Origin of the sequence: Mesorhizobium sp. LMG17149, from assembly GCF_024518695.1 — a bacterium.
Taxonomy (GTDB): Bacteria; Pseudomonadota; Alphaproteobacteria; order Rhizobiales; family Rhizobiaceae; genus Mesorhizobium.
Window position 1 is genome coordinate 1 of the sequence record NZ_JANIFL010000016.1, and the last position, 57,671, is coordinate 57,671.

The 57,671-nt window shown below is 64.2% G+C and carries 49 protein-coding genes and 1 tRNA gene (1 of these 50 running past the window's edge); 20 read left to right on the forward strand and 30 right to left on the reverse strand.

Annotated features, from left to right (window positions below):
• Positions 1 to 128: 128 nt before the first annotated feature.
• The 6 genes from NP945_RS29455 to NP945_RS29480 all read right to left on the reverse strand — a co-directional run bounded on the left by NP945_RS29455 (position 129) and on the right by NP945_RS29480 (position 6,765).
• Positions 129 to 1,127, reverse strand: coding sequence for an ABC transporter ATP-binding protein (locus NP945_RS29455; RefSeq protein WP_352582303.1), 999 nt, complete (start codon positions 1,125 to 1,127; stop codon positions 129 to 131).
• Positions 1,128 to 1,353: 226 nt separating this feature from the next.
• Positions 1,354 to 2,415: a Gfo/Idh/MocA family protein gene (locus NP945_RS29460; RefSeq protein WP_256748280.1), complete on the reverse strand. Its 1,062-nt coding sequence runs from the start codon at positions 2,413 to 2,415 to the stop codon at positions 1,354 to 1,356.
• The gene (locus tag NP945_RS29465; protein ID WP_127380895.1) at positions 2,412 to 3,251 is read right to left on the reverse strand and encodes a carbohydrate ABC transporter permease; all 840 of its coding nucleotides are present in this window, start codon (positions 3,249 to 3,251) and stop codon (positions 2,412 to 2,414) included. Before NP945_RS29465 ends, NP945_RS29460 begins: the two co-directional genes overlap by 4 nt.
• Before the next feature lie 11 nt (positions 3,252 to 3,262).
• The gene (locus tag NP945_RS29470; protein ID WP_128307069.1) at positions 3,263 to 4,192 is read right to left on the reverse strand and encodes a carbohydrate ABC transporter permease; all 930 of its coding nucleotides are present in this window, start codon (positions 4,190 to 4,192) and stop codon (positions 3,263 to 3,265) included.
• 244 nt (positions 4,193 to 4,436) lie between these two features.
• Positions 4,437 to 5,696 carry an ABC transporter substrate-binding protein gene (locus NP945_RS29475; RefSeq protein WP_127321312.1) on the reverse strand — a complete coding sequence of 420 codons (1,260 nt, stop codon included), beginning with the start codon at positions 5,694 to 5,696 and terminating at the stop codon, positions 4,437 to 4,439.
• 118 nt (positions 5,697 to 5,814) lie between these two features.
• Entirely contained in the window at positions 5,815 to 6,765 is a 951-nt protein-coding gene (locus NP945_RS29480) for an N-acetylmuramic acid 6-phosphate etherase (RefSeq protein ID WP_256748281.1), read from the reverse strand.
• Positions 6,766 to 6,964: 199 nt separating this feature from the next.
• Here NP945_RS29480 and NP945_RS29485 point away from each other — a divergent pair, with 199 nt between their 5' ends.
• From NP945_RS29485 to NP945_RS29505, 5 genes are all read left to right on the forward strand, one after another.
• A complete protein-coding gene (locus tag NP945_RS29485) occupies positions 6,965 to 7,846 on the forward strand; it encodes an N-acetylglucosamine kinase (protein ID WP_256748282.1) in 882 nt (293 codons plus the stop codon).
• Positions 7,843 to 8,625, forward strand: coding sequence for a GntR family transcriptional regulator (locus NP945_RS29490; protein WP_027040192.1), 783 nt, complete (start codon positions 7,843 to 7,845; stop codon positions 8,623 to 8,625). The genes NP945_RS29485 and NP945_RS29490 overlap by 4 nt, the downstream gene beginning before the upstream one ends.
• Positions 8,626 to 8,642: 17 nt before the next feature.
• On the forward strand, positions 8,643 to 9,677 hold the full coding sequence (locus NP945_RS29495; RefSeq protein WP_164748800.1) for an SIS domain-containing protein: 1,035 nt from the start codon (positions 8,643 to 8,645) through the stop codon (positions 9,675 to 9,677).
• A complete protein-coding gene (gene nagA / locus NP945_RS29500; RefSeq protein ID WP_256748283.1) occupies positions 9,674 to 10,852 on the forward strand; it encodes an N-acetylglucosamine-6-phosphate deacetylase in 1,179 nt (392 codons plus the stop codon). The genes NP945_RS29495 and nagA overlap by 4 nt, the downstream gene beginning before the upstream one ends.
• 61 nt (positions 10,853 to 10,913) lie before the next feature.
• Entirely contained in the window at positions 10,914 to 12,953 is a 2,040-nt protein-coding gene (locus NP945_RS29505) for an ABC transporter ATP-binding protein/permease (protein WP_256748284.1), read from the forward strand.
• A 27-nt stretch (positions 12,954 to 12,980) separates the two neighbouring features.
• On the opposite strand, the gene NP945_RS29510 is transcribed toward NP945_RS29505, so the two are convergent.
• The 5 genes from NP945_RS29510 to NP945_RS29530 form a co-directional block, all read right to left on the reverse strand.
• Positions 12,981 to 14,495, reverse strand: coding sequence for a malonyl-CoA synthase (locus NP945_RS29510; RefSeq protein ID WP_256748285.1), 1,515 nt, complete (start codon positions 14,493 to 14,495; stop codon positions 12,981 to 12,983).
• Between the two features lie 176 nt (positions 14,496 to 14,671).
• Positions 14,672 to 15,412, reverse strand: coding sequence for a GntR family transcriptional regulator (locus NP945_RS29515; RefSeq protein ID WP_127320269.1), 741 nt, complete (start codon positions 15,410 to 15,412; stop codon positions 14,672 to 14,674).
• 401 nt (positions 15,413 to 15,813) lie between these two features.
• Entirely contained in the window at positions 15,814 to 16,491 is a 678-nt protein-coding gene (gene rpe, locus NP945_RS29520; RefSeq protein WP_256748286.1) for a ribulose-phosphate 3-epimerase, read from the reverse strand.
• Positions 16,492 to 16,711: 220 nt separating this feature from the next.
• Positions 16,712 to 20,554: a DUF11 domain-containing protein gene (locus NP945_RS29525; RefSeq protein WP_256748287.1), complete on the reverse strand. Its 3,843-nt coding sequence runs from the start codon at positions 20,552 to 20,554 to the stop codon at positions 16,712 to 16,714.
• A gap of 10 nt (positions 20,555 to 20,564) precedes the next feature.
• Entirely contained in the window at positions 20,565 to 22,820 is a 2,256-nt protein-coding gene (locus NP945_RS29530; protein ID WP_256748288.1) for a hypothetical protein, read from the reverse strand.
• A 213-nt stretch (positions 22,821 to 23,033) separates the two neighbouring features.
• Between NP945_RS29530 and dnaK the strand changes: the two genes are divergently transcribed.
• The 9 genes from dnaK (at position 23,034) to NP945_RS29575 (ending at position 30,480) form a co-directional block, all read left to right on the forward strand.
• Positions 23,034 to 24,950 carry a molecular chaperone DnaK gene (gene dnaK, locus NP945_RS29535; protein WP_023810872.1) on the forward strand — a complete coding sequence of 639 codons (1,917 nt, stop codon included), beginning with the start codon at positions 23,034 to 23,036 and terminating at the stop codon, positions 24,948 to 24,950.
• A gap of 212 nt (positions 24,951 to 25,162) precedes the next feature.
• Positions 25,163 to 26,293: a molecular chaperone DnaJ gene (dnaJ, locus tag NP945_RS29540; protein WP_013528587.1), complete on the forward strand. Its 1,131-nt coding sequence runs from the start codon at positions 25,163 to 25,165 to the stop codon at positions 26,291 to 26,293.
• 167 nt (positions 26,294 to 26,460) lie between these two features.
• Complete coding sequence (pmtA, locus tag NP945_RS29545) at positions 26,461 to 27,066, forward strand: phospholipid N-methyltransferase PmtA (RefSeq protein WP_023810874.1); 606 nt, start codon at positions 26,461 to 26,463, stop codon at positions 27,064 to 27,066.
• Between the two features lie 287 nt (positions 27,067 to 27,353).
• Complete coding sequence (locus tag NP945_RS29550) at positions 27,354 to 27,950, forward strand: NADPH-dependent FMN reductase (RefSeq protein WP_256748289.1); 597 nt, start codon at positions 27,354 to 27,356, stop codon at positions 27,948 to 27,950.
• Positions 27,947 to 28,660: an orotidine-5'-phosphate decarboxylase gene (gene pyrF, locus NP945_RS29555; protein WP_256748290.1), complete on the forward strand. Its 714-nt coding sequence runs from the start codon at positions 27,947 to 27,949 to the stop codon at positions 28,658 to 28,660. The genes NP945_RS29550 and pyrF overlap by 4 nt, the downstream gene beginning before the upstream one ends.
• A gap of 32 nt (positions 28,661 to 28,692) precedes the next feature.
• Entirely contained in the window at positions 28,693 to 28,980 is a 288-nt protein-coding gene (locus NP945_RS29560; protein WP_023762651.1) for a DUF1330 domain-containing protein, read from the forward strand.
• Between the two features lie 260 nt (positions 28,981 to 29,240).
• Entirely contained in the window at positions 29,241 to 29,561 is a 321-nt protein-coding gene (locus NP945_RS29565) for a helix-turn-helix transcriptional regulator (RefSeq protein WP_056592605.1), read from the forward strand.
• Positions 29,558 to 30,025, forward strand: coding sequence for an SRPBCC family protein (locus tag NP945_RS29570; RefSeq protein ID WP_128307582.1), 468 nt, complete (start codon positions 29,558 to 29,560; stop codon positions 30,023 to 30,025). The genes NP945_RS29565 and NP945_RS29570 overlap by 4 nt, the downstream gene beginning before the upstream one ends.
• A 41-nt stretch (positions 30,026 to 30,066) precedes the next feature.
• The gene (locus NP945_RS29575; RefSeq protein WP_256748291.1) at positions 30,067 to 30,480 is read left to right on the forward strand and encodes a GFA family protein; all 414 of its coding nucleotides are present in this window, start codon (positions 30,067 to 30,069) and stop codon (positions 30,478 to 30,480) included.
• A gap of 40 nt (positions 30,481 to 30,520) precedes the next feature.
• Here the strand turns inward: NP945_RS29575 and NP945_RS29580 are convergent, their stop codons facing one another.
• The 6 genes from NP945_RS29580 to NP945_RS29605 form a co-directional block, all read right to left on the reverse strand.
• Positions 30,521 to 31,594: a D-alanine:D-lactate ligase-like protein gene (locus tag NP945_RS29580; RefSeq protein ID WP_256748292.1), complete on the reverse strand. Its 1,074-nt coding sequence runs from the start codon at positions 31,592 to 31,594 to the stop codon at positions 30,521 to 30,523.
• Positions 31,595 to 31,720: 126 nt separating this feature from the next.
• A complete protein-coding gene (locus NP945_RS29585; RefSeq protein WP_127327998.1) occupies positions 31,721 to 32,602 on the reverse strand; it encodes an SMP-30/gluconolactonase/LRE family protein in 882 nt (293 codons plus the stop codon).
• Positions 32,602 to 33,243 (reverse strand): 2-dehydro-3-deoxy-6-phosphogalactonate aldolase, encoded by a 642-nt coding sequence (locus NP945_RS29590; RefSeq protein ID WP_127319011.1) that lies wholly within the window; start codon positions 33,241 to 33,243, stop codon positions 32,602 to 32,604. Before NP945_RS29590 ends, NP945_RS29585 begins: the two co-directional genes overlap by 1 nt.
• A complete protein-coding gene (locus NP945_RS29595; RefSeq protein ID WP_128363941.1) occupies positions 33,240 to 34,193 on the reverse strand; it encodes a 2-dehydro-3-deoxygalactonokinase in 954 nt (317 codons plus the stop codon). The genes NP945_RS29590 and NP945_RS29595 overlap by 4 nt, the downstream gene beginning before the upstream one ends.
• A complete protein-coding gene (locus tag NP945_RS29600) occupies positions 34,190 to 34,957 on the reverse strand; it encodes an SDR family NAD(P)-dependent oxidoreductase (protein WP_256748293.1) in 768 nt (255 codons plus the stop codon). Before NP945_RS29600 ends, NP945_RS29595 begins: the two co-directional genes overlap by 4 nt.
• 267 nt (positions 34,958 to 35,224) lie before the next feature.
• A complete protein-coding gene (locus NP945_RS29605; protein WP_023814197.1) occupies positions 35,225 to 36,574 on the reverse strand; it encodes a bifunctional diguanylate cyclase/phosphodiesterase in 1,350 nt (449 codons plus the stop codon).
• A gap of 230 nt (positions 36,575 to 36,804) precedes the next feature.
• Here NP945_RS29605 and gshB point away from each other — a divergent pair, with 230 nt between their 5' ends.
• The 3 genes from gshB to NP945_RS29620 all read left to right on the forward strand — a co-directional run bounded on the left by gshB (position 36,805) and on the right by NP945_RS29620 (position 40,272).
• On the forward strand, positions 36,805 to 37,746 hold the full coding sequence (gene gshB, locus NP945_RS29610) for a glutathione synthase (RefSeq protein ID WP_127266732.1): 942 nt from the start codon (positions 36,805 to 36,807) through the stop codon (positions 37,744 to 37,746).
• Between the two features lie 183 nt (positions 37,747 to 37,929).
• Complete coding sequence (locus tag NP945_RS29615) at positions 37,930 to 39,462, forward strand: YifB family Mg chelatase-like AAA ATPase (protein WP_127408270.1); 1,533 nt, start codon at positions 37,930 to 37,932, stop codon at positions 39,460 to 39,462.
• A gap of 270 nt (positions 39,463 to 39,732) precedes the next feature.
• Positions 39,733 to 40,272: a J domain-containing protein gene (locus tag NP945_RS29620; protein WP_256748294.1), complete on the forward strand. Its 540-nt coding sequence runs from the start codon at positions 39,733 to 39,735 to the stop codon at positions 40,270 to 40,272.
• A gap of 86 nt (positions 40,273 to 40,358) precedes the next feature.
• Here the strand turns inward: NP945_RS29620 and NP945_RS29625 are convergent, their stop codons facing one another.
• The 8 genes from NP945_RS29625 to cysK all read right to left on the reverse strand — a co-directional run bounded on the left by NP945_RS29625 (position 40,359) and on the right by cysK (position 50,829).
• Positions 40,359 to 41,936 carry a DUF262 domain-containing protein gene (locus NP945_RS29625; RefSeq protein ID WP_256748295.1) on the reverse strand — a complete coding sequence of 526 codons (1,578 nt, stop codon included), beginning with the start codon at positions 41,934 to 41,936 and terminating at the stop codon, positions 40,359 to 40,361.
• Between the two features lie 101 nt (positions 41,937 to 42,037).
• A complete protein-coding gene (locus tag NP945_RS29630) occupies positions 42,038 to 44,206 on the reverse strand; it encodes a malate synthase G (protein ID WP_256748296.1) in 2,169 nt (722 codons plus the stop codon).
• Positions 44,207 to 44,304: 98 nt separating this feature from the next.
• Positions 44,305 to 46,347 carry a hydantoinase/oxoprolinase family protein gene (locus NP945_RS29635; RefSeq protein WP_256748297.1) on the reverse strand — a complete coding sequence of 681 codons (2,043 nt, stop codon included), beginning with the start codon at positions 46,345 to 46,347 and terminating at the stop codon, positions 44,305 to 44,307.
• A gap of 249 nt (positions 46,348 to 46,596) precedes the next feature.
• Positions 46,597 to 47,223, reverse strand: a complete 627-nt coding sequence (locus tag NP945_RS29640; RefSeq protein WP_127268750.1) for a CDGSH iron-sulfur domain-containing protein — start codon at positions 47,221 to 47,223, stop codon at positions 46,597 to 46,599.
• Positions 47,224 to 47,337: 114 nt separating this feature from the next.
• Entirely contained in the window at positions 47,338 to 47,709 is a 372-nt protein-coding gene (locus NP945_RS29645; protein ID WP_027040247.1) for a hypothetical protein, read from the reverse strand.
• Positions 47,710 to 47,833: 124 nt separating this feature from the next.
• The gene (locus tag NP945_RS29650) at positions 47,834 to 48,190 is read right to left on the reverse strand and encodes a hypothetical protein (RefSeq protein ID WP_127268751.1); all 357 of its coding nucleotides are present in this window, start codon (positions 48,188 to 48,190) and stop codon (positions 47,834 to 47,836) included.
• Positions 48,191 to 48,239: 49 nt separating this feature from the next.
• On the reverse strand, positions 48,240 to 49,727 hold the full coding sequence (locus NP945_RS29655; protein WP_256748298.1) for an aspartate aminotransferase family protein: 1,488 nt from the start codon (positions 49,725 to 49,727) through the stop codon (positions 48,240 to 48,242).
• A 13-nt stretch (positions 49,728 to 49,740) separates the two neighbouring features.
• The gene (gene cysK / locus NP945_RS29660) at positions 49,741 to 50,829 is read right to left on the reverse strand and encodes a cysteine synthase A (protein WP_127318985.1); all 1,089 of its coding nucleotides are present in this window, start codon (positions 50,827 to 50,829) and stop codon (positions 49,741 to 49,743) included.
• A gap of 254 nt (positions 50,830 to 51,083) precedes the next feature.
• Between cysK and NP945_RS29665 the strand changes: the two genes are divergently transcribed.
• From NP945_RS29665 to NP945_RS29675, 3 genes are all read left to right on the forward strand, one after another.
• Entirely contained in the window at positions 51,084 to 53,078 is a 1,995-nt protein-coding gene (locus tag NP945_RS29665) for a transcriptional regulator (RefSeq protein WP_256748299.1), read from the forward strand.
• 127 nt (positions 53,079 to 53,205) lie between these two features.
• Entirely contained in the window at positions 53,206 to 53,388 is a 183-nt protein-coding gene (locus NP945_RS29670) for a hypothetical protein (RefSeq protein WP_013528612.1), read from the forward strand.
• Positions 53,389 to 53,478: 90 nt separating this feature from the next.
• Entirely contained in the window at positions 53,479 to 53,853 is a 375-nt protein-coding gene (locus NP945_RS29675; RefSeq protein ID WP_127269768.1) for a YkvA family protein, read from the forward strand.
• A gap of 89 nt (positions 53,854 to 53,942) precedes the next feature.
• Here NP945_RS29675 and NP945_RS29680 read toward each other — a convergent pair whose 3' ends face one another.
• From NP945_RS29680 to dapB, 5 genes are all read right to left on the reverse strand, one after another.
• On the reverse strand, positions 53,943 to 54,251 hold the full coding sequence (locus tag NP945_RS29680) for a UBP-type zinc finger domain-containing protein (protein WP_027161196.1): 309 nt from the start codon (positions 54,249 to 54,251) through the stop codon (positions 53,943 to 53,945).
• Positions 54,248 to 55,927, reverse strand: coding sequence for a cyclic nucleotide-binding domain-containing thioredoxin-disulfide reductase (locus NP945_RS29685; RefSeq protein WP_256748300.1), 1,680 nt, complete (start codon positions 55,925 to 55,927; stop codon positions 54,248 to 54,250). Before NP945_RS29685 ends, NP945_RS29680 begins: the two co-directional genes overlap by 4 nt.
• Positions 55,928 to 56,076: 149 nt before the next feature.
• Positions 56,077 to 56,161 (reverse strand) — tRNA-Leu (locus tag NP945_RS29690).
• Positions 56,162 to 56,234: 73 nt separating this feature from the next.
• The gene (locus tag NP945_RS29695; protein WP_128308460.1) at positions 56,235 to 56,855 is read right to left on the reverse strand and encodes a 2,3-bisphosphoglycerate-dependent phosphoglycerate mutase; all 621 of its coding nucleotides are present in this window, start codon (positions 56,853 to 56,855) and stop codon (positions 56,235 to 56,237) included.
• Positions 56,856 to 56,886: 31 nt separating this feature from the next.
• Positions 56,887 to 57,671, reverse strand: partial view of a 4-hydroxy-tetrahydrodipicolinate reductase gene (gene dapB / locus NP945_RS29700; RefSeq protein ID WP_256748301.1) — the 3' portion only. Its footprint extends 37 nt past the window's final position; 785 of the gene's 822 nt are visible here — the last part of the coding sequence; its start codon lies off the right edge, out of view; it ends in the stop codon at positions 56,887 to 56,889.

The following is a 57,671-nucleotide window of genomic DNA, read 5'->3' on the forward strand; positions in this document are numbered from 1 at the left end:
GTAGCCGGAGGGGCAGCGGGCGACTTCGCCAAGCCTCGGGCCGGATGGCCATCCGGCCCGAGGCTCAATCGCTTCCATCGCACATAATCATCTCGTGCAGATACAAGGGGCAGCGCCAACGTCAAATATTACTTGATCGTCTTCCCATCGGCGCCAAACCTGTACGTCTTCGCCGGATCCGGCGTCGCATACAGCGTGGCACCCGGCTCTGCATCATAGACGCCGAAAATCCGCACGGTGATCAGCCCGGCCTTCTCGCAGTCCAGATAGAGGTTGGTGTCGGCGCCGAGGTGCTCGGCATGAACGACCGTCCCCTTCCAGTCGCCGGATTTCGGATCGACGGTCAAATGCTCCGGCCGCACGCCGATTGTCTTGGCGGTTTCGCCGAGACGGGCACCGTCGACGAAATTCATCTTCGGTGAGCCGATGAAGCCGGCGACAAACTCATTTGCCGGCGAATTATAGAGCTCCATCGGGCCACCGATCTGCTCGATTTTCCCTGCGTTGAGCACCACGATCTTGTCGGCCAGCGTCATCGCCTCGACCTGGTCGTGGGTGACGTAGATCATCGTCGCCTTCAGCCGGCGATGCAGCTGCGCGATCTCTAGCCTTGTGTTGACGCGCAGTGCCGCATCGAGGTTGGACAATGGCTCGTCGAAGAGAAAAAGCTTGGGCTCGCGCACCACGGCGCGGCCGATGGCGACGCGCTGACGCTGGCCGCCGGAGAGTTCGGCCGGCCGTCGCTCAAGATAGGGCTCGAGCGACAGCATCGACGAGGCGATGCCGATGCGGCGCTCGATCTCCGGGGCGGGCGTGCCGGCCTGCTTGAGGCCAAGGCCCATATTGTTCTTCACCGTCAGATGCGGGTAGAGCGCATAGGTCTGGAACACCATGGCGATGCCGCGCTTGGCCGGCGGCGTGGCCGAGACATCCGCGCCGTCGATCACCACACGGCCCGAGGTCGAATCCTCCAGTCCGGCGATCACCCTGAGCAAGGTCGACTTGCCACAGCCGGACGGGCCGACGAAAACGACGAACTCGCCATCATTCACCTCGAGGTTGATGCCCTTCAGCACCTCGACCGGCCCGAAGGCCTTCTTCACGTTCTCGATGTTCAGCGAGCCCACTTCGTTCCTCCGGATTGGAATGCGGGCGCCAAGACGCCCCCCTCTGGCCTGCCGGCCATCTCCCCCTCAAGGGGGGAGATTGGCAGCTTTGACGCCGCCACACTCTTTTCAACGTTGGTGATTGGCGAAGGCCGTGCCGAAAGCTGATCTCCCCCCTTGAGGGGGAGATGGCCGGCAGGCCAGAGGGGGGCGCCGTAGAGCGCAGCCCCTGACGACAATTGCCTCGTCACAACCGCACCGCCTTTCCACTGCGCACGCTCTCGTCGGCTGCAAGGCAGACGGCGAGCGATTTGACCGCATCGTCCATGTGTTTGGTCAGATCGAGATCCTCGCGGATCGCCTTCAGCACGAAGGCCTGTTCGAGGTCGCAGAGGTCCTGATGGCCGGGTTCGCCCTCCATCGACAACATTTCGTCGGCTTTGACGAATTTACCGTCCGCACCGGTCGCGGCACTGTGCAGGCGGATGGTGGAGGTCTTGGTGTGGGTGTCGATGTCGTCGGACTTGACGCCCTCCTTCATGACGATCGACACGCAGCCATTCGGCGAGATCACGTCCTTCACGAAGAAGGCCGTTTCCGAAATCATCGGCCCCCAGCCGGCTTCGTACCAGCCGACCGAGCCGTCATCGAACAGCACCTGCAGGTGACCGTAATTGTACATGGACGGCGCCACCTCGTCGGTCAGCCGCACGCCCATGCCGCGCACTTCCACAGGCTTCGCATCGGTGATCTGCAGCATGACGTCGAGATAGTGCACGCCGCAATCGACGATCGGCGATGTCGTCTGCATCAACTGCTTGTGCGTTTCCCAGGTATGGCCCGAGGATTGCTGGTTGAGGTTCATGCGGAAGACGTAGGGGCCGCCGAGCTTGCGCGCCTCGGCGATCAGCCTGATCCAGGACGGGTGATGGCGCAGGATGTAGCCGATCACCAGTTTCTTGCCATTGGCCTTGGCCGCCGCGACGACACGCCTGGCATCGGCCACCGTCGTTGCCAGCGGCTTTTCGACGAAGACATGGCAGCCGGCCTCGAACGCCCTCACCGCATAATCGGCATGGCTGTCGGAATAGGTGGCAATGCAGGCGACATCGGGCTTTTCATCGCGCAGGGCGTCATCGAAGGAGCGCCTGATGCCACAACTGGACAGCGCTTCCGGCAACGGCGCGTCGGAGCGGTTGATCAGCGCCGCGATCTGGAAGCCCGGATTGCTGTGATAGGCCAGCGCATGGCTGCGACCCATATTGCCGAGACCGGCGACGACGACGCGAAGGGGTGTTTCAGAGTTCACTTGACGGCTCCGGACGTGATGCCGCGGATCAGTTGCCGCGAGAAGATGACGTAGAGGATCAGCACCGGCATGATCGCCAGCGACAGGGCTGCCAGGATGGCGTTCCAGTTGGTGACGAACTGGCCGAGGAACAGCTGGGCGCCGAGCGTCACCGTCTTGGTTTCTTCCGACGGCGCCAGGATCAGCGGGAACCACAGATCGTTCCAGATCGGGATCATGGTGAAGACGGCGACGGTCGCCATCGAGGGCCTGACCAGCGGCAGCACCAGGCGGAAGAAGATGGTGTATTCGGACAGGCCGTCGATGCGGCCGGCATTCTTCAGATCGTCGGACACCTGCTTCATGAATTCCGACAGGATGAACACGGCAAGCGGCAGGCCTTGCGCGGTATAGACCAGGATCAGCGCCGTCAGCGTATTGACCAGCCCGCTCGCCACCATCAATTGCAGGATGGCGACGGTGCCCAGCCGGATCGGGATCATGATGCCGAGCGCCAGATAGAGCCCCATCAGCGAGTTGCCGCGGAAGCGGTATTCCGACAGGGCGAACGCCGCCATGGCGCCGAACAAAAGTACGAAGAACAGCGAGGCGACGGTGACGACGAGGCTGTTCTGGAAATAGTGGATGAAGTCGCCCTGGCCGATGACGGTCGTGTAGCCGATCAAGTCGAAGGTTTTTGGCGTCGGCGGCGTCAAAGGCGCGCCGAAGATGCCGGCGCGGGACTTGAACGAGTTCATGATGACGAGGATCACCGGAAACAGCGCGATTGCCGTGTAGGTCAAAAGGATCGCGTGGGCGCCGATGGTGCGGGGCACGGAACGGGTGGCGGTGCTCATCTCTCGGCCCCTCAGAACTGGTAGCGACGCAGGCGCGTCTGGACGAGGAAGAGGTAGACGCAGACGCCGCCGAGGATGATCAGGAACATCATCGTGGCGATCGCCGCGCCCATATTGGGGTCGCCGGTCTGCAGCTGGAAGCCGAAGAAGGCGCGGTAGAGGAAGGTGCCTAAAATGTCGGTCGAATAGTTCGGCCCGGCGAGCGCGCCTTGCGCGGTGTAGATCAGGTCGAAGGCGTTGAAATTGCCGACGAAGGTGAGGATCGAGATGATGCCTATCGACGGCAGGATCAGCGGCAGCTTGATCTTCCAGAACTGCGACAGGCCGGTAATGCCGTCGCATTCAGCGGCCTCGATCACCTCTTCGGGGATCGACAGCAGTGCGGCATAGATCAGCATCATCGGGATGCCGACGAACTGCCACACCGAGATCAGGCTGAGTGCGGTCAGTGCATATTGCTCCTTGCCGAGCCACGGCGTGAACAGGCTTTTCAGGCCGACGATATCCATGAGATGCGGCGCCACGCCCCACAGCGGCGACAGGATCAGCTTCCAGGCGAAACCAACGATAACGAAGGACAGGATGGTCGGCACGAAGATCGCCGTGCGGTAGAAAGCCGCGAATCTCAGTTTCGGGCTGGACAGCAGCGCCGCCAGCATGACGCCGATCGGGTTCTGCACGATCATGTGGATGATGAAGAACCAGACATTGTTTCTCAGCGCGTTCCAGAAACCCACCGACCAGTTGGGGTCGCCGAACAGCGTGCGGAAGTTTTCCAGCCCGACGAAGACCTGGTGCTGCTCGATGTTGCGGAACAGCGACAGCTGCAGCGTGCCGGCGAGCGGCAGGATCATGATCGCCGTGTAGACGAGCACGGCCGGCGCCAGGAAGATGCCGATGTGCCAGCGGAACGGTCTTTTCGGTCTGATATCTGCGGCCATGAGTTCGGTCCCCGCCGATCAGGTCTCGGCAAATGCCGCCAAAGGCGCGGCGCCTCCCTCCCCCTCGAGGGGAGGGTGCCTCGCGAAGCGAGGCGGGTGGGGTCGGTCAAGGCAGCGCGCCATCGACATTTGACCGCGCTTTCCAGCAACGATCAAGTCGCGGCCTGCCTCCACCGACCCCCTCTGTCGCCTTCGGCGACATCTCCCCCTCGAGGGGGGAGATAAGCAGCGCTCAGCCTGAGTTCTACTTGGCCGGCTTGTACCAGCTGTCGAGACCGGTCTGCAGCTTCTTGGCCGCGGCTTCCGGCGTATCGGTGCCGTTGATGACGTTGGCCGATTCAACCCAGGTCTCGTTTTCGAGGTTCGGCGTGCCGCGCGACAGGATCTGGTAGGTCGAGCGGATGGTCGACTTGCACTTGCCGCGCCAGGAGACGAATTCCTGCGCCAGCGGGTCTTCCATCTTCACCGGCGCGGAGTTCAGGCTGAAGAAGCCCGGCAGCGCGTTGGCGTAGATGGTGGCGAAATCGGGCGAGGCGACCCAGGACAGGAAGGTCTTGGCCGCATCGGCGTTCTTCGAAGCCGCATTCAGGCCCATGCCGATATCGGTATGGTCCGATATGTAGCAGGTGTCGCCGGCCTTCTCGACCGGCGGCGGGAAGGCGCCCATCTTGAACTGCGCCTGGGTGTTGAACAGGCCGATTTCCCACGAGCCGGCCGGATAGATGGCGGCGCGGCCGAGCGTGAACAGGTTCTGGCTGTCCGGATAGGTCTGCGCCTCGAAGCCGTCGCCGAGATAAGGCTTCCACTTGGCCAGTTCTTCATACGGCGCGACCCAGTCCTTGTCGGTCAGCTTCTGCTCGCCCTTGATCAGCGCCGCGCGGCCGTCCTCGCCCTTCCAGTAGTTCGGGCCGATGTTCTGGTAGCCCATGGTCGCGGCTTCCCAGAGATCCTTGGTCCCCATCGCCATCGGGATGTAGGTGCCGTCGGCCTTGATCTTGTCGAGCGCAGCGAAGAACTCGTCGCGGGTCTCCGGCACCTTGATGCCGAGCTTGTCGAAGGCGTCCTTGTTGTAGATGAAGCCGTGGATGACCGAGGCCATCGGCACGCAGAAGCTCGCCTTGCCGTCGTCGGTCTGCCAGGCGGACTTGGCCACCGGTGAGAAGTTCTCCATGCCGGGCAGCGCCGAGAGGTCGGCGAGGTTGCCCTTCTTGAACAGTTCGAGCGACTTGTCGAACGGGCGGCAGGTGATCAGGTCGCCCGCCGAGCCGGCGGCGAGCTTGGCGCCGAGCGCTGCATCATATTCGGTCGGGGCCGACGGCGCGAACACCACCTTGATGCCTGGGTTCTTGGCTTCGAAAGCCGGGATCAGCTTGTCCTTCCAGATGGCAAGGTCGTCGCCGCGCCAGCTTTCGATATTGAGCGTTACGTCTTCGGCATAGGCAACCCCGGCCGAGCCGAGAATGCTGGTGCCCAAAAGCAGTGCCGTCAGTAGTTTCGTTGTCATGCTCAGTCTCCCTGTTGACCTTTTTCAGGTTCGGTTTTGATGAGAACGGAGGCAGCGCGCCCTTTGCTCCCCTCGCAAGCCTGGTTTCACCCCGATGAAAATCGGGATGAACCAGGCTCTATTTCTCTGTTCGAGCATGATCTTTTCCGAAAAGCGGCTTCCACTTTTCGGGATCATGCCCCAGCGCGGAAAGGGCCGGCCGCAGCTTCTGGCCGGCCTCTTCCAGTATCTTCTGCGCCGCGTCAGTGCTGTCGGCGCCGGCGGCGAGCAGAATGGCGGTCTTGACCGCGCCGCCGCTCTTCTCGAGCAGGCGGGCCGCTTCGTCCGTACCGCGTCCGCTGACGGCGGCGACGATGCGCGCCGCGCGGTCGCGCAGCTTGATGTTGTCGGCCATGAGATTGACCATGTAGCCGTCATGCACATGGCCGAGATGGATGGCGGTCAGCGTCGACAGCATGTTGAGCGCGATCTTCTGGGCGGTGCCGGCGCCCATGCGCGTGGAGCCGGCGATCAGTTCCGGCGGCGTTTCGAGCAGGATGGCGGTTTGTGCCTGGCGCAGCAGCGCAGAGTCCCTGTTGTTGGCGATGCCGATGGTGGCAGCGCCGCGGCGAGCAGCCTCCTCGACGGCCTTGACGGCATAGGGCGTCGTGCCGCTGGCGGAAATGGCGATCAGGCAGTCGCCCTTGCCGAGGCCGGCCCCGGCGACCGCTGCCGCAGCCTCCTCGGTATCGTCTTCCGGCCCTCCGGCCAGCGTACGGAAAGCGTCGTCGCCGCCGGCGATCAGGATAGCGATGCGGTCGCGGTGAATGCCGAAGGTGCCCGGCAGCTCCAGCGCATCGGCCAGCGCCATCAGGCCTGAGCTGCCGGCGGCGGCGTAGGCGAGCTTGCCGCCGCTGTTCAGCCTGACGGCAATGATCTCGGCGGCCCTGGCGATGGATGGAATGGCGTGGCGCACGACCTTGGCGGCTTCGATCTGCGCATCGGCCAAATAGGAAAGGACGGTGTCCGGGGCCTGGATATCCAGCCCTTCGGCATTCTTGTGAAGCGCTTCGGTGCGCGTTTCGGCCATCCCGGGTTCCTCCAATACCAGAACAATACCAAAAAAATACCACTTGTCCACACGCATTAACGAATTTGCTGGTCTGAAAGCGTTGAACCGACGAAATAGGCAGATTTTTCAATAAAATACGGCTTAATCTTTTTGAAACGGAAATTAATCCTTGGCTATTGGTATTTTATTGGTATTATCCGCCCGGAGGAGAAATCACGTGAATTTCGTGCTCGGAATCGATGGCGGCGGCACCAGTTGCAGGGCCGCTCTGGCAACGGCGGACGGCACGGTGATCGGCCGCGCCAAAAGCGGCGCCGCCAACATCCGCACCGACCTGACCGGCGCCCGCTCGAACATCGTCGAGGCCGCGCGGCAGGCGTTTCTCGCCGCCGGGCAGGATCCGGAACTGATCCCGCGGACGCCGGCCATTCTCGGGCTGGCCGGCGCCAATGTCGGCACCTATCGGCAGCAGCTCGAAGCGATTCTGCCGTTCAGCATCAGTCGCGTCGAGACCGACGCCGAGATCGCGCTGGAGGGCGCTGTCGGCTCGGGTGACGGCGCCATGGCGATCCTCGGCACCGGCACCGCCTATATGGCGCGCAGACAAGGCAAATCGCGCGCCATCGGCGGCTGGGGTTTCCAGGTCGGCGACCAGGGCAGCGGCGCCCGCATCGGCCGCGACCTGCTCGAACAGACACTGCTTGCCTATGACGGCGTTCGCGCCGGTTCGCCGCTGACGCACAGCATGCTGGCCGTCTTCCGCAACAACCCGGAAGACGTCGTCGAATTCACCACCAATGCCAAGCCGGGCGATTTCGGCGGCTTCGCACCCAAGGTGTTCGAGCATGCCGAGAAGGGCGACAGCGTCGCCAACTGGATCCTCGACAGGGTGGTCGCCGATGTCGAAGCCTCGCTCGGCGCGCTCGATCTCGCCGACGACGCGCCGCTGTGCCTGCTCGGCGGGCTGGCGCCGCTCTACGCGCCGCGCCTCTCGGCGCGCTACCAGGCACTGCTGAAGCCGCCGCTCGACGACGCGCTGGGCGGCGCGGTGCAGATGGCGGTCCGCCTTTTCGCCGGACACGCGGAGGCAACTCGATGAGCGAGGCCGCCGACCAGATCTTCGCCACGCTCAAACATCAGGCGCAAAGCGGCGCGCCGCTTTATCTGCAGCTTCGCAAGAGCATCGAGGACGCGGTCAATCGCGGCCTGATCGGGCCGGGCGACGCGCTGCCTTCCGAGCGCGACATCGCCACCAAGGCCGATATTTCGCGGGTCACCGTGCGCAAGGCGGTGCAGGACTTGGTCAAGGGCGGCATCCTGGTGCAGCGCCACGGCTCCGGCACTTTCGTGGCGCCGCGCATGGAGCGTGTCGAACAGTCGCTGTCGCGGCTGACCTCGTTTACCGAGGACATGGCGCGGCGCGGCATGGCGGTGCGTTCGGCATGGCTCGACCGCGGCCTCTACGCACCATCGCCCGACGAGATGATGGTGCTCGGCCTGTCCTCGAGCGAACTGGTGGCGCGGGTGGCGCGCCTGCGCATCGCCAACGACACGCCGCTGGCGATCGAACGCGCCTCGCTGTCGGCCAGCGTGTTGCCCGATCCGGCCGATATAGGTTCCTCGCTCTACGCGGCGCTGGAATTGACCGGCAACCGGCCAGTGCGCGCCGTGCAGCGCATTTCCGCCGCCAATCTCGGAGACAGCGACGCGCGCCTGCTCGAAGTGCCGCCAGGTATTGCCGGCCTGCACATCGAACGCATTTCCTATCTGGCGAGCGGCAAGGTGATCGAATTCACCCGCTCCATCTACCGGGGCGACGCCTATGATTTCGTCGCCGAACTGCGGCTGACAGGGCCGAGCGAAGAGGGCCGACCATGAGCACGACAGAGCCGACCATGTCGGCAGAAATGACCCATATGCGGCGCGAGATCGAGGAGGTCCCGCAAGCGGTCGCCCGCCTGCTCGACGGCTCCGGCGCGGTGCTGACCGAGGCCGGGCGCGGCATCAGGGAACGCGACCCGCAGTTCGTCGTCACCGTGGCGCGCGGCTCGTCCGACCATGCCGCCACCTTCATGAAATACGCCGTCGAGTTGACCGCGGGCCTGGCCGTGGCGTCTGTCGGACCGTCGATCGCCTCGATCTATGGCCGCAAGCTCAGGCTCGCCGGCTCGGCCTGCCTGGCGATCTCGCAGTCGGGCAAGAGTCCCGATATCGTCGCCATGGCCGAAACCGCGCGGGCGGGGGGCGCGCTGACCGTCGCCATCACCAACACCGCCGATTCGCCGCTGGCGCGTGCCTCGGACTATGCGATCGATATCCTGGCCGGCCCCGAGCGCAGCGTGGCGGCCACCAAGACCTTCATCAATTCGGCCGTCGCCGGCCTCGCTCTGATGGCGCACGCCACCGGCGACGATGCGCTGTTGGCCGCACTTGCCCGCCTGCCGGAGCATTTCGGCAAGGCGATCGCCTGCGACTGGATGAGCGTGCTCTCTGAGACGATCGAGAAGCAGAAGTCGCTGTTCATCCTCGGCCGCGGACCGTCGGCAGCGATGGCCAACGAAGCGGCGCTGAAATTCAAGGAGACCTGCGGCATGCATGCCGAGGCCTACAGCGCCGCCGAAGTCATGCACGGCCCGCTGGCGCTGATCGGCCCCGACTTTCCGGTGCTGGCGCTGGCCGCGCGCGACGCCTCCGAACCGTCTATCGCCGAGGCCGCCGACAGCCTGGCGGCCAAGGGCGCGCCGGTGTTCGTCACCTCCGCGCTTGCCAAACGCGCCGTGCGCCTGCCGCATGTCGCCACCGGGCACCCGCTGACCGATCCGCTGACGCTGATCGTCTCCTTCTACATGTTCGTCGAGGCCTTTGCCCGCCATCGCGGTCTCGATCCGGACACGCCGCGCAATCTTCGCAAGGTGACGGAGACAGTATGAGCGATCGCTTTGCCCTGACTGGCGCCCGGATTTTCGACGGCGACGACTGGCATGAAGGCCACGCACTTGTCGTGCGCGACGGTCTCGTCGAGGCCATTCTGCCCACCGGTGCCATCCCCTCGGATATCCGCGTCGTCGACACCGGTGGCGGCCTTCTGGCGCCGGGGTTCGTCGACCTGCAGGTCAACGGCGGCGGCGGCGTCATGCTCAACGACCACCCCGATGTCGCTTCAATCGAGACCATCTGCCGCGCGCACGCGCCCTTCGGCACGACGGCGCTGCTGCCGACGCTGATCACCGACACGCCTGCAATCACGGCCGCCGCTGTCGCCGCCGGCGAGGCAGCGGCGCGCCAGAAGGTGCCTGGGTTTCTCGGACTGCATCTCGAAGGCCCGCATCTGTCGGTCGCCCGCAAGGGCGCGCATGATCCGGCGCTGATCCGGCCGATGACGGATGCCGATCAGGCGATGCTGATCGCCGCGCGGCAAAAACTACCGGTGCTGCTCACCACCATTGCCCCTGAATCCGTCGAGCCGGCGCGCGTCGCGGCACTCGCCAGGGCCGGCATCATCGTCAGCCTTGGCCACTCCGATACCGGCTATGCCACCGCCAGCGCCTTTGCCGCGGCCGGCGCCTCAATGGTCACCCATCTGTTCAATGCGATGAGCCAGATCGGCAATCGCGAGCCCGGATTGGTCGGCGCCGCCATCGACATCGGCACCTTGTCGGCCGGCCTCATCGCCGACGGCATCCATGTCGATCCGGCCACCATCAAGCTCGCGCTGCGCGCCAAGCAGGGGCCGGCCAGGATCGTGCTGGTCACCGACGCCATGGCGACAATCGGCACCGACATGACGTCGTTCACGCTCAACGGCCGCACCATCTATCGAAGGGACGGCAGCCTGAGGCTCGCCGACGGAACGCTAGCGGGCGCTGATCTCGACATGATCTCGGCCGTTCGTTTCATCCACCGCGTCGTCGGGGTCGAGCTTTCGGAGGCCTTGCGCATGGCCTCGCTCTATCCGGCGCAAGCAATCGGCCAGTCGCACCGGCTTGGCCGATTCGCCAACGGCACGGCTGCGGACATGGTCGCGCTGTCGGACGATCTCGACACGAAGGGCGTCTGGATCGGCGGCGAAAAGGTTTTTGCGGCCGGCTCCGACACTGTGCGTTGATATCAGGTCAAGTCGGCTGACGTCATGAAACCTTTTGATTTTGAGGTCGTTGTCGGAGCGTATGTCCGAGGCGAAACCCAAATTGAAACAGGCCGACGGCATCAAACCGCGCGGTGCCTTGAAGCCGCCACAGAAAGCGCCGCGTGACCAAAGGCCACGCCACGAGGAGCTGCGCGAAAAAAAGCTGTCGAGTACCGAAGCTGCCCCGGAGGTCGACGGCCAGCCGGGGCCACCGCCGGAGGCTGTCGAGCCCGATCCGCAACTGACGCCCGAAGGGGCCGAGCAGGAGCGCAAGAAATATCTGCTGCGGCGTTTCTGGATCAGCGCGCGCGGTTACTGGAGCCGGCGCGGCGACCGGCTCGCCTGGCCATTGACGATCGGGGTGCTGCTGCTGATCTGCATCAATATCGGCTTCCAGTATGGCATCAATGTCTGGAACCGTTCGATGTTCGATGCCCTTGAGCAGCGCAACGCCCGCAGCGTCTATTTCCTCAGCGCCGTCTTCGTGCCGCTGGTAATCTGCAGCGGCAGCCTTGTCGTCGCGCAGGTCTACCTGCGCATGACGATCCAGCGCCGCTGGCGTTCCTGGCTGACCACCGCGGTCATCGCGCGCTGGCTGGCAGGCGGCCGCTACTACCAACTGAATCTCGTCGGCGGCGACCACCAGAACCCCGAGGCCCGCATGACCGAGGATCTGCGCATCGCCACCGAGTCGCCGGTCGATTTCATCGCCGGCGTCCTCAACGCGTTCCTGTCTGCCTCGACCTTCATCGTCGTGCTGTGGACCATCGGCGGCGCGCTCACTTTGCCGATCGGCGGCGAGAGCATCACCATCCCCGGCTTCCTGGTCATCACCGCGATGATCTATGCCGCCATCACCTCGACCGCGATGGTGGTCATCGGCCGCAATTTCGTCCAGCTCTCCGAGCGGAAGAACCAGGCGGAGGCCGAACTGCGCTACACGCTGACGCGCGTGCGCGAAAACGGCGAGAGCATCGCCTTGCTGGGCGGCGAGGAAGAGGAGCGCAGCGGCATCGACAGGAATTTCGGCCATGTGCTGAGGCAATGGGCGCTGCTGACGGGCCAGCACATGCGCACGGCGGCGGTGTCGCAGGGATCGAGCCTGTTTGCGCCGGTCGTGCCGATCCTGCTGTGCGCGCCAAAATTCCTCGAAGGCTCAATGACGCTTGGCGAGGTGATGCAGGCAGCGTCCGCCTTTGGCATCGTGCAAGGCGCGTTCGGATGGCTGGTCGACAACTACCCGCGTCTTGCCGACTGGAACGCCTCCGCGCGGCGCGTAGCTTCGCTGATGATGTCGCTCGACGGGCTCGAGCGTGCGGAGCAGAGCGATGCGCTTGGACGCATCCAGCACGGCGAAACCGACGACGGTGCCATGCTCAGCCTCGACGATCTCTCCGTGACGCTCGACGACGGCACCGCCGTGGTCAAGGAGACCGAGGTTGCGATCGAACCCGGTGAGCGGGTGCTGGTGGCCGGCGAATCCGGCTCGGGCAAGTCGACGCTGGTGCGGGCCGTCGCGGGCCTGTGGCCGTGGGGCGGCGGCAGCGTCAATTTTCACGCCGACAGGCGACTGTTCATGCTGCCGCAACGCCCCTACATCCCCTCGGGCACGCTTCGCCGCGCGGTCGCCTATCCCGCGGCGGCGGACAAGTGGACGATCAAACAGATCAAGGCCGCCCTCGACAAGGTCGGCCTCGCCTACCTTGCCGAAAGGATCAAGGAAGAAGCGCCATGGGACCAGACGCTGTCGGGCGGCGAAAAGCAGCGTCTCGCCTTCGCGCGCCTGCTGCTGCACCGCCCCGATATCGTCGTGCTAGATGAAGCAACCTCGGCGCTCGACGAGAAGAGCCAGGACACCATGATGGCGACGGTGATCCGCGAATTGCCTGATGTCACCATCATCAGCGTGGCGCACCGGGCCGAGTTGGAAGCCTTCCACAGCCGCAAGATCACCCTGGAACGGCGCGAGGGCGGCGCCAAGCTTGTCAGCGACATCAACCTCGCCCCACGCAAGCGCAACCTGCTGAAGCGTGCCTTGTGGGGTTCCGGCAGCCGGGCCGAAAGGCCGCGCAAGGAGTAAGGCGCCCCTGCCCCAGGCACCGCGCAACTATGGTGCGTATATGTCCTTGTAGGTATCGCGCAGCACGTTTTTCTGTACTTTGCCCATGGTGTTTCGCGGCAGTTCATCGACGAAGATCACCCGCTTCGGGTGCTTGTATTTCGCCACCCGCCCGGCGATGGCGCCGAGAATTTCGGCACCGGTGATCCGCGATGACGGCGCACGCACGACGACAGCGGTGACACCTTCGCCGAAATCCGGATGGACAACGCCGATGACGGCGCTTTCGCTAACCCCGTCGAGCGCGTCGATCTCGCTTTCGAGTTCCTTCGGATAGATGTTGTAGCCACCCGATATGATCAGGTCCTTGCCGCGGCCGACAATGTGGACGTAGCCGTCGGCGTCGATCATACCGAGATCGCCGGTGATGAAAAAACCGTCGGCTCGGAATTCCGCCTTGGTCTTCTCCGGCATGCGCCAATAGCCGCCGAAGACGTTTGGGCCCTTCACCTCGATCATGCCGACCTCGCCCTGCGCAAGCGCTGCGCCGCTGTCTGGATCGGCGATGCGAAGCGTGACGCCGGGCAAAGGGAAACCGACGGTACCGGCGCGCCGCTCGCCCTCATAGGGGTTCGAGGTGTTCATGTTGGTCTCGGTCATGCCGTAGCGTTCGAGGATCGCGTGGCCGCTGCGCTCGCGCCAGGACTTGTGCGTCTCGGCCAGCAGCGGCGCCGACCCGGAAATGAACACACGGATGTTTTTTGCCGCCTCATGGTCCAGTCCATCTTGCTGCAGCAGGCGCACGTAGAAGGTCGGCACGCCCATCAGGGCCGTGGCACGCGGCAGCAGCGAGACGATGCGGGCCGGATCGAACTTCTGCTCGAACAGCATCGAGGCGCCGGCCATCAGGACGACATTGGTGGCGACGAACAGGCCGTGCGTGTGGAAGATCGGCAATGCGTGGATCAGCACGTCGTCTCCAGTGAAACGCCAGTGCTCGACCAGCACGCGCGCGTTCGAAGCAAGATTCTCGTGGCCGAGCATGGCGCCTTTCGAACGGCCGGTGGTTCCCGACGTGTAGAGGATCGCCGCGAGGTCATCCGGCCCACGCGCCACGTCATGAAAATCCGTCGGCAGTCGCGAGGCCTGGTCGGTCAGCGATCCCCGGCCGTCGCGGCCGAGCGTGACGGTGACGGCGCCGGTCTTTTCCGCCAGCGCGCCGATGTCGGCAGCTCTTGCCGGATCGCAGACGACCAGGCGTGGTTCTGCGTCGCCGAAGAAATACTCCAGCTCAGCCAGCGTGTAGGCGGTGTTGAGCGGCAGGAAGACGGCGCCGGCTCGCAGGCAGGCGAGATAGAGCATGACCGCTTCCGGGCTCTTCTCGACCTGCACGGCAACGCGGTCACCGGGTTCGACATCGAGTTGCAGGAGCGCATGCGCAAGCTGCGCCGAGCGGGCCAGCATATCGCCATAGGTAAGCGAGCGGCCATCATCGGTTTCCATCAGCAAGCGCGCTGGCGCCGGCATCCGGGACCGGAACGCATCGAACAGATGATTGCTCATGAACACTTCCCTCGGTGCGGCGGCGCTGAGCATGCGCCTGTCGCGGCATGCCTCGGCGGCGAGAGTTCGCGGTTCTTGGCCGCGCCGTCAAGCCTGCTGACAGCGGTTCACGCCAGCCGCGCTCGACGCGGATTGCTAGCAAGAAACGAGCGCAAGAGCCCGCCGGGAATCGGCTGTTATCGCCGAGCGCGTTTGCCGGCGAGTTCCTTCGTTTCGTCGTCCTGCTCGAAGCGCTTCATGCACATGGCGGCAGTCAACTGGTAATGGTTGAGCAGTGCCTCGACGGCACCGTCGGCATTGCCGTCCAGGGCACATTCGGCGATCAGGCGATGCTCGCCGAAATCGTCGCGCTGGACGCCCTCGCCATCATTGGCCATTTGCCGGTAGCGATAGGCGTGATCGGAGAGCTGGTCGCAAAACCCCACCAGCCATTGCGACCGGCAGGCCGAAATCAACACCCTGTGGAAGATACGATGCAGCCTCTCCCAATCGGGATTGAGCGAAAAGAGATCCTGCGGAGACAGGCGTGACGCGCGTCCCAGGCGATGCAGCGCCAGCACGAGCTGTTCTTCCCATTCGGCGGTGCGGTGGGCGATGGATTCGCGAAGCGCCCGCTCCTCGAGCCAGCAGCGGGTGCGCGTCAGCTCCTCGAGTTCCGACGCACTGACCGGCATGATGAAGAAGCCGCGCTGATCGTGCCGGCCGAGAAGTCCTTCCGAGGCGAGGCGATTGAGAGCTTCGCGGACAGGCGAGGCGCCGGCTCCATATTTGGAGACCACCCATTCGACCCGCAGCTTGCTCTCGGCCTCAAGAACACCACCGAGAAGATCGTCCCGCAATTGCTGATAGACCGTACTGGCAAGCGTACTCTTCGGTCCCGCAGCGTCGTCGTTCAGATTGGCAGCTCCGTATGTCATAGCGACTCCTTGTCCCCAAGACTTGTCCTGGGCGATTCGAGTCCGAAAGCATTCGCCTTCTCGTACTTGTACCATACAGTGCGGGCATTCGCCTGCTCAAGCACAAGATCACGTTATTGTACTTTAGCACGAAGGAATATGCGGCATCTGGAGCTCAATGCTGTAATTCCGCGCATTTTCACAACCTGCGGGAACTTAACATGTTTTGTATGCACGCAGGAGAATCTGTTCTTTCTGTTCTTTTGTATGCGCGCCGGATCAACTGTCTGCTGTGAGGACCCTTGAGGCCGAATCAGGCAGCCGCTCCAGATCCGATACCGTTGCGCATCAGACCATCACAAGCCTCGGCCGGTACCAGAACCTTAGCCGGCATGCCGGGCTGAACGCGGGAAAAGCGCTGGTTAGCCGGCTGCGTGGTCGGCTGCCGTCCTGATCGCCTGGATGTTCTGACGGTAAGCCTCGACGCTGCCGCCTTTGAAGATGGCGGCGCCCGCCACCAGCACGTCGGCGCCGGCAGCGGTGACCAGCGGCGCGGTTTCGGCTGAAACACCGCCGTCGATCTCGATGCGGATCGGCCGGCCGCCGATGAGGGCCTTGACCCGCTTCACCTTGTCGACGATCGCCGGGATGAAGGCCTGGCCGCCGAAGCCCGGATTGACGGTCATGATCAGGATCAGGTCGAGCCGGTCGAGCACATATTCGACCACGCTTTCCGGCGTCGCCGGATTGAGCGACACACCGGCCTTCTTGCCGAGATTCCTGATGGTCTGCAGCGAGCGGTCAAGATGCGGGCCGGCTTCGGCATGGACGGTCAAACCGTCGCAGCCGGCCTCGGCGAAAGCGGCCAGATAGGAGTCGGCCGGGGCAATCATCAGATGGCAGTCGAAGAAGGCCTTGGTGCGGTTGCGGATCGCCTTGATCACCGGCGGGCCAAAGGTGATGTTGGGCACGAAATGCCCATCCATCACATCGAGATGGATCCAGTCGGCGCCGGCCGCCGCCACCGCTTCGACCTCATCGCCGAGTTTGGAAAAATCCGACGCCAACACCGACGGTGCAATCAGGGTCTTTCTGCTCATGGATGCGGCCTTTCCGAGTGCCCTTCTCGTTCGGCCACTCTATCGACTGCCTAATGCGCTCCAGCCGACTTGTCGAGGGCACGGGCGCGGCGGCTGCACGGGCGGAGGTGGCGTTGCGGCGTCCGCGATCCTGTCGCAGCCAATTTCCGCTTGCCTCGGAGCCATAAGAAAACCCGCCGGATTGCTCCGGCGGGTTTCTGGTCTGGCGTCGAGCAGATCGTTATTGCTGCTGGAGCTTCAGGATTCTGTCTGGAACCGGATCCTGCTGCTGTTCGACCTGCGGCCTGCGCCGTGGCAGTACCTGCTGCAGCAGCAGGCCGGGGTTGAGCTCCAGCGACGGTTGCCCGCGGAGCGGCCGGCAGTTCGGATAGCGTCCGATCGTACCTTCCGGGCAGCGCCGCCTGATGATCGGCTGGCACTGGCCGTTGATCATCTGCGAGCCCGGTGCGCATTCCACCTCTTGCCTGGGCTTGCGGCATGCGCCGTTGATCACCTGCGTCCCACGCGGACAGACACACTCGCCACGCTTGTTGTGGACCTGGCCGCGTATGTCGCATTGCTCCTGCGTCGGCTGCTTGCGCCGGCAGACATTGCCCCGCACCTCGGTACCCCTCGGGCAGACACAATTGCCCTTTGCGTCATGGACCTGGCCACGGATCGTGCATTGCTCAGGCTTCGGCCGAATCGGGCGGCAGGCTCCGTTTCTGACCTCGGTACCCCTTGGGCAGACACAATCGCCGTCGGCGTCGTGAACCTGACCACGGATCGTGCACTGCTCGGGCTTTGGCCGCATCGGACGGCAGGCGCCATTGCGCACCTCGGTCCCTCTCGGGCAGACACAATCGCCATCGGCATCGTGGACCTGGCCACGGATGGTGCACTGCTCAGGCTTTGGCTGGATCGGGCGGCAGGCATTGCCCCGGATCTCGGTTCCCCTGGGGCAGACACAATCGCCATCCGCATTGTGGACCTGGCCACGGATAGTGCACTGCTCGGGCTTGTCGGTCCTGACACATCTGCCGTTCTCAAGCCCGGTTCCGCGTGGGCAGACGCAACGTCCGTCCTCGGTGCGGATCTGGCCTTCGAGCAGCACACAGCGCTTCGGCTGTTCCGGCTTCGGCACGATACCGCCGCCCGGCGAGCACTGGCCGTTGCGGTAGGTGGTGCCTTCCGGGCAGACGCAGCGGCCGGCATCGTTCATGACGAAGCCTTGCGAGCATTCCTTCTTCGTCTCCTGGCTGATGGTGAAGGGATGGCAGGCATAGGCCTTGCCGCGATCGCCCTGCACATTGGCCTGATCGCCGCCAAGCACGTCGCCACCGCCTTGCACCCGTGTGTCGGGAGAGAGCACGCCGACGCAGTTCTGGCCGCTGACATTGCCCTGCAGATTGGCCAGACGACCGTCGTCGGGAATGACCACGGTGACATGATGCACCCGGCTTTCGCCGGCGCCGAGCGACAAATTGGCAATGCAGGACGCAGGCAAGGTTGCCGGTTCCGGCGAGCAGCCGAAGGGCGGATCGATCGACGTGATCTCAACGCCTTCCAGCCTGCCGAGACCCTCCACGCCGATCGCATCGCCAATGCGGACCGGCCCGGAGAAGGCGGTCGCTCCGTCATTGGTGACGGTGATCTCGAACGAGCAGGGTTGGCCGAGCCTGCATTCGCGGTCGCCGGTCTTTTCGACACGGATGGTCGAGGCGCCGCCGCCCTTGGCGCAGGCCTGGCCAAAGGGATAGACGACGTCGTCGCCCGGTGCCGGCCCATAGGAGCCCCGCGCGCAGTTTTCGAACGCGCCATTGGCCGAAACCGTCACGTCGAAGTGGCGACTGGTTCCAGGTGTCATGACGGCACCGGGAATCTGGCACGACAGCGCGTTGGCCGGAACCGGTCCGCACGCCCATTCCGCGCCGTCAGGGGTGACGGTCTGGATCTGGACAGGCGCGCCGCCGGCCACCAGCGTGGCGGCATCGTTGACCCGCACCGGACCGGTGGGGGCAGCGGTGCCAAGGCTGATGACGGTGATGCGGCAAGAGATCAGCGCGGCACCGGCGAGCGAGCCGTTGCAGACCTTGGTGATGCGCAGGGTCGGCTTGCCGCCATTGGGATGGCGGAAGCGTTCCTTGGCGCAGGCCTTGTTGTTGGTGAGGTCGTTTTCGCCGGGGATGGGCTTCACCGTCGCGCAATTCTCGACAATGTCCGACTGATAGCCGGCCGGCATGACCGCCTTGACGACGATCGGCGTCGAGCCGCCCGGAGGCAGCGAGATCCCCGCATGGCCGCAGCGGAACAGGCCGGGACCTGTCGGTACGCAGGTCCATGGCGGGCTTGGGCCGAAGGTCGAGGAGGCCGGCGCGCCGGCCGGGTAGCTGTCGATCACCGTCAGCGGCCCGTTATAAGTCGATGTGCCGTTGTTGATGATGTCGATCACGAAGTGGCAGATGCCGTCGGCCGTGCAGACCGGGACGCGGGCACGCTTCTTCAGGATCAGGTCGACCTTCTTCTCGACCGGCGGCCGGCAGTCGCGGTCACGATCGCCACGCCGGCAGATCGGGATCGAGGCGCAGCCGCGATCGTTCGACTGGCTGCCGAACAGCGGCTTGCCGCTGGCGCCGTAATTATAGGTGGCGCAGTTACGCAAGACGCTGCCTTGCCAGCCTCCGGCCGGCTTGAAGCCGAGCTTGAGGTTGACGGAGGCCCCCGGATTGAGCGTGGTTACTGGGTAGGTGCAAATCATCGGGGTGACGCCGGGTACGCAGACCCAGGGCGGATTGGGTCCTGAATCGAGCGTCGATCCGGCCGGCAGCGTCACCTCGTCGAGCACGATCTTGCCGTGGTAGGCACCGGTGCCGACATTGGTGACCCTGATGGTGAAGTCGCAGCCGCCACCCATCGTGCAACGCGTCACGTCGGCGCGTTTCTCGACCTTGAGGTCCGGCTCCTTGTCCTTGGGCGGGCACCTCTGGTCACGCGGGATGACGATGTCGATCGTCTGCGTGCAGCAAAGGCCCCAGCCTTCCTTCGGACCGGCATAGGTTTCGATGCCGGTGACGATGAGGTGGATGACGTCGCCGGGCGATGCGCCGACGATCTTCCAGTTGAGCACACCGCCGCCCGCCGGCACCAACTGGGTGTCGGGGATGATGGTGACGCCTGATGTGGTCGTCGACACCTGCACCCACTTGCCGCCCATCTCCGGGCCGACCGGCATGTGGTAGATGAAGGCGCCGCCGCCGGGCACGCAGTCCACCGTGCCGCGTTCCACCTTGAAGCATTCCCGGTCGGGAGGCGGTGGCCGCTTATCACAGTTGGTGAGGTCGATCTTGATCGAGGTCTTGGCCCCGGTCTTGTAGTCGCCATCGTCGGGCTTGCCCGGATCCTGCGACCGGATGATGGTCCCGGGGCCGGCTCCGTTGCTGACCTTGATCACACCCTGGTTGTCGATCACGGTCGGCGAAGGAAACGCCGCATGGTCGATCTTGGCCGTGATCTGGAAGTTGATGACGCGTTCATTGGCGGCACCGGCGCCGTCGAGATCAGCGGCGGAGAGCCGGAAATCGGACACCGTTGCCGTGTCGTTCGGACCGGCCGAGGTGCTGATCGAAACGCCGGGCAATGGTCCGCCCGAAGCGTCCGTGCCGTCGCCCGACACATTCGCGCTGACGATCGAAAGGCCGTGTGGAAGCTGGTCCTTGAACTCGATCTTGAGCGTTTTCAGCAAGGCTGTCAGGTCGGCGAAGGCTTGCGCATCGCGCAGGCCAAAGCTCAGGGAGTAGACGACATAGTCGCAGCTCCGCTGGGTGCCTTTCTTGGTGAAGAAGGGCACCGCCCGCTCCGGCCTCGGATTGACGATCTTCGAATTGTCGAGATCGAGCCTCAGTTCCGGGGTGATCGGGGCGGCGTCTTCCGCGTGGCTTGCCACAGGGGTGAACATGGCGACCGCGATACCGGCCGCCATCAGCCAGCGCGCGCCGCGCCTGGCGTATGACAGGGGTTTCATGATCGTCTCCATGACTGTGGATTGCGAGCTCGTCGTGAGCGGGGAGAGTGCGAGATTTTTCATCTTCCCCTCCTCAACGTTCGCAGCTGACGGCTGGGGTTCGGAGCGGCAAGATCATCTTGCAGCAAGGGTAGTAGCCACCCTTGTCCTTGTCGGACTTCCTGTAGATGCAAAGTCCAACATCCACTCTGTCGCCCGGATAGTGGCCGGTGATGTCGACCGTGTAAGGCTTGCCGGGCGCATGCGACTGGGATGATGTCACCCCGACGCCTGGCGTCCTGGACTTTGTCTCATTGGAAGGTTGGGCCTTGATCGAATCGCCGCCGAAGCCGGCGCGGTCATGGAGATAGAGATCGGCCTGGAGGCCGCGAGGCGTACAGTAATACCTGATATCCTCGACATCGATGCACGGAGGCAGGTTGCCGGGTGGTGGGAAATCCGGCGGGTAGAAGGGGGGCAGGTAGCCGCCCGGGATTTCCTCGTAATAGCCGGCGCGGCCCTCGCAAGGATGCCAGACGGCAACGTCGCCGACATGGCCCTCGACCTCCGGATCTTCAAAATAACCGTCGAAGTCGACGAACCAGGAGCCGAAGAGCGGCACGTTGGCCGGCTTGACCAGCTCTTTCGGCGTGATCTGGACGCCATGCACGGCCAGCGGCCCGCCGGCGGCGAGCTGTTCGGCGAGTGAAGGATTGTCGCGCAGCTTGTCGCCAGTGTTGACCAGCGTCTGCGTGCAGACCGATGTGTCGAGATTGCCGTCGGAATCATAACCATATTGCAGGTCGAGACCGCCGGCGGCCTGCCGGTTGCCCTGCGGGAAACCGACCGCATATCCCTGCGGCACTTCGACCCAGACCGATTCCGTCTCCGGATCGTCCGGGTTCTCTCGGAAGTAGCGGATGACCTCGCCTTTGCCGGAATCGGCGAATTGGCTGTAATCGTAGCGGTTCTCGACTGGGCCGCGCTGGGCCAGGTACATGAAGCCGCTATTGTCGAAGGCGATGTCGGTGACGGCGTAGTCCTTGTCGGCCTTGACCGTCAGTTCCCAGCGCGGGTCGCCGACAAAACTGCCGTCGCGGGCGATGCCCACCGACCAGATTTCCGACTTTTCGCCGACCGAGTAGTAGAGCCGGCCGCCATGGTAGGAGACGCCCCAGACGCGGCGCTCGTCCTGCGTGTAGCCCCAGCTGTCGGGGTCTTCGCTGTCGAAGGTCGCTCCCTTTATGTCCATCACCGAACCGTCGTCGGCGACTGGAGCAAGCCCATGCGCGGGACGGCCGGCAACGCCGTGATCGAAGCTGTCGATCAGCCTGCCTTCGGCATCGATGCGATGGATCAGGCCGGTATCGAGATCGGACGCGAAGAACTCGCGGTGAGTGGCGTCGAAAGTGAGATTGCCGATGCCGGGACCGCTGTTGGTGTCGATGTCGGCGAATTTGGAGACCTGGCCGGTGATGCCGTCGATCTTCCAGACGGTGCCCGGCCCGCCGCCGTTTTCGGTGCCGAACTGGCCATCCATGAAGATGGCGCCGGCAGCGCCGCGGCGCTGCCGCTCGGGGCGGCCGTCATCGTCGGCGTCCGGGGTGACGATACGGATGCCGTGCAGCGAGGTGGCGCCGGCATAGAGATTGGGAATGCCCGTCGGAACGCCGTCGCGCACGCCGTCATCGTAGGTGACGCCGAACACCTGGCCGACCTGCTCCGCCGTCACCTCGAAGGGCGGTGGCGTGTTGACGAGCTGGCCGGTGGCTGGTCCGCCCAGTTGCGAGACGTCGAAGACGCGCAAGGTGGCGCGCGTGGTGTCGATGAAGGTTTCGTCGACCGGATCGACGCCGGGCGGCAGGCCCTCTTTTTCGGAATCAGGGGGGTCGAAATTGGGAATGATGGTGCCGGAAAATCCGGTCACCGCCATCGAACCGGGATAGATGATCCGGGTTTCCTGCGCCTGCGCGGAGCCCAGCCACAGGCCGAGTGCCAGCAACCCGCCTGGATGCACAGCGCGGCGCAAGCCGCCAGCAAGAGACGACACGAACGAGCCGCGGATGCGAGACATGACACTACCCCCCGTAGTCGACGGGAGAACGTCGGGTCTGGCCGCGCAAATCAGGGCAAGGCGCGGCGGTCCGGCTCGTTCTTCCCTGATCGAATTGTCTGCTTTCCTCAAGATGACGATACGCCTGCTCTTACGCAGGGTCAACGGAATCAACAGAAAGCCCAGCGCATCGACCTCGTCCCGAAGGCGGTGGTCGCGCCGAGCTCCTGTTGTTCCCGGAGACCTGGGAGTCTCTGGGTTATTGGTCATGGGGGCTTCCTTTCCGGGCCGCACCATGCGGCACCTGGAGATCAGTCGCAGGCGGAGGTGGAAAGGTTCATGGAAGCCTTGCGCAGAATGCTTGCGCGCGATGCCGCCTGTTCTTATATACGCGCCAAGCCGTTCGGCGCCGGAATGCCGGTTGCCGGAACGGGATTTCTTGTGAACAGGGGCTTTCGTCGGAACGCCTGTACGGGTCCTGATAGCCTGCTTAGCGGAGAGACTAGAAAAATGGCAAAAGTAATCGGTATCGATCTCGGCACCACCAACTCGTGTATCGCCATCATGGATGGCAAGGAGCCCAAGGTGATCGAGAATGCGGAAGGCGCGCGCACGACGCCTTCCATCGTCGCCATTTCGGGCGACGACGAACGTCTGGTCGGCCAGCCGGCCAAGCGCCAGGCGGTCACCAATCCTGAAAACACCATCTTCGCGGTCAAGCGCCTGATCGGCCGCCGCTATGACGATCCGGTGACGGAGAAGGACAAGAAGCTTGTCCCCTACAAGATCGTCAAGGGCGACAATGGCGATGCCTGGGTCGAAGCCGGCGGCAGGAAGCAGTCGCCCTCGCAGATCTCGGCCATGATCCTGCAGAAGATGAAGGAGACGGCGGAAGCCTATCTCGGCGAGAAGGTCGAGAAGGCGGTCATCACCGTTCCAGCCTATTTCAACGACGCCCAGCGCCAGGCGACCAAGGACGCCGGCAAGATCGCCGGCCTTGAAGTGCTGCGCATCATCAACGAGCCGACCGCGGCAGCGCTTGCCTATGGCCTCGACAAGAAGGAAGGCAAGACCATTGCCGTCTATGACCTTGGCGGCGGCACGTTCGACATTTCGGTGCTCGAAATCGGCGACGGCGTGTTCGAGGTCAAGTCGACCAATGGCGACACTTTCCTCGGCGGCGAGGATTTCGACATGCGCCTGGTCGAATACCTGGCGGCCGAGTTCAAGAAGGAACAGGGCATCGACCTGAAGAACGACAAGCTTGCCCTGCAGCGCCTCAAGGAGGCGGCTGAAAAGGCCAAGATCGAGCTGTCGTCGACCACCCAGACCGAAATCAACCTGCCCTTCATCACCGCCGACGCGACCGGGCCGAAGCACCTGACGCTGAAGCTGACGCGCGCCAAGTTCGAGCAGCTGGTCGACGATCTGGTCCAGCGCACGATTGCCCCTTGCAAGGCTGCATTGAAGGATGCCGGCCTGAAGGCCGGCGAGATCGACGAAGTCGTCTTGGTCGGCGGCATGACCCGCATGCCCAAGATCCAGGAGATCGTGAAGCAGTTCTTCGGCAAGGAGCCGCACAAGGGCGTCAATCCGGATGAAGTCGTCGCTCTCGGCGCCGCCATCCAGGCCGGCGTGCTGCAGGGCGACGTCAAGGACGTGCTGTTGCTCGACGTGACGCCGCTGTCGCTCGGCATCGAGACGCTGGGTGGCGTGTTCACCCGCCTGATCGAACGCAACACGACGATCCCGACCAAGAAGAGCCAGGTGTTCTCGACGGCCGAGGACTCACAGTCGGCCGTGACCATCCGGGTTTTCCAGGGTGAGCGCGAAATGGCCGCCGACAACAAGGCGCTCGGCCAGTTCGACCTGGTCGGCATTCCGCCGGCGCCGCGCGGCGTGCCGCAGATCGAGGTCACCTTCGACATCGACGCCAACGGCATCGTCAACGTTTCGGCCAAGGACAAGGGCACCGGCAAGGAACACCAGATCCGCATCCAGGCATCGGGCGGTCTTTCGGACGCCGACATCGAGAAGATGGTCAAGGACGCCGAGGCCAACGCCGAGACCGACAAGAAGCGGCGTGCGCTGGTCGAGGCCCGCAACCAGGCCGAAGCGCTGCTGCATTCCTCGGAGAAGTCGCTGAAGGAATATGGCGACAAGGTTTCGGAAGGCGAGCGCACGGCGATCTCCGACGCGATCGCGGCGCTGAAGACCGCGACCGAAGGCGACGACCCGGCCGACATCGAAGCCAAGAGCCAGGCGCTTGCCGAGGCTTCGATGAAGCTTGGCCAGGCCATGTACGAGGCTTCGCAGAAGGAAGCGGCCGAAGCCGACGCCAAGGCGGATGCCGCCAAGGACAGTGACGTTGTCGACGCCGATTTCGAGGAAATCGACGAGGATGACGACAAGAAGAAGTCGGCCTGAACCGTTTGACGGCAAGATAAAGCGAAAAGCCCGGCGAAGGCCGGGCTTTTTTGCAACCCCTTGCAGAAAAACAGCGGGCCTTGCTGAAAAAATGCAGGCAAAGCCGCGTCGACACTGGCATCCCCCTTCCATCGCACCTAAATCGAAGCGTCAGTGCCGGCAAGAGACGCAACAATGCTTCAAGACGTTGAGCATCCGGACAGCGGGAAAAAATGAAAGCTGATTTCTACGAGACGCTGGGCGTCCAAAAAGGCGCCGACGAGAAGGAGCTCAAGAGCGCTTTCCGCAAGCTCGCCATGCAGTTCCATCCCGACCGCAACCCCGGCGATCATTCCTGCGAGCACAAGTTCAAGGAAATCAACGAAGCCTACGAGACGCTGAAAGACCCGCAGAAGCGCGCGGCCTACGACCGCTTTGGCCACGCCGCCTTCGAACAGGGCGGCATGAATGGCGGCGCGCAAGGTTTTGGCGCCGGCGGTTTCGCCGATATCTTCGAGGACATTTTCGGCGACATGATGGGCGGGCGCCAGCGCCGTTCGTCGGGCGGCCGCGAACGCGGCGCCGACCTGCGCTACAACATGGAAATCACCCTGGAAGAGGCTTTTGCCGGCAAGACCGCGCAGATCCGGGTGCCGGCGTCGATCTCCTGCTCTGAATGTTCGGGCAGCGGCGCCAAGCCCGGCACCCAGCCCGTCACCTGCTCGATGTGCAACGGCCACGGCAAGGTGCGCGCCACGCAAGGTTTCTTCTCGATCGAACGGACCTGCCCGCAATGCCAGGGCCGCGGCCAGACGATCAAGGATCCGTGCCCGAAATGCGCCGGCCAGGGCCGCGTCACCGAGGAGCGTTCGCTGTCGGTCAACATCCCGGCCGGCATCGAGGACGGCACCCGCATCCGCCTTGCCAATGAGGGCGAAGCCGGCCTGCGCGGCGGGCCATCGGGCGACCTCTATATTTTCCTGGCGGTCAAACCGCACGAGTTCTTCCAACGCGACGGCGCCGACCTGTATTGCAAGGTGCCGATCTCGATGACGACGGCAGCCCTTGGCGGCTCCTTCGAGGTGACGACGCTGGACGGCACGCAGACAAAGGTCAAGGTGACCGAGGGCACGCAGAACGGGCGCCAGTTCCGTCTCAAGGGCAAGGGCATGCCTGTGCTGCGTCAGCCCAATGTCGGCGACCTCTACATCCAGACCGCGGTCGAGACGCCGCAGAACCTGACCCGCCGCCAGCGTGAGCTGCTGGAGGAGTTCGAACAGCTCTCCTCGCAGGACAATTCGCCCCAATCGAGCGGCTTTTTTGCCCGCATGAAGGATTTTTTCGAGTCCTTTGGCGAACGTTGATGCACTTTGGCCAGCCTAAGCCGATTTGCAACGCGTAAATCCTTGAATCGCGTCACCCCTTGAGACGCGACGAAAATTATCTTATCCACGACATGCGTCCGGCCGCGCCTTGCCTAGCACCGCTCAGGTGCTAAGTAACTTTGCGGGGAGCGCTGAGGAGAGCTTGCATGACACGTGGCCCTGGACTGCGGAAGGCGCTTGTCGAAAAGTTCGACGACGAACTCAAATTCTTCAAGGGCTGGATCGACAAGCCGAAGGCGGTTGGTTCGATCGTGCCCACCAGTTCGGTCACCGCGCGCAAAATGGCCTCGATCGTCAATCCTAAATCCGGCCTGCCGGTGCTTGAGGTCGGCCCCGGTACCGGCGTCATCACCCGCGCCATCCTCGCCCAGGGCGTGCGGCCCGAAAACCTCTACGCGGTCGAGTATTCCGCGGATTTCGTCCGTCATCTGCGGCGGCTCTATCCCGGCGTCAACGTCATCGAGGGCGATGCCTTCAATCTCAACGCCACGCTTGGCGACAAGAGCGGGATGATCTTCGATTCCGTCGTTTCCGGCGTGCCGCTGCTCAACTTCCCAGTCGCCCAGCGCATTGCCTATATCGAGAGCCTGCTCGACCGCATCCCGGCCGGACGGCCGATCGTGCAGCTGACCTACGGCCCGATGTCGCCGATCCCGGCCGGCCGTGGCAATTATACGGTCAAGCATTTCGATTTCATCCTCCGCAACATCCCGCCGACGCAGCTGTGGATCTACCGGCGCGAGGCGCATTAGTTTCTCGGAGCGGAACCGCTCGGCGACTCGCGCAAACTCTATGACTTCGTCATCCACGGGCGGAGCAAGGAGCGCAGCGACGCAGCGCAGACCCGAGGATCCATGCCGCGACTTCCGAGTGCACGCCACGGCGCAGAGTTCTGTTCCGCCGCACTCTACGATCAAGGTCACGGAATGGATCCCAGGGTCTCCACGACGGAGCTTCGCTCCTGCTTCGCCAGGGATGACGAAGTTGGCGTTGATTTGCTCGGTCCTTGGCTGTACCTGTCCGGGAACAAGGGTGGCCAATGGCAGTGATCCCGAAAATCCTCGTCTTCGCCGGCTCGGTGCGCAGCGGCGCCTATAGCGGCAGGACGGCCGACGTGGCGCAGAAGGAACTTGCCATGCAAGGCGCCGAGGTGACCCGCATCTCGCTTGCCGACTATCCCTTGCCGATCCTGGACGAGGATCTGGAAAAGGAAAAGGGTGTTCCCGAAAACGCCCAGAAACTCGGCCGTCTGGTGATCGCCCATGACGGGCTGCTGATCGCCACGCCCGAATATAACGGCTCCATTCCGCCGCTGCTCAAGAACACGATCGACTGGGTGAGCCGGGTGCGCAGGGATGGCGGGCGGCCGGTGAGGCCACTTGCCGGCAAGGTCGTTGGCCTCTGTTCGTCCTCCAGCGGGCACTTTGCCGGCATCCGCTGCATCAACCATCTGCGCGCCGTGTTGGTACGTTGCCAGATGGAGGTGGTGACGCCGGAATGCTCGGTGCCCGAGGGTGGCAGCGCCTTCGACGAGGACGGCAATTTCCGTCACGAAAGACTGTACAAATCGATGGAGCATCTATGCCGCACGCTGATCGAAACCTCGCGCATGCTGTCCACCCGGATAGAGACATGATTGCCAGCACCTTGCAGGCCCAATCCATGCAGGAAAGGCTGATCGTCGGCCTCGACGTGCCGACAGTGAGAGAAGCCGAGCAGGCGGTGCGCGAACTCGACGGCGTCGTCTCCTTCTACAAGATCGGCTACCAGCTTGCCTTCGCCGGCGGGCTCGATTTCGCCAGGGAACTGACCAGCGGCGGCACCAAGGTCTTCCTCGACATGAAGCTGCTCGACATCGACCACACGGTGGCCAAGGGCGTCGAGAACATCGTCAAGATGGGCATGACCATGCTGACCATCCACGCCTATCCGAAGGCTATGCAGGCCGCCGTAGAGGCGGCCAGAGGCAGCGACCTTTGCCTGCTTGCCGTCAGCGTGCTGACCTCGATGGACGAGCAGGACATGATCGATGTCGGTTACGAGTACGACCCGCATACGCTGGTGCTCAGGCGCTCGGAACAGGCGCTGCATGCCGGCATGGGCGGCATCGTCTGCTCGGCCGCGGAGGCCGAGGCGGTGCGCCGCATCGTCGGACCCGACATGGCGGTGGTGACACCCGGCATCCGGCCGGCGGGCAGCGACCATGGCGACCAGAAGCGCGTCGTGACGCCGGGCCAGGCGATCCGCAACGGCGCCAGCCACCTCGTCGTCGGCCGGCCGATCATTGCTGCGGACAACAAACGGGAAGCGGCCGAAGCCATCCTCGACGAGATGCGCTCGGCCTGAGATTTCCAAGAACAAGTTCGGAGACCAAGAAAATGCCCAAGGGATACTGGATCGCCCGTGTCGATGTGCGCGACGCGGAAGGCTACAAGGACTATGTCGCCGCCGCCAAGCCTGCCTTCGAGCGCTTCGGTGCGAAGTTCCTGGCGCGCGGCGGCGAGCATGAAAAGGCCGAAGGGCCCGGCCGGGCACGCAACGTCATCATAGAGTTCGAATCGCTTGCCGCCGCGCATGATTGCTACCATTCGCCGGAATACCAGCGCGCCGTCGCCATCCGTCAGAAGGTCGCCGACGGCGAAATCGTTCTGGTCGAGGGCGCCTGAGGTCCTTGCAAGCATAGTTCCGAAGAAAGTCATTCCGGTTTCACCGGAGATCATGCTCAAAATCGGGATAAAGCCTGGCGGCGTTTGAAGCCCCGCAGGCCCATTTTACATCTCTTTGCTCCGGCGATTTCACGGTCATCTGCCTGGCGCAGTTGCCGGGTGCGGAGCCGTGCCGACGAGCGGTCATTCAACGCGGGTCGGATTGCCGGTTGACATGCAGGTATTTACCTGCATATTGTGCCTACAACAAGGTGAGGCAGATGGACGCCGACAAGGTTTTCAAAGCGCTGGGCGACCCGACACGCAGAAGGCTGCTTGACCTTCTGTGCGAACAGAACGGGCAGACGCTCGGTCAGCTTTGCGAAAACCTGGACATGGCCAGGCAATCCGCCACCCAGCACCTCGACCTGCTGGAGGCGGCCAATCTGGTGAGCACAGTCAAGCGCGGCCGCGAAAAGCTGCATTTCATCAATCCCGTGCCGCTGCACGAAGTCTACGAGCGCTGGGTACGGAAATTCGAACGACAGCGGCTCAGCCTGCTGCACGACCTGAAGCAAGAACTCGAAGGAGAAGACCAATGACCACCAAAGAGACCACGAGCTTTGTCTACGTGACCTATATCCGCTCTACGCCGCAGAAGGTGTTCGAGGCCATAATCAAGCCCGATGTCGCAAAGCGCTACTGGGGCCACGAGAACGTCTCGGAATGGACGCCGGGCTCGAAATGGGAGCACATCCGCGCCAATGACGAACGGACCGTCGAACTCGTCGGCAAGGTCGTCGAGATTTCGCCGCCGACCCGGCTCGTCATCACCTGGGCGAACGCTTCGCAGGCCGACGATCCGTCGAAAACCAGCCAGGTGACGTTCGCCATCGAGGAATACGACACCATGGTGCGGCTGACCGTCAGCCATGACGAACTCGAGGCCGGCAGCGGCATGGCGAAGGGCGTCAGCCAGGGCTGGCCGGCGGTGCTGTCGAGCCTGAAATCCTTCCTCGAAACCGGCAGCGGCATCGACATTTTCGCCAAGCCGAAATCGGCCTGATGTTGCGACCTCAAGCAGAATCAGGCCCGTGGAGAATGACAATGACCAAGCGTTATACCGGCGGCTGCGCATGCGGCGCGATCCGCTACGAAACCAATGACGAGCCGATCTTCCAGAACCACTGCCAGTGCAGCGATTGCCAGAAGCGCTCAGGCACCGGCCACGGATCCTACCTGACCTTCGGCCAGCGCGCCGATATGGTCATCACCGGGGAGGTGAGCACCTGGCGCGTGGCGGGCGCCAGCGGCAACGAAAAAATCCACACCTTCTGTCCAACCTGCGGAACGCCGGTCTTTCTGATACCCGTCGCCATGCCCGAGCTGATAGTGGTCCACGCGGCCAGCCTCGACGATCCGGAACAGTTCAGCCCGCAGATGGTGACCTACACGAGCCACGGCCATGCCTGGGACAAGATGGATCCGTCCTTGCAGGCGGTCGAGCGAATGCCGCAGTGAAACGCGTCCGCCCGTCGGCCCGCGATCTGCCCTCGCGCCTTCAGGCGCGATGCTCTTGGCCGATCAGCCGGCTCGCCGCTGTCTCGGCCATGGCGTCGGCCAGCTCGAGGCCCCATTGCTGGCGGCAATAGGCGCGAAAATCGAAGCAGGGCAGGCCAGGGCAGACCTCGAACTCGATGAGATGGACGGTATCGTCGGCCTCGACCCTGAGATCGATGGAAAACACGTCGCGCAGGCCGAGCCCGCTCATCAGCCGCCCGGCGATCGCACGTATCGTGGCGTCGGCGGCCGGCTGGCTGTCGGCAACCGCGACGAGTTCCGGTTCGGCGTAGTGTCCCGCCGCTTTCGCTGCCTCGCCAGTGTCGCCGTAGAGCGCCAGGCTGTCGGCCATAGTCTGGAAATCGGCGCCTGAATCGACAAAGGCCACGCCAAGCGCTTCGACCCCGGCGCCAGGCCCCAGGCCGAGGAAACTGGCGCGCACATTGCGGCCGGCGACATAGGGCTGGACGACGACATCGTCGCGATAGGCCGAAAAGACGCGCCGGCTAAGCTCCAGCGCATGGCCGAGGTCGGCCACACGCGAGTCCGGCCAGATACCGATCTTGGCGCCGAGCCGGTTGGGCTTGACGAACCAGCCGGCGGGCGAGGCCGGCGGCTCGACCAGCCATTGGCCGTCCCGCGCGAGCCCGGCCTGCGGCACCGGCAGGCCGAGTGCGCCGAGCACAGCTCCGGAGCGGAACTTGTCCTGACAGAGCGCGAACAGCGCATCATCTGCGCCAACCGTCTTGAAACCGCCCAATCGCGCCAGAGCGGGCGCCGCGCCGCCGCGGAAATAGGCGATGCCGTCGGTCAGCGTCCAGACCAGCGTCGTGCTGGGGTGCTCCTCGGCGAGCACCGTTGCGGCGTCGTCCAGCGCCACTGGCGCAAACGACAGGCCGCGTGCCTGGCAGGCGCGGTCAAGCGCCTCGAATTCAGGAGCGAGATCGGTAGACTGCGCCAGATAGGACGCGATTTCGCCGGCACGCTGCGGCGCATGACCGTCGGCGACCAGACGGTCGAAACAAGCCTTCTCCGGCTCATGGACGAGGATCAGTCTTGGCTTGCGGCTCGACATGAGATGAACGATTCCGGCAGTAGGATTGCCTACCATCGCATGGTCGAGGCGTCAGGCTCTCGCGAAACCGACACGGCGCGGGCGGTTGCGTGACAACGCACCGTCCGACCGCAGAATCCAGTTCGCTCAGGCGATCAGCACGCGCGGCTCGAAGCGGCCGTTGACGGGAATATCAAGCAGAAAGGTCATGCCGCCCTGCAGATCCAGCAGACGCTGCTTCTCGTCCTTGCCCGACCAGGCGGAGGTGACCGCCAGCCGGTCAGCCTTGGCGCCGACAAAGGCCGGGCAGGATGGCTGCGTCACCGGCATGGCGACCGTGCGGACGAGCTTGCCGTCGGGTCCATAGGCTTCGATGACGCTGCCGCCCCAGACGGCGTTCCACAGGATGCCGTCGCGGTCGAGCACGGATCCGTCGATATAGCCCTTGGCCGAGCGGTGATCGACGAACAGCTTCGGCTCACCTGCAGGCAGGCCGGTCGCCGGGTCGCAGGCGACGCGCATCAAAAGCCCGGTCGAGGTGTCGGTGTAGTAAGCGATCGCGCCATCCTCGGTAAAACAGATCGAATTGGAGACGGTAATGTCCGAAAACAGGCGGCGCAGTTCGCCCTTGAAAAACCAGTAGATCGAACCCGCGCCTTTTTCCTCACCCTTGCCCATGGTGCCCATCCACAAGGCGCCGCAGGGATGGACCCGGGAATCGTTGGAGCGCGTGACCGGATTGTCGGCCTCGACAGGCGTGTGCAGCGTCAATTTGCCGGTCGCGACATCGCGGACATAAAGGCCGGTTTCGGCGGCGATAAGCTGGCGCTTGTCGTCGATGATTGCGATGGCGCTCGCCATTTGGCCGAGCTCATGGACGGTGGCCGCGCCGCCGGACAGCTGCTTTTGCAGAAGCTGACCGTTGACGATGTCGAACCAGTAGAGCGTATCGGTGGCGGGATCGTAGCTCGGCCCCTCGCCGAGTTGGCAGACGTGATCGGAAAAAACCGAAACGATGGCTTCGCTCATCATGCGTCTCCGCCGAATGCTGCATCCCAGGCTGTCACCGCCGCCTCGGCCCGCGCGGCCACCTCGTCGACGCTCATGCCAGGCTTGAACAGGCTGGAGCCCAGACCAAAGGCGGTCACGCCGGCCGCCTTGTAGCCGGCAAAATCTTTTTCGGAGACGCCGCCGACGGCGCCGACCAATGTCTGCGCCGGCAACACCGCGCGCATCGCGGAAATGCCGCCTGCACCCAGCACGCTCGCCGGGAAGAATTTAAGCGCCGAGGCGCCGAGCTTGATCGCCTGGAAGGCTTCGGTCGGCGTGAACACGCCGGGCATCGTCACCATGCCGTAGTGCATGGCGCGCGCCATCACCTCGGCATCGATGTTGGGACTGACCAGCAGCCGCCCTCCGGCCTGGTGCAAGCCATCGACATCGGCCGGCGTCAGCACCGTGCCGGCACCGACCAGCGCCGTTTTCGGCAGCACTTGGACGATGCGGGCGATCGACGAGAACGGTTGCGGTGAGTTCAGCGGCACTTCGATCGCCTCGATGCCGGCGTCGAACAGTGCCTGGCCCATGGCCATCGCCTCGGTGGGCTTGAGCCCGCGAAGGATGGCAACCAGGCCGCGCTTGAGTTTTGGAAACGGTGCGGTCTGGCTCATCGAGCTGCTCCAATTCTTGCGATCATGCCGTTCTCGCGCGCCGCCTCGACGAGACCTGCACGCACCGCCTCGTCGGCGTCGACGGCCCGGACCTCAAGTCCGGCAAGGCCGAGTGCCTGGCTGTACAGCGTTCCCAGCGCACCGGAGGCGACCAGCACCACGGGTTCCGCACCGGCGCCGTGCCGACGGCTGGCGGAGGCGATCTCGCCGCCGATCAGAAGGCCGGACAGGCAGGCTGCGGCATCGTCGGCTTTCAGATCCTGCAGCAGGCCGGCGGCGCGGATGGAAAACAGCCGCGAGGTGACATCGCCGCCATCGCTCAATGCGGTTTCGCACCAGCGGCGGAAGAACGGATTGTCCGATGTGACGGGCTTTGGATGTTCGCCGAGCGAATGGCGCAGGATCGAATGCGCGGCAAGCACCGAAAACAGCTCGCCGGTCGGCCAGGTGCCGAAGCCGGTGACAGTACCGTCCTCGACCAGCACCCATTTCGAATGGGTGCCGGGCATACAGACCAGCTGGCGTCCCTTGGCCGGCAAGCCAGCGCCGGCAAGCTGGGTTTCCTCGCCGCGCATGACGTCGGGCGCGTCAGTCAGTCGCTGGGCAAGGCCCGGAACGATGCGGATGTCGCGGCTCTGGCCGGGCACGCTGGCGGCACCCGCAAGGATGGCGCTAAGCGGCGCCGGCACGGTGACATAGGGTGCTTCCAGCCAGCCCTGGCGGGATCCGGCCATGCCGCAGATGATGACGGGCAGCGCCGCTGGTGCTCCCATCGCCGCCAGATGCCCTTCGAGGATGGTCGAAAAGCCCTTCTGCTGCGCCGTGATCAGGCCATCGTCGCCACGGCGTTCGGCAAGCACCTTGCCTTGCCCGTCTATCAGCCAGACCCGCATGCGGGTCGTGCCCCAGTCGACGGCGGCGACCGCCGGTGCGTTGCCGGCTGGGTTCACAGGAAACCTCCATCGACGATCAGCATCTGCGCTGTCAGCATGCGCGAGGCGTCCGAGGCCAGGAACAGCACGGTGCCGACAATGTCGTCGGGCTGCATCACCTGTTTGATGCACTGCTTGGCAACATGGGCGGCAAGCCCCTGTTCGGTCACCCAGAGCTCCTTCTGCCGCTCGGTGATCACCCAGCCGGGCGCAATGGCGTTGACGCGGATGCCGTCCATACCGAGCTTGCCGGCCAGCCCCTTGGTCAGACCGAGGATACCGGCCTTGGCGGCCGTGTAGGACGGCATGTCGGGGTGGTTGATGAGATAGGATGTCGAGGTGAAGTTGATGATTGAGCCGCCGCCGGCCCGCTTCATGCCCGGCGCCACCGCTTGCGCGGTGAAGAAATGCGGCCGCAGATTGATCGCCTGATTGTTGTCCCAGAACTCGACCGTCACGTCCTCGACTGCGTGGCGTTCATCCCAGGCGGCATTGTTGACCAGCACGGTGACATCGCCATGCGCCTCGGCGGCCTTCGCGGCGGACGCACGCAGAGCCTCGACGTCGCGTAGGTCGGTCTTGAGATAAAGCGGCCGCTTGCCGAACGCTTTCTCGATGCGGTCGGCAAGAGCCGTGCTCGGGCCGTCGGCGATGTCGATGAAGGCGACATTGGCGCCTTGACGCACAAAGCCCTCGGTCAGGGCAGCACCAATTCCGGAACCGCCGCCGGTGATCAGCACCGAGGCTCCTTCGAGGTCGGCAAAATGCGCCGATGGCATCATCGTTGTTGTCTCCCAGCGCATGACCCCGAAAATCGCATCGATTTTCGGAAAGGGAACATGCGCAAATGTTAAATGCTACAGCGTCCTTTGCGCGTCTTGAAAGACGTGCGGCGCTGTAGCGTGACCGGCGCGCATCCTAGCCACGCAAGGCGCGCGGGCAAGGGCGAACCGCCAAATTTCAGGGCTTATGTCAGACAAAACGACAATGCGCCGCACCGGGTGCGCACAGCGGCATCGTCGGGATTACGGACTACGGGGAATCGCCGGTCAGATCGCCTTGGCGCGCAGGGCGCCGCGGAAGGAATCGCGGAGATAGCCGAGCGTGGCGTCGGCATCGACGGGCTTGCCGAACAGATAGCCTTGCCCGCCGGCACAGCCGAACTGGACCAGGCGGTCGGCCTGCGCTTCCTGCTCAATGCCTTCGGCGACGACGTCCATGCCGAGCCCCTCGCACATTGCGAGAATGGCGCGGATGATGTGCTCCGAGGGACGGTCGTCGAGAATGGAGGAGACGAAGGCGCGATCGATCTTGAGCTTGTCGAAATGGAATTCGCGCAGACGGCCGAGCGAGGACTGGCCGGTGCCGAAATCGTCGAGCGAGACGCGGATGCCGACGCGGCGCAGATCCTCGACGATCTGCGCGGCAGAGGCCGGGTCGTTCATCAGGCCGGTCTCGGTGATCTCGATCTCCAGCCGGCGCGGATCGAAGCCGGTGCGATCGAGGATCGCCAGTATGTGCAGGCCGGTGTTCTGGTCGACGAGCTGCGATGGCGACAGGTTGAAGGACAGGAACAGGTCCTTCGGCCAGCTTCTGGCCGCTTCGGTCGCCTTGCGCAGCACCAGCTGCGACAACGGGCCGATGATGCCGCGCTCCTCGGCGATGGGAATGAAGACGGTCGGCGGCACCGAGCCGAGGTCGCGATCTGTCCAGCGCGCCAGCGTCTCGAAGCCGATGGTGCGGCGCGTGTTGAGGTCGACGATGGGCTGGAAATGCGGCTCCACCTCGCCGGCCGAGACAGCCCGGCGCAGCGCCTGTTCGATGCGGGTGACGCGCTTGGCCGCCTCTTCCATCTCACGGGTGTAGACGACGACGCGGCCACGGCCGGAACGCTTGGCGTGATAGAGCGCCGTCTCGGCCTTATTGATGAGGATTTCCGTGGTCTCGTCGCCCGAATAGAACAGCGAGCAGCCGACCGAGGCCGAAAGCCTGGCGGTGCGTTCGCCGACATCATAGGGCGCCGACAGGATCTCGATCAGCATGCGCGACTTTTCGGCCGCTGCATCCTCGCTGAACACCAGGGGATAGAGAAAGGCGAATTCGTCGGCACCGATGCGGCAGACCGTGGAATGGCCGTCCATCGAGGCGCGCAGCCGCATCGCCACCTGGATCAGGATGTCGTCGCCGGCCTTGTGGCCGAACAGATCGTTGATCGGCTTGAAGCCGTCGAGGTCGAGAATGCCGACGGTAAAGGGCGCGGGATCGTCGGCACGGTCGGCGATCAGGCGATCGACCTTGTCGAAGAAGCGGCGATGGTTGCCAAGCCCGGTCAACGGATCTGTGAATGCCAGATCCGTGCTCTCCCTGTTTGCCTGACCGGTGCCAAACGAAGTTTGCATCGGTGTCCCTGTTTTGTGACGTCGGAATTTATTTTCAGACTGGCAGCAAACCCTTTAGGAAACGTATCGCGAAATCGATTTTCCAGGGGCAACCGCGACTGTTTCGAAGGATCGATGAAAGCAGCGCATTCGGGTGTCGGATGCCAATCCCAGGAATGTCGCGATTGGCAGACGGGCAGTGAGCCTGTACAGGCAAGACAGTCGTCCATCCGAGCCGCCGGAGACCCGCCATGAAGCTGAAAATCGCCGTCCAGATGGACCACATCTCCACCGTGTCGATCGCCGGCGACACCTCGTTCGCGCTGTCGCTGGAAGCGCAGCGGCGCGGCCATGAGCTGTTCCACTACACGCCGGATCGGCTCTCGTTGCGCGACGGCAAGGTGTTTGCCCGCATCGAGGAAATGCAGGTGCGCGACGAGAAGGGCAGCCACTATTCGCTGGGCGAGAAGGTGCGTACCGACCTGTCGGAGATGGATGTGGTCCTGCTGCGCCAGGATCCGCCCTTCGACATGAACTACATCACCACCACGCACATTTTGGAGCGCATCCATCCGAAAACGCTCGTGGTCAACGACCCGGCCTGGGTGCGCAACAGCCCGGAAAAGATCTTCGTCACCGAATTTGCCGACCTGATGCCGGACACGCTGATCACCAAGGATCCGCTCGAAGTTGCCGCCTTCCGCAAGGAGTTCGGCGACATCATCGTCAAGCCGCTCTACGGCAATGGCGGCGCCGGCATCTTCCATCTGCTGGAGGCCGACCGCAACCTTGCCTCGCTGCTGGAAATGTTCGGCCAGATGTTCCGCGAACCCTACATCGTACAGCGCTACCTCAAGGACGTGCGCAAGGGCGACAAGCGCATCATCCTGATCGACGGCGAGCCAGTCGGCGCCATCAACCGGGTGCCGGCCGAACACGATTCCCGCTCCAACATGCATGTCGGCGGCCGCGCCGAAAAGACCGAACTGACGGAGCGCGAGCGCGAAATCTGCGCCCGCATCGGCCCATCGCTGAAGGAGCGCGGCTTCATCCTGGTCGGCATCGACGTCATCGGCGACTATATGACCGAGATCAACGTGACCTCGCCGACCGGCGTGCGCGAAGTCAAACGCTTCGGCGGCGCCGACATTGCAAGCCTGTTCTGGGACGCGGTCGAGGGAAAGCGCGGGTAAGTCGTTTTCATTTTGTCTTAACCATGTTCCGTTTTTGCAACCGCGCTCGCTTCCGCTGCAACCCAAGCGGTCATGCGTTCCCGTAATGTTCTTGATTTGACCGGGGAAGTGTGATTGTCTTCCCGGCGGGCCATTCCTGGCCTGATCGCAGGGGCTGGGGCCAGCCTGAATTGGGGTTGCACGATGGTGGCGCGGGTTCGCACGGTGGCTTTCCAGGGCATCGAGGCCGTGCCGGTCGACGTGCAGGTGATGATCGCGCCCGGCAAGGTCAACATGCACATCGTCGGCCTCGGCGACAAGGCGGTGGCCGAAAGCCGCGAGCGGGTGCAGGCCGCACTGCATGCTTCCGGCCTGTCGATGCCGTCGAAGAAGGTGACTGTCAATCTGGCGCCGGCCGACCTGCCGAAGGAAGGCAGTCATTACGACCTGCCGATCGCGCTTGGCCTGATGGCTGCCCTTGGCGCCATTCCGGGCGACATGCTGGCCGGCTATGTCGTGCTTGGAGAATTGTCGCTCGACGGCACGATTGCCGCGGTCGCCGGCGCCTTGCCGGCGGCTATCGCCGCCAATGCGGAAGGCAAGGGCCTGATCTGTCCGTTCGCCTGCGGACCGGAGGCGGCCTGGGCTGGAAAGGATTTCGACATTCTGGCGCCGCGCAGCCTGATTGCCATCGCCAACCATTTTCGCGGCACGCAGGTGCTGTCGCGCCCCGAGGCCGGCATCCATGCCGCCGCTCTGGATTTGCCTGACCTCGCCGACATCAAGGGCCAGGAGACCGCCAAGCGGGCGCTGGAAGTGGCCGCCGCCGGTGGGCATAATCTGCTCATGATCGGACCCCCGGGATCCGGCAAATCGATGCTGGCGCAGCGGCTGCCGTCGATCCTGCCGCCGCTGGCGCCGAAGGAGCTTCTGGAAGTCTCGATGATCGCCTCGGTGGCGGGAGAGCTCGGCGAAGGCAAATTGACCGACCGGCGGCCGTTCCGCGCACCGCACCACTCGGCCTCGATGGCGGCGATGGTCGGCGGCGGCATCCGCGCGCGGCCAGGCGAGGTGTCGCTGGCCCATCACGGCGTGCTGTTCCTCGACGAGTTTCCCGAGTTCACGCCGCAGACGCTCGATGCGCTGCGCCAGCCGTTGGAGACCGGCGACTGCATGATCGCGCGGGCCAACCATCGCGTCACCTATCCGGCGCGCATCCAACTTGTGGCGGCGATGAACCCGTGCCGCTGCGGCATGGCCGGCGAGCCGGGCTATCGCTGCCTGCGCGGCGAGCGTTGCCGTACCGACTATCAGGCGCGCATTTCGGGTCCGCTGCTCGACCGCATCGATCTCAGGATCGAAGTGCCGGCGGTCTCGGCCAGCGACCTGATCCGGCCCGACCGGGCGGAGAAAAGTGCCGATGTGGCGCTGCGCGTGGCACGCGCCCGCACCATCCAGCGCGAGCGCTTCGAGCGGCTCGGCGCCACCCGCGCCACCACCAACGCGCATTGCGCGCCCTCGGTCATCGAAGAGATCGCCATGCCGGACGCCGCCGGCCTGTCGCTGCTCAAGGACGCCAGCGAAAAGCTCGCCTTTTCAGCGCGGGCCTATCACCGCGTGCTGAAGGTGGCGCGGACGCTCGCCGATCTCGACGCCAGCGAAACCGTTGGCCGAATCCATCTGGCCGAAGCGATCTCCTACCGCATGAGCTCGGAGCGGATGGCGCAGGCGGCGTAGGTCCGCCGACAAGCCGACCTCGCCACATTGCATTCCGCGATCACGCCATAACCCGGCCTCCGCGAATCGATCATCTCCACGGTGCGGCGGACCTGATTGTCCGCTTGGCCGGCGTCCTCACCACCCAACGGCCCCCACCGACCGGACGCCGGCCATTTTCTTCCTCTTCCAGAAAGCGTGGATGTCATCGGCGTCGGACCAAGGTCCTGGCCTCCGCATTGACATTCCTTATTTAGACAATGCGAATATGGTGTGGTCGGGGAGCCCGCTATGTTCATTGACTATTACGAAGTTTTGGAAGTCAGCCCGAACGCCAACTCGGAAACGCTGGAGCGCATATTTCGCTATTTTGCGATGCGCTATCATCCAGACAATCGCGAAACCGGCGATGAAGCCCGTTTCAGTGAAATCGTGGAAGCCCACAATACGCTCAAGGATCCGGTCAAACGCGCACAATACGACATCGCGTACAGGGACCATGCCGGCCTTCGCCGTGAATTGACCGAGGAAGCCAGCAACACCAAAGGCATCGAGCGTGACGTCGTGATCCAGGCCAGGCTGCTGTCGCTGCTTTACGCGAAGCGCCGGCACGACGTCAGCAATCCCGGGATCGGAGATGTGGAGCTCGAACGCTTATCAGGCTGTCCGCGAGAGCATCTCGAATTTCATCTCTGGTATCTGAAAGCGAAGGCCTGGATAGCAAGAGTGGAAAACGGGACGATCGCGATTACGGTGGAAGGCGTCGATCGGGTCAACTCCGAACACCGTCGCGATCCCACCATCCGGCTCCTGGACCATACGGCCTCCTGACGCCTTGTTTCCCGCGGGAAGCCAAGTAGGACCCGCTGGCGGGGCATATGCTGGCCTTGTGGCTGCTGGAATACGAGCTGTCGTAGCTAGTTATCAACGGTGCTATTACAGAACGGATGCTGCATTACAGCATTTGAAAGATTGCCCGATCCCCCATCCCGTTTAGGACGCCTATGGCCTACTTGCATGCCATTTCTGTGCATGAGGCCTCCGCAAGTTGGACATTTCGGTGCAGACGGCAGCGCATCCCGGATGAAAGCGGCACCTTTTACGTCTCTAGAGAACGATCCGCCCTCAAGGTCGAGCTCGTCAGGACTAGTAATTAGAAATTCGAACTCTGACATGTCCCTCAGTATTTTTGCGACCTCTGATGCCGACAGTCCCTTGCTCAAATGCTCAATAATCGCCTTGTAGAAGGCAATCGCACGAGGTCTGCTGCGGACGCCACTTCCCAATTTCCTTACCGCTTCACTCATGCCGCGGTTCACCATCAGAAATTCTTCAAATTTTGCTCTAACCGTTGTGAAAGCGAGAAAATCAGCGGTATCCCAGTCGCGAAATAGCGACAGAAACGTCAGAAGGGACGATGCGGAAAATGTCCCGCTTCTACCATAAAAATATAGTGCAGGATGCAATCCGAGAGATGAAGGGTTGGTGGAGCACAATCTCCAGATTGCAGCCCTTACTTTCACGAGATAATCGACGGTCTTGCCTCCATCTTGGTCGACGTCTAGAGACTCCTCTCTGGTCGCGCCCTTATAGCTAGAATCTTTGACTTGAACTCGATTGGCCAAATTTACTAGATCAAAAACTAATGGCAACGCTTGCGGGCCGTAACCCTGTCCTGCAATAGGCAAATCAAGCGTTTTAATTGGAAGAGATATAGTAGGTTCAAATAGCAAAGCTGATATTTCGCGCCCAAGATCCTCTATTGCCCTTTGTGACTCTTCAGCAAATTTCTTCCAATAATTGTGTCCAGTGCCGGCCCTTAGGATCGCCCGAGCTGCAAGGGCCGTCGATGAACGCCTAGCGGCGAGGATACGGCGCTCCGTCGCGTCTATCTTCGTGCCTCCCTGGTTGATTCGAAAGAAGGCTTTCTCCGCTTTGTCATGGTCGGCGTTTCTGATCCATTGAGCTGGAATTTCTTGCCATCCGATTCTTGCCGCCCTCTCAGCGACATCGGGCCGGGAATTCTGCGGATACTCGATAGCCATCTTGTGATCGGCATATGAGCCAATCGATAGAGCAACCAAATCTCTCGTTCTTTTCGCCGCTACCAGCTGGTCATCCGGAATTGCGTTCTGGAAAAAATGCCTGGACACTTCCCCGTCACCGTAATCGTTATGAACCCATGCAATGAGGGCACTGAGGCGATGTGCGCCATCTATGACGAAGACATTCTGCCCTGCCCGCCAAAGGATAACGGCGGGTATCAAATCTTTGCGAGCAAACGTCCCAATAAGATCGGCGACTTGTTCAGGGCTCCAATTAGCGGTCTCTCTTTGAAAATCCGGCTTCCGGAGCGCCGGATACAAAAAACCTTTTGGCTCCAGACCCGCGATAGACAAAGAACTTATATCTTCGCCTACCTCACCTGGAGCAGCTAAATCCTCGCGACGGATGAGTGCGTCCAAATTTACAATATTAGTTGTCGCAATTGCCATAGAATCGTCCTCCCGCTACAAGGACTTACCTTACTTCGTGGCGGCAGAACAGTTTGCTGGCGAGTGTGGCTTACAAAATGGGCACCCTCGGCACCTGTGGTTTAATTCTGCTGCGCCTTCAGTTCCAGCCGCCGCGCGTGCAGCACCGGCTCGGTGTAACCGTTGGGCTGGACGCGGCCCTTGAAGACCAGGTCGCAGGCGGCGAGGAAGGCTATCGACTTGTCAAAGTCAGCCGCCATCGGCTGGTAAAGCGGGTCGCCCGCGTTCTGGCGGTCGACGATGTCAGCCATGCGCTTCATCGTCGCCATCACCTGGTCCTCGCTGCACACGCCGTGGTGTAGCCAGTTGGCGATGTGCTGTGAGGAAATACGCAGCGTGGCGCGGTCTTCCATCAGGCCGACATCGTTGATGTCAGGCACTTTCGAGCAGCCGACGCCCTGGTCGATCCAGCGGACGACATAGCCAAGAATGCCCTGCGCGTTGTTGTCGAGTTCCTTCTGGACGTCTTCGGGCGACCAGTTCGGCCGCACGGCGACGGGCACCGACAGGATGTCGTCGAGATTCGCCTTGGGCCGGTTCTTCAGCGCCGCCTGCACGGCGTGGACGTCGACCTTGTGATAGTGCGTGGCATGCAGCGTCGCCGCCGTCGGCGACGGCACCCAGGCAGTGTTGGCGCCGGCCTTGGGGTGGGCGATCTTCTGTTCCAGCATCGCCGCCATCAAATCCGGCATCGCCCACATGCCCTTGCCGATCTGGGCGTGGCCGGCCAAGCCGCATTCCAGCCCGATGTCGACATTCCACGCCTCGTAGGCGGAAATCCAGGCGGCCTGCTTCATGTCGCCCTTGCGGATCATCGGGCCGGCTTCCATCGAGGTGTGGATCTCGTCGCCGGTGCGGTCGAGGAAGCCGGTGTTGATGAACACGACGCGCGCTTTTGCGGCGCGGATCGCCTCCTTGAGGTTGACGGTGGTGCGCCGCTCCTCATCCATAATGCCCATCTTGATGGTATTCCTGGCCATACCGAGCAGCGCTTCGACGCGGTCGAAGATCTCGACGGCGAAAGCGACTTCGTCGGGCCCATGCATCTTGGGTTTCACGACATACATCGAGCCCGCGCGGGAATTGGCGCGGCGGCCGTTCGGCCCTACATCGTGCAGCGCGATCAGCGCCGTCATCGCCGCATCCATGATGCCTTCCGGAACCTCGTTGCCGTCGCGATCCAGTATCGCCGGGTTGGTCATGAGGTGGCCGACATTCCTGACCAGCATCAGCGAGCGGCCGGGCACGGTCAGCGTGCCGCCGGCGGGCGCGGTGTAGGAGCGGTCAGGATTGAGCTTGCGGACAAAGCTCTTGCCGCCCTTGGTGATCTCTTCCGCCAAATCGCCCTTCATCAGGCCGAGCCAGTTGCGGTAGATGACGACCTTGTCTGGCGCATCCACCGCCGCGACCGAATCCTCGCAGTCCTGGATGGTGGTCAGCGCCGATTCCAGGATGACATCGGCGATGCCAGCCGGATCGGTGCGGCCGATCTGGTTGTTGCGGTCGATCGCGATCTCGATGTGCAGGCCATTGCGCACCAGCAGCACCGTATCGGGATTGGCCGCGTCGCCACGGTAGCCGACGAATTGCTTCGGGTTGGCCAGCGTGGTCGAGCCGGCCCCGGCGCTCAGCCGCAAGGCACCTTGCGCCAGCGACAGCCCGTTGACCCCGGCCCATTTGCCCGAGGTGAGCGGGGCAGCCTCGTCGAGAAAGGCCTTCGTCCAGGCAACGACCTTGGCGCCGCGCGCCGGATTGAAGGCTTTGCCCTTTTCGGCGCCATCCGTTTCGGGGATGGCATCGGTGCCGTAGAGCGCATCGTAGAGCGACCCCCAGCGCGCATTGGCGGCGTTGAGCGCATAGCGCGCATTCATCACCGGCACGACCAGCTGCGGTCCGGCAACATCAGCAATTTCGGGGTCGACATTGTCGGTCGACACGCTGAAGGCCGGGCCTTCGGGAACGAGATAGCCGATTTCTTTCAGGAAGCCCTTGTAGGCCTCCATGTCGACCGGCGCGCCATGCTCGCGATACCAGCCGTCTATCTGTTCCTGGATGGCGTCGCGCTTTGCCAGCAGCGCCCGGTTCTTCGGCGCCAAATCATGGATGATGGCCGAAAAACCGTTCCAGAAGGCGTCCGCTTCGACGCCCGTGCCCGGCAGCGCTTCCCTGGCCACGAACTCATGCAGCTCGCGGGCAATCCGCAATCCGGCGATCTCGATGCGGTCGGTCATCAGGCTACTCCAGATGAAAGGCTTTGCGGGCCTTTGGCATGTCAGGTTTGCCGGGTCAATTCAGCTTAGGGTGAAGGTGGCGTATTTCGCCGCCCCGCTCAAACCGCAATCCTTGGCCTTCCCGAGGCCACCGCCACCACATGCGCCTCGATGAACATGCGCTGGGCTTCGACGGTCGAGACGCGGAACTCGGTCGAAACGTCGATCTCGGCGCTGTCGGTGCCGGCCTCCATAGCGCGCTCCGCGACGATGGCGCGGACATCGGCCTCGGCCGCCGCGATAGCCGTCGTCTCGTCGAGGAAATCGCGCACGGTCTCGCCCGAGGCGAGACGAAACAGCCCTTCTATGGGCTGGCTGACCCGCGCCTCGGCCGAAACCCTGACCTGGCCGACGACGGCGCCGAGCGCGTTGGCGACATCGGTATCCCTGGGCACCACGCAGTCATTGCCGATCAGCGGCGGCAGCCCGGCATAATGCAGCGGCGCCGAGGCGCCGAGGCCGATGACCGGGCGGTCGAGCGCAACGCTCAGGCGGGCGATACCGGGATGCGCGTCGACCGCGCGCTGCACCAATGCATGCGCCACCGTCGACGCGCCATCGAGCCCATCCTCGGCAAAGGCGGTCTCGAGGATATATTCGGCCGACCAGCGCGTCAGCGTCACCAGCACCCGTTCCGAGATCGCTTCCGGCGAGGCGGCGATGTTCTGGCCACGGCCGTCACGCTTGCGGGCGAACAGTTCGGCGCCGAGGCGCGCGGCGATGGGATCCCAGTTCGCCTGCTTGCCCAGCACATGGGCGGCGTCCGACGGGGTGAAGCCGGCGACATGCACCAGCCCGCGCGACACCAGCCGGCTCAGCGTCGCGTTCTGCGCGTTGGAACTCAAAAGCCTGTCGACGGCGAGCGGCACGGCACCGATCAGCTCGTAGAGCCTGGCTTCGGCGCCGGTCAGGCCGGCGGCGAGCCGGTCCGGCACGCCGGTGCGCACCGCGAAGCGGCCGTCCATGCGGCCGGGATTGGGCGCCCGCAGCTGGCGTTCGAGTTCGGAGGTGACAGCTATACCGTGCGCCATGCCGGCCAGCGCCAACGGCACCAGGCGGCGCGGCCCAAGCAGAATCTTCGGGTTGAGCGCGCCATCTTCCAGCGCCACTTCGGAATCGCCGCCGAGGCCGAAGGTGCGCATGGCGACGGCCTCGACCATGGTGCGGAAGCCGCCGACGGTGGCGCCTTCCGGGTCGAGCCTAGGACGGCCGCCATCGAGCACGGCGACGTCGGTTGTGGTGCCGCCGATGTCGGAGACCACAGCATTGTCGAGCCCGGTCATGTGGCGGGCGCCGACCAGGCTGGCGGCCGGGCCGGACAGGATGGTCTCGATCGGCCGCTGGCGGGCAAACGCTGCCGAAACCAGCGCACCGTCGCCGCGCACCACCATCAGCGGGGCTGCAATGTTGCGCGCCTGGAGAAAGCCTTCGGTTGCCGCCACCAGCCGGTCGATCATCGAGATCAGCCTGGCGTTGAGCAAAGTGGTCAGCGCCCGGCGCGGACCGCCGAGCTTGGCCGACAGCTCGTGGCTCGATGTGACCGGCAGGCCTGTCTTTTCGCGGATCAACTCGCGGGCGGCGATCTCATGCGCCGGATTGCGGGTGGCAAAATAGGCGCAGACGGCAAAGCCGGACACCGAGGCGCCGAGTTCCGGCAACGCCGCTTCCAGTCCGGACAGATCGAGCTTGGCGGCATTGCCGTGCACGTCGTGGCCGCCCGGACAAAACACCACCGGATCGGTGCCGAGCGCGGCCTTCAGCCCGTCGCGGGCGAGGTCGCCCTCGGAAAAGCCGATCATCACCAGCGCGACGCGGCCGCCCTGGCCCTCGACAAGCGCGTTGGTGGCAAGCGTCGTCGACATCGACACCAGCTTGATATGAGCCGGATCGGTTCCGGCTTTCTGCAGCACCGCATCGACGGCGCCGGAAATGCCGACGGCAAGATCATGCCTTGTGGTCAGCGCCTTGGCCTTGGCCAGCACCTTGCCCTTGTTCGGGCCTTCTTGCGGGCCTTCCGTTTCAGACCACAACACGGCATCGGTATAGGTGCCGCCGGTGTCGATCCCGAGGAACAGCGGCTTTGGCTTGGTCTTGGCGGTCATTTTTGGCGGCGGTCCGGGTGGCAATTTATTTGTCCCTGCCCTTAGCCGATACGGAGCGGGCGATAAAGCCGCGAGCGCTGGGCCACGGGTAATCTCCCCCCTCGAGGGGGAGATGTCGCCAAAGGCGACAGAGGGGGTCGGCAAGACTGGATGCGACTTCATACGAGGCGAAAGAGGAAGCCAGCGCTCTACGCGAGACGACCCCCTCTGGCCTGCCGGCCATCTCCCCCTCAAGGAGGGAGATCGCAGCTACCCCACAAACCCCACCTTCTTGTGCGTCCCATCGCAGAACGGTTTGTTGGCGGAATGGCCGCAGCGGCAGAGGAAGGCGCGTTGCGTACGGTCGACCGTATGGCCGGTTCCGGTGACGATCTCGAGATTGCCCTCAAGCTTGAGCGGGCCATTGGTGGTCGGCGTCACTTTCAGCGGACCGTTCCTCGCTTCGAGCGCCAGCGTGTCCTTCAGCGGCGGCTCGCCGGTGGCGGCAAAACCGGATTTGTTGTGGCTGCCGTCGCAGAACGGCTTGTTCTCCGAAGCGCCGCAGCGGCAGAGCGTGGCACGATAAGAAGTCTCGCCGTCGAGCACGATTTCGGCGTGTACCGCCAGCGGGCCGTTTTCCCGCAGCCGCACCGTATTGACCACCGGTGATTGCTCCTGCGGCCCGCCATCCTTCCTGACATAGGTGATGGCGCCCGACGGGCAGCTTTCGGCGATGGCGACGATCTTCTCGACGCTGGCCGCTTCGGGATGGATCCATTGGCCCGGCGCGTTGGGCACGAAGACATGCGGATCGCCGAGCACGCAGTTGCGCGAGTGGATGCAGCGCTTGCCGGAAAACCCGACGTCGATCTTGTCGCTTTCGACCATGCCGGCCATAGCTGGGCTCCTTTTGCCTGAAGCACGTCGCGTCTGAACAGTTCGAGGCGGCGCGCGCTGGGTATTTGCACAGGCTATGGCTCCGGCCCGAAGACCGTCAAGCTGGCAAACCGGTCAGGGGACCAGCTCGATCTCCTCGGTCTCGCCGCCGCTACAGGTGTAGCAGCAATCCTCGCATTTTTCCGTGTTGCCGGGACCGACGCCCCAATAGGTGCCCTCGTCGCCATCGACCCAGGCGCCGTAGCAGATCGATTCGCCCGCGTTGCAGGATATCGGCAGCTGCTTGGTCTCGCCGTCGTCGAGGAAATAGTCCTTGTCCTCGCCCGGCCAGACATAGTCGCGATCCTGGCTGTAGAGCTCGACGCGCATGGCGTTCGGGTGGCTGTTCTTGATGGCGAAGGTGACATCGTCGGCTTGCGCCGCCGACGCAACCAGCATGACGAAGGACAGCGCGGCCAGCATGCGGCGCGCATAGGCATGAAACATGATAACCCCCGAATATGCGGCCCACCCGGCCGCGGGGCGACCATTGCATGCAGCGCTGAATCGCGGAAGTGGACCGGACGGGCCGATCCCTGACTTAATTTGGGTCCAACGAAACTTCCGCGCTCTACGGCACCAGATCGATCGTCTCGGTCGAGTGTTCCACGCAGATGAAGCAGCAGGTGTCGCAGGGCTGGTCATTGTCCGGCCCGACGCCGGCCGAGAGGCTGTCGTTGCCGTCGGCCCAGGCGCCATAGCAGATTTGTTCGCCCTGATTGCAGGACAGCGGCACGGATTTCTGCGACTCGGGTTCGATCAGGAACACCTTGTCATTGCCCGGCCAGACCGTCTCACGGTCGCGGCTGAACAGCTCGACCGCGACAGATTCCTTGCGCAGGTTCTTCACGAAGAAGGCCATGTCTGCGGCCTGCGCCGAGGCGGTGAAGACCAGCGCCGCCAGTGCAACCATACGAAACAGCGTCACGACCTGGATCTCCCGAATCATCGCGGCAGAATCGCATGCCTGCCCGTAACTAGGAAGGCGCGGAACCCTGCGTTGCGATGTCTTGCCCCAGCCGCACCGTTTCATGCACCAGAAGGTCGAGATCCTCGCGCCGTGTGCGATGATTGGTGATCGCCACGCGCAACCAGTGCTCGCCATGCACCGTGGTGTCCGAAAGGGCCGCAATGCCCTGTTCCTGCAGCCGCAGCATGATCTCCGTGTTGAGCGCCTTCAGAGCCTCGCCTGTCAGACCGGGCTGATAGCGGAAGCAGACGATGTTGACGGTCGGCGATGCCGCCAGTTGCAACTGTGGCGCGGCCTCGATCAAGCCGGCAAGATAGACGGCCTGGGCAATGTTCTGGTCGATCAGGCGGCCGAATTTCTCGACGCCGTGCTCCTTCAGCGCCATCCACACCTTCAGCGCGCGAAAACCGCGCGACGTCTGCAGGCCGTAATCATGCAGCCATTCGCCGGAAGCAAGGCCGCGCGGCGTCGATTCGAGATACTCCGGCGTCACCGCGAAGGTCCGGCGATGCGCGGCGGCATCCCTGACCAGGGCGCAGCCGACCTCGAACGGCGCGTGCAGCCATTTGTGCGGATCGAGCGCGACCGAATCCGCCCGTTCGATGCCGGCGACGCGATGCGCGTTTTCAGGCGCAATCGCAATCAGCGCGCCGATGCAGCCGTCGACATGGAACCAGAGGCCTTCCTCATGTGCCAGCTTCGCAAGCGCCTGCAAATCGTCGATCGCCCCGGTGTTGACGGTGCCGGCCGTACCGATGACGCAGGCCGGCTTGAGCCCTGCTGCGCGGTCCTCAGTGATCGCCGCACGCAAGGCAGCGATATCGATGCGCAGCCCGCTATCGGTCGGGATGCGGCGCAGTGCCCGGTTGCCGAGGCCGAGTGCCTCCATCGCCTTGCGGTGGCACGAGTGTATCTGCTCCGAGCCGTAGAAGCGCAGCGGCTTCTCGATGGCAGCAACGCCATGCTCGCGCACGTCGATGCCGGCCTTGACGTTGCGCGCCACGGTCAGCCCTATGATGTTGGCCATCGAGCCGCCGCTGACCAGCGTGCCGCCGGCAGAAGCCGGAAAGCCCAGCATCTGCTTGCACCAGTTCACCACCTGGCTGTCCATCAGCCCGGCGGCGTGGTTGCCGCCGCCGAGGTTGGAGCCCTGGATGGCCGCCAGGAAATCGCCGAGCGCGCCGGTGAAGTTGCTCGACCCCATATACCAGGACCAGAAGCGCGGATGGGTGTTGCCCATCGGATAGGACATCACCGTGCGCGAGACCTCGCCATAGACGGCGGCAAGCGGTGCCGGCGAACGCGGCAGCGGTGCCGCGAAGGCCTCTCTCACATCGGCCGGCATCTCCCGCCAGACCGGGCGGTCGCGCACATCGCGGAGATAATCGACCGCATCGTCGATGACGCGGTGCGACAGGGCCTGCACATCGGCCCAGTCCAGGGGATCGAGCGTTTCCTCGGCCACCAGGCCGAGGTTTTCTTGCATGGCGTCCATACCAGATCTCCCGTCAAGTCGCCGGGAACTGGCAGCCGGGCGTCGAGCGCGACAGGGCGGCCTCCTCGGCATCCATCTCGGCCTCGATGCCATCGAACAGCGGCGTCGACATGTAGCGCTCGCCGGTGTCGGGCAGCATGCACAGGATCACCGCGCCGGCCGGCGCCTTCTCCGCGACCTGCCGTGCCACGGCGAAGGTGGCGCCGCCGGAAATGCCGGTGAAGATGCCCTCTTTCCGCGCCAGTTCCCTGGCCCATTTGATGCCCTCGGGCCCGGCGATCGGCATCACCTCATCATAGAGGCTGGTGTCGATCGCTTCCTGCAGCACGTTGGGGATGAAATCCGGCGTCCAGCCCTGGATCGGGTGCGGCTCGAAGGCTGGATGGCTGGCGGCCGGGGCACCATCGGCGCCGCGCTGCTGCACCTTGCCGCTGCCGATGAGCTGCGCGTTGGCCGGCTCGGAGAGCACGATGCGGGTTTCCGGACGCTCGCGGCGCAGCACGCGCGCCACGCCTACCACCGTGCCGCCGGTGCCATAGCCGGTGACGAAGCAATCTAGCCGCGAGCCGGCGAAATCATTGACGATCTCGCGCGCCGTCGTCGCCTCGTGGATGGCGGCATTGGCGGCCGTCTCGAACTGGCGGGCGAGGAACCAGCCATTGGCCTCGGCCAGTTCCACCGCCTTCTTGTACATGCCGAAACCTTTTTCGGCGCGCGGCGTCAGCACCACCTTGGCGCCCAGCATGCGCATCAGCTTGCGGCGCTCGACCGAAAAACTGTCGGCCATGGTGACGACCAGCGGATAACCCTTCTGCGCGCACACCATGGCGAGGCCGATGCCGGTGTTGCCGCTGGTCGCCTCGACCACCGTCTGGCCCGGCTTCAGCGCACCGCTGCGCTCGCCCTCCTCGATGATGTTGAGCGCCAGCCGGTCCTTCACCGAGGCGCCGGGATTGAAGTACTCGGCCTTGACGTAGATCGTCGCGTGGGACGGTCCGAGATTGTTGATGCGAACCACCGGCGTGTCGCCGACGGTGTCGAGAATGCTGTCGAACAGGCGGCCGCGCCCGGCCGTGGTTCTGATCTTCTGCTGCTGCAACATCTTGGTCTCCTTGATTGTCATCGCGTTTTGTCTTCACGGGCCGGTTACAAACCGGCGGGTTGGGCGACGAGGTTTGGTGACCTTGCCGCGCTAGGACTGACATGCCGCACAGCGGCAATGGCTGCATCCGGCGCTGAAATCCGCTGCCGGATGCGCCGTGTCGTGTTTGGTGATACAGGAGAGGCCGACAGGCCAGCGTGGGAGCAGGCGTGGAAACGCACGTGGAAACCAGCCGATGGAGGCCGGACGGCGACATGCCGGTCCTTTCCGTGCGCCTGCTCGGACCGCTGGCGATCTCCCGCAATGACGTGCCGGTTACGTTGCCGTCGTCACGCAAGCTGCGCGCTCTGTTGGCCTATCTGGCGCTGGCGCCGCATCCTGTCAGCCGCAGCCGTCTGTGCGAGCTGCTGTGGGACGTGCCGAACGATCCAAGGGGCGAGCTGCGCTGGTGCCTGAGCAAGCTGCGCGGCGCACTCGACGCGCCGGGCCGACACCGGGTCGTGACACAGGGCGACACGGTAGCACTCGATCTCAGCGACTGCCTGGTCGATGCGCTGGAGGTCAGCCGCGCCGCCGCGCAAGGGCTGGGCAGCCTTGATGTCGACCGCTTGCGGGCGCTGGCCAAACTGTTTGCCGGCGATTTTCTCGACGGGCTGGAGCTCGAGCGCAGCCCGCATTTCAACAGCTGGCTGATCGCGCAGCGCCGCCGCTTCAGCGCTTGCCATGCCGCCGTGCTGGAACGGCTTGTCGCGAGCCTGCCGGCGCATAGTGACGAGGCGATCGCCCATCTCGACACATGGGTGGAACTGGCGCCGTTCGACACGCGCGGACATCTGGCGTTGCTGTCCAATCTGGCCGGGCGCGGCGAGGTCGCCACGGCAGAGCAGCACCTGGCTTCGGCGGAGCGATTGTTCCGGTCGGAGGAGCTCGATTTCGCACCGCTTCGCGCGGCCTGGCAGGCGATCCGTGAACAACGGCCCGGAGCCTCGCTACGGACACAGCCGGCCGGCCTGTCCACGCTATCGCCACTGGTGGCCACCACGCCCACCGCACCCGGCCCGGTCGAGCCCAGCCACGCTTCGCTGGCGGTGATGCCGTTTGTCGAGGAGAGCGGCGGCACGCGCGGCGGATTGGCCGACGGTTTCACCCACGACATCATCACCCGCCTGGCCAAGCTCAGGGATTTCTTCGTCATCGCGCGCGGATCGGTGTTTGCGCTGGCAGAGCAGAACATCGCGCCCGAGGATGCCGGCCGCCGGCTGAATGTCGACTATGTCGCCACCGGCACGGTGCGCAGCCCGTCCGGCCGCCTCATCGTCAGCGTCGAACTGATCGAGGTGCGCAGCGCCAGGATCATCTGGGCCGAGACCTTCGAACGCAGGCCCGATGACATCTTTTCCGTGCTCGACGACATCGGCAACAGCATCGTCTCCTCGATCTCGGCCGAGATCGAAACCGTCGAGCGCAACCGCGCCATGCTGAAGGCGCCCAGTTCGCTCAACGCCTGGGAGGCCTACCATCGCGGCCTCTGGCACATGTACCGCTTCACCCAGGTGGAAAACGAACAGGCGCGGCATTTCTTTGCCCAGGCCTTGCATCTCGACCCGACCTTTGCCCGCGCCTATGCCGGCCTGTCCTTCACCCACTGGCAGAACGCTTTCCAGCGCTGGGGCGACCGCGACCGTGAAAGCGCGCTGGCCTTCGAGAGCGCCGGACACAGCCTGCTGGTCGACGACCACAATCCGGCCGCGCATTGGGCGATGGGCCGGGCGCTGTGGCTGCGCGGCGAGCAGGACGGCTCGCTGCTCGAACTCGAGCGGGCGGTCGATCTCAGCCCCAACTTCGCGCTCGGCCACTACGCGCTGTCCTTCGTGCATTCGCAGTCGGGCGACCCGCGAGCGGCGATAGGCTCTTCGGATCATTCGCGTCATCTCAGCCCGTTCGACCCATTGCTGTTCGGCATGCTGGGCGCACGCGCCATGGCGCATGTCCGGCTCGGCCAGTTCGAGGAAGCGGCCGAATGGGCGCTGAAGGCGGCGGCGCGGCCCAACGCCCACGCCATCATACTGGCGATCGCCGCGCACTGCCTGGCGCTGGCCGGACGGCTCGACGAGGCGCGCGGCTTCGCCGCCGCCATCCGCAAGACAAGGCCGGACTATTGCGCCGACGATTTCATCGGCACCTTCCGCTTCGAGCCGGACGCCGTGGCGCTGTTCCGGCAGGGCGCCAGGCTTATCGGGCTGAACTGAAGCCTGGCATCGCCATCTCTGGGATCGCCTGGGAATTTCGCCTCAATTCCGCTGGGTTAACGAAGTCGGAAGGAGTTGTTTAACCGTTTGCGGCTATGTCACCGCGTGGGGGACCGACAAAGTGAGTATGATGAGCAACAGCCCCGACAAGCGCAATGAATGGCGCGCCATCTTTTACGTGCAAGCTCGCGTTGCCATCCTGTTTGTCCCGGTGGTTGCCAGCCTGCTGATCATAGCGGCGCTTGCCGGCAACGAACGCAAATCCGTTCCCAGCATGATCGACCCGACCGTCACCGGCTCCGTGCGGTAGACCGGCGGTCATCGGCTCTTCGAGATGCTGTCGGAGGCGGGCGCCTGGCGTGCGCTATCGGCGGTTTTCATTTGGCGCTAAAATCATCCGATGGCACTGAATGAGTGGGCCCGAACGATCAAGCGCGATGTGCATGCGCTCTACCTCGCCGCTCGCGATCCCCGAACGCCCTGGTACGCCAAGGCGCTTGCCGTGTGTGTTGCAAGCTATGCCTTGTCGCCAATCGACCTGATCCCCGATTTCATTCCGGTGATCGGCTATCTCGACGACGTCATCCTTGTCCCTTTGGGCGTCCTTGCCGTGGTCAGGATGATACCGCCCGAGGTGATGGCGGAACACAGAAAGACCGCCGCGCTGGCCGCCGACAGGCCGGTGAGCCGCTACGCGGCGGTGATCATTGTTTGTATCTGGACTGCCTCGATCGTGCTGGCCGGGTGGCTGGGATATCTGTATTTCGCCGACTGACTGCCAGGCCGTTCAGCAGGGGAAACCGCCGCCAATGAAGCCCGGACGGATCGCGCTTTTCCCGGGATTCCGTCGCCATGCGGCGCCGCTCAAACAAAGCGCGGGATCGGGCCGTTCTGCGGGGTCACGTCGTCGCCGAGGTCGACAAACACCTCGTCGACATAGCACCATGCCCAGCCTTCCGGCGGATCGTAGCCCTCGATGATCGGATGCTTGGTGGCGTGAAAATGTTTGGTGGCGTGGCGGTTGGGCGAGTCGTCGCAGCAGCCGACATGGCCGCAGGTGCGGCAGAGCCGCAAATGCACCCATTGCGACCCGCTCTTCAGGCACTCCTCGCAGCCGAGCGCACTCGGCGTCACCTTCCTGATGTCGCGCGTATGCCTGCATTCATCCATCATGGTCTCCCTGCTGTTTGAGGTGCGTCCGCGCGCGCGAGATATGCATGCAATGCCGCGACCACCTGGGCGCCTTCGCCGACAGCCGCCGCGACGCGTTTGACCGAACCGGCGCGGACGTCGCCGATGGCGAACACGCCGCTGCGGCTGGTCTCCATCTGCGCCGATCCCAGATCCGATCCGGTGCGCACGAACCCCCTGGCGTCCAGCGCCACACCGCAATTCGCCAGCCAATCGGTGTTCGGGTCGGCGCCGATGAAGAGAAAGAGATGGCGGATCGGGCGCGTCGTTTCCGCGCCGCTGGCGCGGTTGCGCCATCGCACCGTGCCAAGATTGCCCTCTTCGCCGTCCAGCGCCTCGATTTCGGTCCCGGTCAGCACCTCGATGTTCGGCTGCGCCTTGATGCGTTCGACCAGGTAGCGCGACATGCTGGCATCGAGGCTGCCGCCGCGCGCCAGCAGCGCCACTTTGCGCGCATGACTGGCCAAGTAGACAGCCGCCTGCCCGGCCGAATTGCCGGCGCCGACCAGCGCCACTTCCTGGTCCGCGCAAAGCCGCCCTTCGATGGGCGACGCCCAATAGTGCACGCACGTTCCCTCGAACCGCGCCAGATTGGCGATGTCGAGGCGGCGATAGCGCGCGCCGCTGGCGATCACCACGCTGCGCGTGCGCACGGTCTCGCCATCGCCGACATCGAGCAGATAGCGGGCGCCTGACGCGTCGGTGGCGGCGCTCAAAAGCTTCGCCTCGTCCGGGATGACCATTTCGACGCCGAATTTCTGCGCCTGGTTGTAGGCGCGCGCCATCAGCGCCATGCCCGTAATGCCTGTGGGGAAGCCGAGATAGTTCTCGATGCGCGACGAGGCGCCGGCCTGACCGCCGAAGGCGCGGCAATCGAGCACGATCGTCGATAGCCCCTCGGAGGCCGCATAGACCGCCGCCGCCAGCCCTGCCGGGCCGGCGCCGACGATGGCCACGTCATACACCGTATCGGCATCGATCGGCCGCAGCAGGCCGATGCAGCGGGCGAGGTCCTTTTCGCCGGGATTCATCAGCAGCCTGCCGTTTGGACAGAGCACGATCGGCAGGTGGTGCGGATCGACCTCGAAGCGTTCTACCAGGGTTTTGGCGCAGGGGTCGCTGCCGGAATCGAGCACGCGGTGCGGTTGGCCGCTGCGGGCGAGGAAACCCTGCAGCCGCAACACGTCGGCATTGTCCTGGGGTCCGATGATGATCGGCCCGCTGGTGGCGCTCTCCAAAAGCCCGACGCGGCGCAGGATCAGCGCCCGCATGATGCGCTCGCCGAGATTGGCCTCCTGCACCATCAGGTCGCGCAGCCGCTGCGAGGCGATGACGAACGCCTCCACCGGTTCGGCGGCCTGCGCATTGACCAGCGAGGGACGGGCCGAAAGCTGCGCCAGCTCGCCGACAAAGCTGCCGGGGCCATGGGTGACGATCGTCTCGCGCCGGCCGAGCCCGCCGTCCTGGGTGATGTCCACGCTGCCCGACAGCACGACGATCAGACCGGGCGCCACATCGCCTGCTTCGATGATGTGCTCGCCGGCGGCATAGGCGCTGGCCTCGCCGAACCGGCGCATGCGGTCGATGTCCACCTCGGCCAGCGTGGGGAACGCCTGGTCGCGGCGGGCACCGAATATCTGGGTGGTGGATTGAGCCATGGTTTTGAGCGTAGCGAAGCGGGCGCGGAGTTTGAAGCGGTTTGTGAGGGGACTGGCCGGAAGGGGAGGTTGGCGGCAAAGAAAAAGCCCGGACGAGCCGGGCTTTTTCTCTAAGTTTCTGAACCGGCGAATGGTTCGAAACGGGAATTTGGTGCCCAGAAGAGGACTCGAACCTCCACTCCTTGCGGAACACGGACCTGAACCGTGCGCGTCTACCAATTCCGCCATCTGGGCTGGTGCGGGCTCATGTAAGCGGGCAAGCGATTGCTGTCAACGCGCTTTTTTCGCAGGTGCTCCGTTCGCCGGCTCAGTCGTCCAGCACTTCCTTCGAAGCGACGGTGGAATCGGCGTTGAGCTGGTAGATGACCGGCACGCCGGTGCCGAGTTCCAGCTTGACGATCTCCTCGCCCGACTTGCCGTCGAGCGCCATGATCAGCGCGCGCAGGGAGTTGCCGTGGGCGGCGACCAGCACGGTGCCGCCGCGCAGCACATGCGGCTGCAGATCGTGCAGGTAATAGGGCCAGACTCGGGCGCCGGTGTCCTTCAGGCTTTCGCCGGCGGGCGGCGGCACGTCGTAGGAGCGGCGCCAGACATGCACCTGCTCCTCGCCCCATTTCTTGCGGGCGTCGTCCTTGTTGAGGCCGGAGAGGTCGCCATAGTCGCGCTCGTTGAGTGCCTGGTCGCGGGTGGTCTTCAGATCGCTCTGGCCGACCGCGTCGAGGATGTGCTGGCAGGTCTTTTGCGCCCGGATCAGCGCCGAGGTGAATGCGATGTCGAATTTCAGGCCGCGCGCCTTGAGTTTTTGCCCCGCGGACTTGGCCTCGGCGTGGCCCTGCTCGGTCAGGTCGACGTCGCGCCAGCCGGTGAACAGGTTCTTCAAATTCCATTCGCTCTGGCCGTGGCGCACGAGCACGAGGGTTCTCGACATGTTTGCTCCTACAAGGTGTGGATGGTCCGCCTCAGCTCAAGCCGAGCACGTCCCGCATCGAATACAATCCTGGCTTCTTGCCGCGCGCCCACAAGGCGGCCTTGACGGCGCCGCGGGCGAAGATGGCGCGGTCCTCTGCATGGTGGGCAAGCGTGATGCGCTCGCCGGTGCCAGCCAGCAGCACGCTGTGGTCACCGACCACCGAGCCGCCGCGCAGCGTGGCAAAGCCGATCGAGCCGGTCTTGCGCACGCCGGTGTGGCCGTCGCGGACCCGCACGTCGTTGCCGGAAAGGGGGATACCGCGCCCGGCGGCGGCAGCTTCGCCGAGCAGAAGTGCTGTGCCCGACGGCGCGTCGACCTTGTGCTTATGGTGCATTTCGAGGATCTCGATGTCGAAATCGTCGGCATCGAGCGCGCGCGCCGCCTGTTCGACCAGCACCGCCAGAAGATTGACGCCGAGGCTCATATTGCCCGACTTGACGATGGTCGCATGGCGCGCCGCCGCCGCGATTTTCGCATTGTCGTCGGCCGTGCACCCGGTCGTGCCGACGACGTGAACGATGCGCGCTTGCGCGGCGTAGCCAGCGAATTCGACTGATGAGGCCGGGGTGGTGAAATCGAGCACGCCGTCTGCCTTGGCGAAGACCGGCAACGGGTCGTCGCCGATCGGCACATTGATGATGCCGATGCCCGCCAGTTCGCCTGCGTCCTTGCCCAGATAGGGCGAACCCGCCCGCTCGACCGCGCCGATGACCCGCGCGCCGGGGATGGTGTGGATGGCACGGATCAGCGTCTGGCCCATGCGGCCGGCAGCGC

Excerpts from the sequence above, each read along its gene's own strand:
- NP945_RS29525 (WP_256748287.1), bottom strand. The coding sequence starts at position 20,554 with ATGAAAAATCTCGCACTCTCCCCGCTCACGACGAGCTCGCAATCCACA.
- NP945_RS29550 (WP_256748289.1), top strand. The coding sequence starts at position 27,354 with ATGGCAGTGATCCCGAAAATCCTCGTCTTCGCCGGCTCGGTGCGCAGC.
- NP945_RS29680 (WP_027161196.1), bottom strand. The coding sequence starts at position 54,251 with ATGATGGATGAATGCAGGCATACGCGCGACATCAGGAAGGTGACGCCG.
- NP945_RS29670 (WP_013528612.1), top strand. The coding sequence starts at position 53,206 with ATGATGAGCAACAGCCCCGACAAGCGCAATGAATGGCGCGCCATCTTT.
- NP945_RS29490 (WP_027040192.1), top strand. The coding sequence starts at position 7,843 with ATGAGCGAGGCCGCCGACCAGATCTTCGCCACGCTCAAACATCAGGCG.
- NP945_RS29645 (WP_027040247.1), bottom strand. The coding sequence starts at position 47,709 with ATGTTTCATGCCTATGCGCGCCGCATGCTGGCCGCGCTGTCCTTCGTC.
- NP945_RS29480 (WP_256748281.1), bottom strand. The coding sequence starts at position 6,765 with ATGGCCGAAACGCGCACCGAAGCGCTTCACAAGAATGCCGAAGGGCTG.
- NP945_RS29675 (WP_127269768.1), top strand. The coding sequence starts at position 53,479 with ATGGCACTGAATGAGTGGGCCCGAACGATCAAGCGCGATGTGCATGCG.
- NP945_RS29635 (WP_256748297.1), bottom strand. The coding sequence starts at position 46,347 with ATGACCGCCAAGACCAAGCCAAAGCCGCTGTTCCTCGGGATCGACACC.
- NP945_RS29655 (WP_256748298.1), bottom strand. The coding sequence starts at position 49,727 with ATGGACGCCATGCAAGAAAACCTCGGCCTGGTGGCCGAGGAAACGCTC.
- NP945_RS29685 (WP_256748300.1), bottom strand. The coding sequence starts at position 55,927 with ATGGCTCAATCCACCACCCAGATATTCGGTGCCCGCCGCGACCAGGCG.
- NP945_RS29600 (WP_256748293.1), bottom strand. The coding sequence starts at position 34,957 with ATGATGCCATCGGCGCATTTTGCCGACCTCGAAGGAGCCTCGGTGCTG.
- NP945_RS29530 (WP_256748288.1), bottom strand. The coding sequence starts at position 22,820 with ATGGTGCGGCCCGGAAAGGAAGCCCCCATGACCAATAACCCAGAGACT.
- gshB (WP_127266732.1), top strand. The coding sequence starts at position 36,805 with ATGAAGCTGAAAATCGCCGTCCAGATGGACCACATCTCCACCGTGTCG.
- rpe (WP_256748286.1), bottom strand. The coding sequence starts at position 16,491 with ATGAGCAGAAAGACCCTGATTGCACCGTCGGTGTTGGCGTCGGATTTT.
- NP945_RS29585 (WP_127327998.1), bottom strand. The coding sequence starts at position 32,602 with ATGAGCGAAGCCATCGTTTCGGTTTTTTCCGATCACGTCTGCCAACTC.
- cysK (WP_127318985.1), bottom strand. The coding sequence starts at position 50,829 with ATGTTGCAGCAGCAGAAGATCAGAACCACGGCCGGGCGCGGCCGCCTG.
- NP945_RS29625 (WP_256748295.1), bottom strand. The coding sequence starts at position 41,936 with ATGGCAATTGCGACAACTAATATTGTAAATTTGGACGCACTCATCCGT.
- NP945_RS29510 (WP_256748285.1), bottom strand. The coding sequence starts at position 14,495 with ATGAGCAATCATCTGTTCGATGCGTTCCGGTCCCGGATGCCGGCGCCA.
- NP945_RS29495 (WP_164748800.1), top strand. The coding sequence starts at position 8,643 with ATGTCGGCAGAAATGACCCATATGCGGCGCGAGATCGAGGAGGTCCCG.
- NP945_RS29590 (WP_127319011.1), bottom strand. The coding sequence starts at position 33,243 with ATGAGCCAGACCGCACCGTTTCCAAAACTCAAGCGCGGCCTGGTTGCC.
- NP945_RS29570 (WP_128307582.1), top strand. The coding sequence starts at position 29,558 with ATGACCACCAAAGAGACCACGAGCTTTGTCTACGTGACCTATATCCGC.
- NP945_RS29475 (WP_127321312.1), bottom strand. The coding sequence starts at position 5,696 with ATGACAACGAAACTACTGACGGCACTGCTTTTGGGCACCAGCATTCTC.
- nagA (WP_256748283.1), top strand. The coding sequence starts at position 9,674 with ATGAGCGATCGCTTTGCCCTGACTGGCGCCCGGATTTTCGACGGCGAC.
- dnaJ (WP_013528587.1), top strand. The coding sequence starts at position 25,163 with ATGAAAGCTGATTTCTACGAGACGCTGGGCGTCCAAAAAGGCGCCGAC.
- NP945_RS29620 (WP_256748294.1), top strand. The coding sequence starts at position 39,733 with ATGTTCATTGACTATTACGAAGTTTTGGAAGTCAGCCCGAACGCCAAC.
- NP945_RS29575 (WP_256748291.1), top strand. The coding sequence starts at position 30,067 with ATGACCAAGCGTTATACCGGCGGCTGCGCATGCGGCGCGATCCGCTAC.
- NP945_RS29565 (WP_056592605.1), top strand. The coding sequence starts at position 29,241 with ATGGACGCCGACAAGGTTTTCAAAGCGCTGGGCGACCCGACACGCAGA.
- dnaK (WP_023810872.1), top strand. The coding sequence starts at position 23,034 with ATGGCAAAAGTAATCGGTATCGATCTCGGCACCACCAACTCGTGTATC.
- pmtA (WP_023810874.1), top strand. The coding sequence starts at position 26,461 with ATGACACGTGGCCCTGGACTGCGGAAGGCGCTTGTCGAAAAGTTCGAC.
- NP945_RS29640 (WP_127268750.1), bottom strand. The coding sequence starts at position 47,223 with ATGGCCGGCATGGTCGAAAGCGACAAGATCGACGTCGGGTTTTCCGGC.
- NP945_RS29580 (WP_256748292.1), bottom strand. The coding sequence starts at position 31,594 with ATGTCGAGCCGCAAGCCAAGACTGATCCTCGTCCATGAGCCGGAGAAG.
- NP945_RS29505 (WP_256748284.1), top strand. The coding sequence starts at position 10,914 with ATGTCCGAGGCGAAACCCAAATTGAAACAGGCCGACGGCATCAAACCG.
- NP945_RS29630 (WP_256748296.1), bottom strand. The coding sequence starts at position 44,206 with ATGACCGACCGCATCGAGATCGCCGGATTGCGGATTGCCCGCGAGCTG.
- NP945_RS29560 (WP_023762651.1), top strand. The coding sequence starts at position 28,693 with ATGCCCAAGGGATACTGGATCGCCCGTGTCGATGTGCGCGACGCGGAA.
- NP945_RS29615 (WP_127408270.1), top strand. The coding sequence starts at position 37,930 with ATGGTGGCGCGGGTTCGCACGGTGGCTTTCCAGGGCATCGAGGCCGTG.
- NP945_RS29465 (WP_127380895.1), bottom strand. The coding sequence starts at position 3,251 with ATGAGCACCGCCACCCGTTCCGTGCCCCGCACCATCGGCGCCCACGCG.
- NP945_RS29605 (WP_023814197.1), bottom strand. The coding sequence starts at position 36,574 with ATGCAAACTTCGTTTGGCACCGGTCAGGCAAACAGGGAGAGCACGGAT.
- NP945_RS29470 (WP_128307069.1), bottom strand. The coding sequence starts at position 4,192 with ATGGCCGCAGATATCAGACCGAAAAGACCGTTCCGCTGGCACATCGGC.
- NP945_RS29695 (WP_128308460.1), bottom strand. The coding sequence starts at position 56,855 with ATGTCGAGAACCCTCGTGCTCGTGCGCCACGGCCAGAGCGAATGGAAT.
- NP945_RS29515 (WP_127320269.1), bottom strand. The coding sequence starts at position 15,412 with ATGACATACGGAGCTGCCAATCTGAACGACGACGCTGCGGGACCGAAG.
- NP945_RS29665 (WP_256748299.1), top strand. The coding sequence starts at position 51,084 with ATGCCGGTCCTTTCCGTGCGCCTGCTCGGACCGCTGGCGATCTCCCGC.
- pyrF (WP_256748290.1), top strand. The coding sequence starts at position 27,947 with ATGATTGCCAGCACCTTGCAGGCCCAATCCATGCAGGAAAGGCTGATC.